Source organism: Streptomyces sp. NPDC058289 (assembly GCF_042880975.1).
Taxonomy (GTDB): domain Bacteria; phylum Actinomycetota; class Actinomycetes; order Streptomycetales; family Streptomycetaceae; genus Streptomyces; species Streptomyces stoeckheimensis.
Window position 1 is genome coordinate 1 of the sequence record NZ_JBHVYI010000056.1, and the last position, 56289, is coordinate 56289.

General features: G+C 71.6%; 52 protein-coding genes and 1 riboswitch. Of the genes, 18 read left to right on the top strand and 34 right to left on the bottom strand.

Annotated features, from left to right (window positions below; translation table 11 throughout):
• Positions 1-176: 176 nt before the first annotated feature.
• The 16 genes from ACFVX6_RS26135 to rsmH all read right to left on the bottom strand — a co-directional run bounded on the left by ACFVX6_RS26135 (position 177) and on the right by rsmH (position 18391).
• Positions 177-1418, bottom strand: coding sequence for a DivIVA domain-containing protein (locus ACFVX6_RS26135; RefSeq protein ID WP_389695357.1), 1242 nt, complete (start codon positions 1416-1418; stop codon positions 177-179).
• A gap of 82 nt (positions 1419-1500) precedes the next feature.
• Complete coding sequence (locus ACFVX6_RS26140) at positions 1501-1797, bottom strand: YggT family protein (RefSeq protein WP_030707331.1); 297 nt, start codon at positions 1795-1797, stop codon at positions 1501-1503.
• 60 nt (positions 1798-1857) lie between these two features.
• Positions 1858-2478, bottom strand: coding sequence for a cell division protein SepF (locus tag ACFVX6_RS26145; RefSeq protein WP_389695359.1), 621 nt, complete (start codon positions 2476-2478; stop codon positions 1858-1860).
• A gap of 151 nt (positions 2479-2629) precedes the next feature.
• Positions 2630-3349, bottom strand: a complete 720-nt coding sequence (locus tag ACFVX6_RS26150) for a YggS family pyridoxal phosphate-dependent enzyme (protein WP_389695361.1) — start codon at positions 3347-3349, stop codon at positions 2630-2632.
• A gap of 3 nt (positions 3350-3352) precedes the next feature.
• Complete coding sequence (gene pgeF, locus ACFVX6_RS26155) at positions 3353-4087, bottom strand: peptidoglycan editing factor PgeF (protein WP_389695362.1); 735 nt, start codon at positions 4085-4087, stop codon at positions 3353-3355.
• A complete protein-coding gene (gene ftsZ / locus ACFVX6_RS26160; RefSeq protein ID WP_243330151.1) occupies positions 4084-5283 on the bottom strand; it encodes a cell division protein FtsZ in 1200 nt (399 codons plus the stop codon). The genes pgeF and ftsZ overlap by 4 nt, the downstream gene beginning before the upstream one ends.
• A gap of 280 nt (positions 5284-5563) precedes the next feature.
• On the bottom strand, positions 5564-6439 hold the full coding sequence (locus ACFVX6_RS26165) for a cell division protein FtsQ/DivIB (protein ID WP_389695364.1): 876 nt from the start codon (positions 6437-6439) through the stop codon (positions 5564-5566).
• A gap of 31 nt (positions 6440-6470) precedes the next feature.
• Positions 6471-7565, bottom strand: a complete 1095-nt coding sequence (murG, locus tag ACFVX6_RS26170; protein ID WP_243330148.1) for an undecaprenyldiphospho-muramoylpentapeptide beta-N-acetylglucosaminyltransferase — start codon at positions 7563-7565, stop codon at positions 6471-6473.
• Positions 7566-7571: 6 nt separating this feature from the next.
• On the bottom strand, positions 7572-9005 hold the full coding sequence (gene ftsW / locus ACFVX6_RS26175; RefSeq protein WP_389695366.1) for a putative lipid II flippase FtsW: 1434 nt from the start codon (positions 9003-9005) through the stop codon (positions 7572-7574).
• Between the two features lie 77 nt (positions 9006-9082).
• Positions 9083-10510, bottom strand: a complete 1428-nt coding sequence (gene murD, locus ACFVX6_RS26180) for a UDP-N-acetylmuramoyl-L-alanine--D-glutamate ligase (RefSeq protein WP_389695368.1) — start codon at positions 10508-10510, stop codon at positions 9083-9085.
• Positions 10492-11562 carry a phospho-N-acetylmuramoyl-pentapeptide-transferase gene (gene mraY, locus ACFVX6_RS26185; RefSeq protein ID WP_250743750.1) on the bottom strand — a complete coding sequence of 357 codons (1071 nt, stop codon included), beginning with the start codon at positions 11560-11562 and terminating at the stop codon, positions 10492-10494. The genes murD and mraY overlap by 19 nt, the downstream gene beginning before the upstream one ends.
• A complete protein-coding gene (gene murF / locus ACFVX6_RS26190; RefSeq protein ID WP_389695371.1) occupies positions 11559-12977 on the bottom strand; it encodes a UDP-N-acetylmuramoyl-tripeptide--D-alanyl-D-alanine ligase in 1419 nt (472 codons plus the stop codon). The genes mraY and murF overlap by 4 nt, the downstream gene beginning before the upstream one ends.
• Positions 12974-14674 carry a UDP-N-acetylmuramoyl-L-alanyl-D-glutamate--2,6-diaminopimelate ligase gene (locus ACFVX6_RS26195; protein ID WP_389695373.1) on the bottom strand — a complete coding sequence of 567 codons (1701 nt, stop codon included), beginning with the start codon at positions 14672-14674 and terminating at the stop codon, positions 12974-12976. The genes murF and ACFVX6_RS26195 overlap by 4 nt, the downstream gene beginning before the upstream one ends.
• A 46-nt stretch (positions 14675-14720) precedes the next feature.
• On the bottom strand, positions 14721-16733 hold the full coding sequence (locus tag ACFVX6_RS26200) for a peptidoglycan D,D-transpeptidase FtsI family protein (RefSeq protein WP_389695375.1): 2013 nt from the start codon (positions 16731-16733) through the stop codon (positions 14721-14723).
• A 210-nt stretch (positions 16734-16943) separates the two neighbouring features.
• On the bottom strand, positions 16944-17465 hold the full coding sequence (locus tag ACFVX6_RS26205) for a hypothetical protein (RefSeq protein ID WP_389695377.1): 522 nt from the start codon (positions 17463-17465) through the stop codon (positions 16944-16946).
• On the bottom strand, positions 17462-18391 hold the full coding sequence (gene rsmH / locus ACFVX6_RS26210) for a 16S rRNA (cytosine(1402)-N(4))-methyltransferase RsmH (protein ID WP_389695444.1): 930 nt from the start codon (positions 18389-18391) through the stop codon (positions 17462-17464). The genes ACFVX6_RS26205 and rsmH overlap by 4 nt, the downstream gene beginning before the upstream one ends.
• A gap of 341 nt (positions 18392-18732) precedes the next feature.
• Between rsmH and ACFVX6_RS26215 the strand changes: the two genes are divergently transcribed.
• From ACFVX6_RS26215 to ACFVX6_RS26230, 4 genes are all read left to right on the top strand, one after another.
• Positions 18733-19284 carry a beta-class carbonic anhydrase gene (locus tag ACFVX6_RS26215; RefSeq protein WP_389695379.1) on the top strand — a complete coding sequence of 184 codons (552 nt, stop codon included), beginning with the start codon at positions 18733-18735 and terminating at the stop codon, positions 19282-19284.
• Positions 19285-19450: 166 nt separating this feature from the next.
• Positions 19451-20461 (top strand): AAA family ATPase, encoded by a 1011-nt coding sequence (locus tag ACFVX6_RS26220; RefSeq protein ID WP_389695381.1) that lies wholly within the window; start codon positions 19451-19453, stop codon positions 20459-20461.
• Complete coding sequence (locus ACFVX6_RS26225; RefSeq protein WP_389695383.1) at positions 20461-21870, top strand: DUF58 domain-containing protein; 1410 nt, start codon at positions 20461-20463, stop codon at positions 21868-21870. Before ACFVX6_RS26220 ends, ACFVX6_RS26225 begins: the two co-directional genes overlap by 1 nt.
• Positions 21867-24302 (top strand): transglutaminaseTgpA domain-containing protein, encoded by a 2436-nt coding sequence (locus ACFVX6_RS26230; RefSeq protein WP_389695385.1) that lies wholly within the window; start codon positions 21867-21869, stop codon positions 24300-24302. The genes ACFVX6_RS26225 and ACFVX6_RS26230 overlap by 4 nt, the downstream gene beginning before the upstream one ends.
• Positions 24303-24871: 569 nt before the next feature.
• Here ACFVX6_RS26230 and ACFVX6_RS26235 read toward each other — a convergent pair.
• The 3 genes from ACFVX6_RS26235 to ACFVX6_RS26245 are packed head-to-tail and all read right to left on the bottom strand — an operon-like array spanning position 24872 to position 28553.
• Positions 24872-25519: a TetR/AcrR family transcriptional regulator gene (locus tag ACFVX6_RS26235; RefSeq protein WP_323182688.1), complete on the bottom strand. Its 648-nt coding sequence runs from the start codon at positions 25517-25519 to the stop codon at positions 24872-24874.
• A 21-nt stretch (positions 25520-25540) separates the two neighbouring features.
• Complete coding sequence (locus tag ACFVX6_RS26240; RefSeq protein WP_389695387.1) at positions 25541-27625, bottom strand: YhgE/Pip family protein; 2085 nt, start codon at positions 27623-27625, stop codon at positions 25541-25543.
• Entirely contained in the window at positions 27597-28553 is a 957-nt protein-coding gene (locus ACFVX6_RS26245) for an ATP-binding cassette domain-containing protein (RefSeq protein WP_389695389.1), read from the bottom strand. Before ACFVX6_RS26245 ends, ACFVX6_RS26240 begins: the two co-directional genes overlap by 29 nt.
• 219 nt (positions 28554-28772) lie before the next feature.
• Here ACFVX6_RS26245 and ACFVX6_RS26250 point away from each other — a divergent pair, with 219 nt between their 5' ends.
• From ACFVX6_RS26250 to ACFVX6_RS26270, 5 genes are all read left to right on the top strand, one after another.
• Positions 28773-29270 (top strand): SAV_6107 family HEPN domain-containing protein, encoded by a 498-nt coding sequence (locus ACFVX6_RS26250; protein ID WP_389695391.1) that lies wholly within the window; start codon positions 28773-28775, stop codon positions 29268-29270.
• Positions 29271-29340: 70 nt separating this feature from the next.
• Positions 29341-30099 (top strand): methyltransferase, encoded by a 759-nt coding sequence (locus ACFVX6_RS26255; protein WP_250743735.1) that lies wholly within the window; start codon positions 29341-29343, stop codon positions 30097-30099.
• 285 nt (positions 30100-30384) lie between these two features.
• Positions 30385-30786, top strand: coding sequence for a DUF3040 domain-containing protein (locus ACFVX6_RS26260; protein ID WP_266909422.1), 402 nt, complete (start codon positions 30385-30387; stop codon positions 30784-30786).
• 98 nt (positions 30787-30884) lie between these two features.
• Positions 30885-31499, top strand: coding sequence for a DUF4126 domain-containing protein (locus tag ACFVX6_RS26265; RefSeq protein WP_389695394.1), 615 nt, complete (start codon positions 30885-30887; stop codon positions 31497-31499).
• 10 nt (positions 31500-31509) lie between these two features.
• Positions 31510-32910 carry a phytoene desaturase family protein gene (locus tag ACFVX6_RS26270; RefSeq protein WP_389695396.1) on the top strand — a complete coding sequence of 467 codons (1401 nt, stop codon included), beginning with the start codon at positions 31510-31512 and terminating at the stop codon, positions 32908-32910.
• A gap of 29 nt (positions 32911-32939) precedes the next feature.
• Here ACFVX6_RS26270 and ACFVX6_RS26275 read toward each other — a convergent pair whose 3' ends face one another.
• From ACFVX6_RS26275 to ACFVX6_RS26295, 5 genes are all read right to left on the bottom strand, one after another.
• Entirely contained in the window at positions 32940-33839 is a 900-nt protein-coding gene (locus tag ACFVX6_RS26275; protein WP_389695401.1) for a hypothetical protein, read from the bottom strand.
• A 52-nt stretch (positions 33840-33891) separates the two neighbouring features.
• Positions 33892-34806, bottom strand: a complete 915-nt coding sequence (gene metF / locus ACFVX6_RS26280) for a methylenetetrahydrofolate reductase [NAD(P)H] (protein ID WP_327252326.1) — start codon at positions 34804-34806, stop codon at positions 33892-33894.
• A gap of 112 nt (positions 34807-34918) precedes the next feature.
• Entirely contained in the window at positions 34919-35569 is a 651-nt protein-coding gene (thiE, locus tag ACFVX6_RS26285; protein ID WP_389695403.1) for a thiamine phosphate synthase, read from the bottom strand.
• Positions 35570-35657: 88 nt separating this feature from the next.
• Positions 35658-36023 carry an Rv2175c family DNA-binding protein gene (locus ACFVX6_RS26290; RefSeq protein WP_327252328.1) on the bottom strand — a complete coding sequence of 122 codons (366 nt, stop codon included), beginning with the start codon at positions 36021-36023 and terminating at the stop codon, positions 35658-35660.
• Positions 36024-36348: 325 nt separating this feature from the next.
• Positions 36349-37518, bottom strand: coding sequence for an NAD(P)/FAD-dependent oxidoreductase (locus ACFVX6_RS26295; RefSeq protein WP_389695446.1), 1170 nt, complete (start codon positions 37516-37518; stop codon positions 36349-36351).
• Positions 37519-37718: 200 nt separating this feature from the next.
• A riboswitch (TPP riboswitch) is annotated at positions 37719-37831 on the top strand.
• Between ACFVX6_RS26295 and thiO the strand changes: the two genes are divergently transcribed.
• The 3 genes from thiO (at position 37829) to ACFVX6_RS26310 (ending at position 40037) form a co-directional block, all read left to right on the top strand.
• Positions 37829-39040, top strand: a complete 1212-nt coding sequence (thiO, locus tag ACFVX6_RS26300) for a glycine oxidase ThiO (RefSeq protein WP_389695405.1) — start codon at positions 37829-37831, stop codon at positions 39038-39040. Its footprint overlaps the riboswitch before it by 3 nt.
• Positions 39037-39237 (top strand): sulfur carrier protein ThiS, encoded by a 201-nt coding sequence (thiS, locus tag ACFVX6_RS26305; protein ID WP_243330100.1) that lies wholly within the window; start codon positions 39037-39039, stop codon positions 39235-39237. Before thiO ends, thiS begins: the two co-directional genes overlap by 4 nt.
• Before the next feature lie 5 nt (positions 39238-39242).
• A complete protein-coding gene (locus ACFVX6_RS26310) occupies positions 39243-40037 on the top strand; it encodes a thiazole synthase (protein ID WP_389695407.1) in 795 nt (264 codons plus the stop codon).
• Between the two features lie 323 nt (positions 40038-40360).
• Here ACFVX6_RS26310 and ACFVX6_RS26315 read toward each other — a convergent pair whose 3' ends face one another.
• Both ACFVX6_RS26315 and ACFVX6_RS26320 read right to left on the bottom strand, forming a co-directional pair.
• A complete protein-coding gene (locus ACFVX6_RS26315) occupies positions 40361-40582 on the bottom strand; it encodes a hypothetical protein (protein ID WP_389695409.1) in 222 nt (73 codons plus the stop codon).
• Positions 40575-40733 (bottom strand): hypothetical protein, encoded by a 159-nt coding sequence (locus tag ACFVX6_RS26320; RefSeq protein ID WP_389695411.1) that lies wholly within the window; start codon positions 40731-40733, stop codon positions 40575-40577. Before ACFVX6_RS26320 ends, ACFVX6_RS26315 begins: the two co-directional genes overlap by 8 nt.
• Before the next feature lie 164 nt (positions 40734-40897).
• Between ACFVX6_RS26320 and ACFVX6_RS26325 the strand changes: the two genes are divergently transcribed.
• The 4 genes from ACFVX6_RS26325 (at position 40898) to ACFVX6_RS26340 (ending at position 45729) form a co-directional block, all read left to right on the top strand.
• The gene (locus ACFVX6_RS26325) at positions 40898-41656 is read left to right on the top strand and encodes a GntR family transcriptional regulator (protein ID WP_389695413.1); all 759 of its coding nucleotides are present in this window, start codon (positions 40898-40900) and stop codon (positions 41654-41656) included.
• A gap of 574 nt (positions 41657-42230) precedes the next feature.
• Positions 42231-44201: a Stk1 family PASTA domain-containing Ser/Thr kinase gene (gene pknB / locus ACFVX6_RS26330; RefSeq protein ID WP_389695415.1), complete on the top strand. Its 1971-nt coding sequence runs from the start codon at positions 42231-42233 to the stop codon at positions 44199-44201.
• A 9-nt stretch (positions 44202-44210) separates the two neighbouring features.
• Positions 44211-45086: a deoxyribonuclease IV gene (locus ACFVX6_RS26335; RefSeq protein WP_389695417.1), complete on the top strand. Its 876-nt coding sequence runs from the start codon at positions 44211-44213 to the stop codon at positions 45084-45086.
• An 88-nt stretch (positions 45087-45174) separates the two neighbouring features.
• A complete protein-coding gene (locus tag ACFVX6_RS26340) occupies positions 45175-45729 on the top strand; it encodes a DUF4396 domain-containing protein (RefSeq protein WP_389695419.1) in 555 nt (184 codons plus the stop codon).
• 17 nt (positions 45730-45746) lie between these two features.
• Here the strand turns inward: ACFVX6_RS26340 and ACFVX6_RS26345 are convergent, their stop codons facing one another.
• Positions 45747-46379 (bottom strand): sulfite oxidase-like oxidoreductase, encoded by a 633-nt coding sequence (locus ACFVX6_RS26345; protein ID WP_327252338.1) that lies wholly within the window; start codon positions 46377-46379, stop codon positions 45747-45749.
• 173 nt (positions 46380-46552) lie between these two features.
• Here ACFVX6_RS26345 and bfr point away from each other — a divergent pair, with 173 nt between their 5' ends.
• Complete coding sequence (bfr, locus tag ACFVX6_RS26350) at positions 46553-47029, top strand: bacterioferritin (protein ID WP_112446344.1); 477 nt, start codon at positions 46553-46555, stop codon at positions 47027-47029.
• Positions 47030-47065: 36 nt separating this feature from the next.
• On the opposite strand, the gene ACFVX6_RS26355 is transcribed toward bfr, so the two are convergent.
• Positions 47066-47344, bottom strand: coding sequence for a bacterioferritin-associated ferredoxin (locus tag ACFVX6_RS26355; protein ID WP_274552306.1), 279 nt, complete (start codon positions 47342-47344; stop codon positions 47066-47068).
• A 162-nt stretch (positions 47345-47506) separates the two neighbouring features.
• Entirely contained in the window at positions 47507-48871 is a 1365-nt protein-coding gene (locus tag ACFVX6_RS26360) for a class II 3-deoxy-7-phosphoheptulonate synthase (RefSeq protein ID WP_389695422.1), read from the bottom strand.
• A 302-nt stretch (positions 48872-49173) separates the two neighbouring features.
• On the opposite strand from ACFVX6_RS26360, the gene ACFVX6_RS26365 reads away from it, so the two are divergent.
• On the top strand, positions 49174-51093 hold the full coding sequence (locus tag ACFVX6_RS26365; protein WP_389695424.1) for an anthranilate synthase family protein: 1920 nt from the start codon (positions 49174-49176) through the stop codon (positions 51091-51093).
• An 83-nt stretch (positions 51094-51176) separates the two neighbouring features.
• On the opposite strand, the gene ACFVX6_RS26370 is transcribed toward ACFVX6_RS26365, so the two are convergent.
• The 5 genes from ACFVX6_RS26370 to ACFVX6_RS26390 all read right to left on the bottom strand — a co-directional run bounded on the left by ACFVX6_RS26370 (position 51177) and on the right by ACFVX6_RS26390 (position 56236).
• The gene (locus tag ACFVX6_RS26370) at positions 51177-52178 is read right to left on the bottom strand and encodes a 2-hydroxyacid dehydrogenase (RefSeq protein WP_389695426.1); all 1002 of its coding nucleotides are present in this window, start codon (positions 52176-52178) and stop codon (positions 51177-51179) included.
• Positions 52179-52283: 105 nt separating this feature from the next.
• On the bottom strand, positions 52284-53312 hold the full coding sequence (locus ACFVX6_RS26375) for a 6-phosphofructokinase (protein ID WP_389695428.1): 1029 nt from the start codon (positions 53310-53312) through the stop codon (positions 52284-52286).
• A gap of 172 nt (positions 53313-53484) precedes the next feature.
• On the bottom strand, positions 53485-54129 hold the full coding sequence (locus tag ACFVX6_RS26380) for a response regulator transcription factor (protein WP_250743819.1): 645 nt from the start codon (positions 54127-54129) through the stop codon (positions 53485-53487).
• Positions 54130-54215: 86 nt separating this feature from the next.
• Positions 54216-55424: a MacS family sensor histidine kinase gene (macS, locus tag ACFVX6_RS26385; RefSeq protein WP_389695430.1), complete on the bottom strand. Its 1209-nt coding sequence runs from the start codon at positions 55422-55424 to the stop codon at positions 54216-54218.
• Positions 55425-55462: 38 nt separating this feature from the next.
• Positions 55463-56236 (bottom strand): lysophospholipid acyltransferase family protein, encoded by a 774-nt coding sequence (locus ACFVX6_RS26390; protein ID WP_389695448.1) that lies wholly within the window; start codon positions 56234-56236, stop codon positions 55463-55465.
• Positions 56237-56289: the final 53 nt, after the last annotated feature.

Here is a 56289-nt window from a genome sequence, read left to right on the forward strand (position 1 = left end):
GGGGTCTGGGGCGGAGCCCCAGGGAACGGTGGAAGGGCGGGTAGGGGACGGCCCCCGCAGGGCCCGACCGCCCGGCCCGCGGGGGCCTCGTACCGCCCGGGTACGGAAACGGGCCGGGCCCGGTGCCCCCGAAGGGGAACCGGGCCCGGCCCGAACCGTCTGCCGACGGCTACCGCTTAGTTGTCGTCCTCGTCGATCAGGAAGCCCCGCATGGGAGACGGCGCCTGCTGCATCGGCTGCGGACCAGCCGGCCGCACCGGAGCCATCGGCTGCGTCATCGCCGGGGACATCTGCTGCTGGCCACCACCGTAGGAGGGGGACATCGGCGACGGACCGCCCATCGGCGACGGGCCACCCATCGACGGACCGCCCATGGAGTGCATCGCACCGGCCGGAGCCATCGACGGGGTCGGCGACGGCGGCAGCGCGGGACCGGCGGGGTTCCGCGGCGGAGCCAGCGAGTCGTCGGCCTGCGTCTCCAGCTGACGCAGCTGCGATTCCAGGTAGGACTTCAGACGGGTGCGGTACTCACGCTCGAAGCCCCGCAGGTCCTCGACCTTGCGCTCCAGCGTGGCGCGGGCGGACTCCAGGGAGCCCATCGCGACGCGGTGCTTCTCCTGCGCGTCCCGCTCCAGCGCGTCGGCCTTGGCGCGGGCGTCCCGCTCCAGGCCCTCGGCGCGCGACCGGGCCTCGCCGACGATCTTGTTGGCCTCGGAGCGGGCCTCCGCGATCGCCTGGTCGGCGGTCTGCTGCGCGAGCGACAGGACGCGGGCGGCGCTGTCGCCACCGGGACCCTGCTGCGGAAGCTGCTGCGGCTGCTGCTGGTGCATCTGCTGACCCATGGGCTGCATCTGCTGGCCCATCGGCTGCATCTGCTGACCCATCGGCTGGCCCATCTGCTGGCCGAGCGGGTTCTGGCCACCCATGGACTGCTGCTGCATGGGGTTGCCCATCGGGCCGGGACCCTGCTGGCCCATGCCCTGCTGCATTCCCTGCTGACCCATCTGCTGCTGCCCACCCATGGTGTGCTGCTGCATGGGGTTGCCCATCGGGCCGGGACCCTGCGGACCGTGCCCACCGGGGCCGGCCGGAAGCTGGGGCGGGCCACCCTGGAGCTGCGGCTGACCCATCGGGGGCTGCTGCTGCGGGGGGCCGGATATGGCCGCGGGCACGGGGGCGCCGGGGCCACGCTGGTCCTGGGGCTCGGGCTTGCGCATGCCCTGCTGCTGCTGGTTCTGCGCAGCGGCACGCGTGGCGGCCGCCAGCTTGGCGCGCAGGTCCTCGTTCTCGCGCAGCAGGCGCGTCAGTTCGGACTCGACCTCGTCGAGGAAGGCGTCGACCTCGTCCTCGTCATAGCCTTCTCGCAGGCGGACGGTCGTGAACTGCTTGTTCCGCACGTCCTCGGGAGTCAGCGGCATGTCTTCTTCACCTCTACGTAGTCGTCGGCAGTCGGCAGGACCGTATCGGGACTGTCCCCGCGCCTGCGGGGAAGCTCATCGTTCACACGCTTCTCGCAGCGGTGCTCACGAAACTGATGAGGATGTAAACGATGATCATCAGAACGAAGAAGGACAGGTCGAGTGCCACGCCCCCGAGACGCAACGGCGGGATGAGCCGCCGAAGGAGCTTGAGCGGTGGATCGGTGACAGTGTAGGTGGCCTCCAGAACGACCACCATCGCCTTGCCGGGCGCCCATGAACGTGCGAACTGGAACACGTAGTCCATGACCAGTCGGAAGATCAGCACGATGAGGAAGCACATCAGCGCGATGTAAACCACTTGCAGTGCTACGCCCATCCCGCGCTTCCCTCTCCCCTGCTTCCGCCCTGTACCCGGTCCCGTATCTGACGGATCGGTCTAGCTTTGGTTGAAGAACCCGCCCTCCGCGATGCGGGCCTTGTCCTCCGCCGTGACATCGACGTTAGCAGGAGACAGCAGGAACACCTTCTGTGTCACGCGTTCAATGCTGCCGTGCAGACCGAAGACGAGACCGGCGGCGAAGTCGACCAGACGCTTCGCGTCCGTGTCGTCCATCTCCGTGAGATTCATGATCACCGGAGTGCCCTCACGGAAGTGTTCCCCGATGGTACGGGCCTCGTTGTAGGTCCGGGGGTGCAGCGTCGTGATGCGGTACGGCTCCCGCTCGGAGACGACCTTGGGCATGATCACGGGGGCGTTCTTCTCCAGATTCGAGCGTTCGGGTGTGATGGACGCCACGGGGGCGATTCGCGCGGGACGTCCGTTTTCAACCGGCATTGGGAGGGGTTCTCTTGGCGCCGGGGGCTGGGCAATTCGTACCGGTTCGTCCGATACGGGCGATTGGTGCGAAACGGGTTGCTGTCGACGGTCCCGCTCGCGCGACCGCTCCGGCTCCGGCTCGGGTTCGAACTCGTCGTCGGGGTCGTACCCCGGGTTGTCGTACCGGTCGTCCTCCACGAGGCCGAGGTAGACCGCCATCTTGCGCATCGCGCCGGCCATTCTCTGAGTCCTCCGCTCTGTGGTGGATCGCCCTGTCGCAGGTGTCTCGCCGTGTCACGAATGTCACCAACTGCCCGCGATCCACGTGGCCTGTCCGCTCATCAGCGGAAATGACCATATTTTCTGCTGTGGTCCGACTTTCTTCGCGACGTTACCCGAGCCGGGGTCTCGCGCCGAGTACCGCAGTGCCGACGCGTACATGTGTCGCACCGGCCGCAACGGCCTGTTCCAGGTCTGCGCTCATCCCGGCCGACACCATCGTGGCAGCCGGATGGTCCGCGCGCAGGCGGGATGACAATTCCACCAGCCGGTCGAAGGCGGCTTGTTCGCGTCCCGCGTAGCGCCCGGCCAGCGGAGCGACCGTCATGAGTCCGTCGATGCGCAGTCCGGGAGCCGCGGCCACGAGGTCCGCCAACTCGGCGAGCTGTTCGGGCGCCGCTCCGCCGCGGGCCCCTCGTTCGCCCGACTCGGCGTCGAGGGCGATCTGCACCAGGCAGCCCAGTTCCCGTCCGGCGCCTTCCGCGGCCGCCGAGAGGGCCGTGACGAGCTTGGGGCGGTCGACGGACTGCACGAGGTGCGCGTATCCCGCCACCGAACGGACTTTGTTCGTCTGCAACTGGCCGACGAAGTGCCAGGTGAGGGGCAGATCCGCACAGGCCTCGGCCTTGGGGGCCGCATCCTGGTCCCGGTTTTCCGCCACGTGACGGACACCCAGGTCCGCCAGCAGTCGTACGTCGCTCGCCGGGTAGGTCTTGGTGACCACGATGAGGGTCACCTCTTCCCGCTTGCGCCCGGCGGCCGCGCAGGCGACCCCGATCCGCTCCTCCACCTGCGCGAGGTTCGAGGCGAGCTCGGACTTACGATCCGTCATTCTTCAGTCCAACCAGACATATCCGGCAAGCCGCCCGGTCATCCGGTCGCGGCGGTACGAGAAGTGGTCCCGCGACTCCAGTGTGCAGAACGGGGACCGCTCGATGTCGGCCACCCCCGCCTCCGCGAGCTGGGCGTGCACTCCCGCCACCACGTCGACGGCCGGTGTCCCCCAGCTCGTCTCGGCGTACGCGGCCGGCACCACCTCGGCGACCGCCGCCCGCATCTCGGCGGGAACCTCGTAACACCGTCCGCACACCGCCGGTCCGGTACGGGCCACCATGCGTGCGGGGTCCGCTCCGAGCGAGACCATCGCCTCGACGGCGGCGCCCACGACTCCGGCGACCAGCCCGGGCCGCCCGGCGTGGGCGGCTCCCGCGATGCCGGCGACCGGGTCGGCCAGCAGGACGGGCGTGCAGTCGGCGGTGAGGACCGCGAGGGCGAGACCCCGACGGGCGGTCACCACCGCGTCCACCGCCGGGATCTCCTCCCGGTCCGGGCCCCACGGGCCGTCGACCACCGCCACGTCCCGGCCGTGCACCTGGTTCATCCAGACCACCCGGTCCGGCGCGATGCCCAGCGCCTTCGCCGCGGCGGCCCGGTTCGCACGAACGGCGGCCGGGTCGTCTCCGACCGCGCCGCCGAGATTGAGCTCCTCGTACGGAACGGCGCTCACCCCGCCCCACCGGTCGGTGAAGGCGAAGTGGGCGCCGCTCTCGCTGTACTGCTCCAGGGTCACTTCAAGAAGTCCGGAACGTCCAGTTCCTCGGCCGGGCTGTCCTGGTACGGCCGGGCCGTCGGGACCTGCGGGGCCGGAGCCTCGGCGACCGGGACCGGCTCGCTGCGGACCGGCTCCTCGCGCGGGGTGACCGAGCCGAGTCCGCCGAAGGCCGGACGGGCCGGCTCGGCGGCACGGACCGGAGCCGGGGCCGGCTCCTCGCGCTTGGTGGAGGCCGCGCCGATGACGTTGTCGCGGCGGGCCGGGGGCTGTCCGCCGTCGAACCCGGCCGCGATGACGGTGACCCGCACCTCGTCGCCGAGCGCGTCGTCGATGACGGCTCCGAAGATGATGTTCGCCTCGGGGTGCGCGGCCTCGCTCACCAGCTGCGCGGCCTCGTTGATCTCGAAGAGACCGAGGTCCGAGCCACCGGAGATGGAGAGCAGCACGCCGCGGGCACCGTCGATGGACGCTTCCAGCAGCGGCGAGGAGATCGCCATCTCGGCTGCGGCCACCGCGCGGTCGTCGCCGCGGGCCGAGCCGATGCCCATCAGGGCCGAGCCCGCCTCGGACATCACGGACTTGACGTCCGCGAAGTCGAGGTTGATCAGACCCGGGGTCGTGATGAGATCGGTGATGCCCTGGACGCCGGACAGCAGGACCTGGTCCGCCGACTTGAAGGCATCGAGGACGCTGACCTGGCGGTCCGAGATGGACAGCAGGCGGTCGTTGGGGATGACGATGAGGGTGTCGACCTGCTCGCGGAGCTGGGCGATGCCGTCCTCGGCCTGGTTCGCGCGGCGCCGGCCCTCGAAGGTGAACGGTCGGGTGACCACACCGATCGTCAGGGCGCCCAGCGAACGCGCGATGTTGGCGACGACGGGTGCGCCGCCCGTTCCGGTGCCGCCGCCTTCGCCGGCGGTGACGAAGACCATGTCGGCCCCCTTGAGGACCTCCTCGATCTCCTCGCGGTGGTCCTCTGCCGCCTTGCGGCCGACATCGGGGTTGGCGCCGGCGCCGAGACCCCGGGTGAGTTCCCGGCCGACGTCGAGCTTGACGTCGGCGTCGCTCATCAACAGCGCCTGGGCGTCTGTGTTGATGGCGATGAACTCGACGCCCTTGAGACCGACCTCGATCATTCGGTTGATGGCATTGACACCACCGCCGCCGACACCGATGACCTTGATGACTGCGAGGTAGTTCTGCGGTGCTGCCACGTCGAAGGCCTCTCGCCTCGAGTTACGTGTCGTTCGCCTCGCGGGCCTGCGGTGCGACGACTGATGCCGAAATTGGGACGGTTCGTACACGCCGACCCGAACCCTAACCCTGAAGTTTAGGGTTATGAGTGTGTCTGTTCCTTGGACTCTTCCGAACAGGACACTAAGTCGACAAGTAGCGCGTGTTCAACGAACACGCCGAACCTCCCGTTTTTCTTTTCACCCTATGTGATCACCCGTATCGGTGGCCAACCAGGGTGCGACGCTGTTCGACCAGACGTCAACTACCGGACACCGCCGGGGCGGTGGGGACGCTCACGTCGAATCGGTCAGCCTTGGGCGAGGCCTTCAGGAGCGCCGTCAGCGCACGCCCCTTCGCCTCGCCCTGTTCGCCGCTCCCCCAGACCACCGACCGGCCGCCGGTCAACTCCAGTACCACCGAGTCGTAGGACCGGACCTTGACCTGCACGGTCTCCTTGCGGACGGATTCCGGGAGGACGCCGGCGATGTGGACGGCCTCGCGCAGCAGCCGTTCCTCGTCGAAACGGCGGCCGCTCGGAGACTGCTGGGAGCTCAGTTCGAGGAGCGGAACGCCCGCCGGTGCTTGTCCGACCGTGTCGAATCGCACACCGGAATCGTCCACTTCCACGAACTGCGCGTCCTTCTTGATGAGCAGAACGGGCTTGCGTTCCGTCACCTTCAACCCGATTCCGTGCGGCCAGGCCCGCACCACATCGACCGAATCGATACGGGGCAGGCGACCGCGGAGCCGGGCTTCGATCTCGTCGGTGTCCACGGACACCAGAGGTGCCCCGACGGGAACGCCCGCCGCCGCCAGCACCTGGTCCCGGGTCAGGACCTCGGTACCGGTGGCGGTGACCTTCTCGACCCGGAGCCAGGAGGACCCGTAGAGCACCCAGGTGCAGCCGGCGGCCAGGAGCAGCGCGAGGACCACGCCGGCGACCACGAGGGGCCCCCGGCGCAGCCCGCCCGGGAGCCGCCCGCCGGGGCGCGGCCCGCCGGGTCCCCCGGGGCCGGGCCCCTTGGGCGGCTTCGGCGACTTGGGGGCCTTCGGGCTCCCCAGCCGCTTGAGGGGGCCGGAGCCCTTCCCGGCGGCTCCCGGACCGCCACGCTGCGCGGTGCTCGCTCCGGCCACTCCTGTGCCTCCTGCGTCGGTGCTTCCCGCCTCAGCGGGCTCTGTTGGCTGCGATCGCCTCGTACACCATGCCGACGAGCAGCTCGTCCGCGTCCCGGCGGCCGAACTCGGCGGCGGCGCGGGACATCTCGTACAGCCGGTGCGGGTCGGCGAGCACCGGGAGGACCTGGCTGAGCACCCACTGGGGCGTCAGTTCCGCGTCGTCCACGAGCAGGCCGCCGCCGGCCTTGACCACCGGCTGGGCGTTGAGCCGCTGTTCGCCGTTGCCGATCGGCAGCGGGACGTAGGCGGCGGGCAGCCCGACGGCGGACAGTTCGGCGACGGTCATCGCGCCCGCGCGGCAGAGCATCATGTCGGCGGCGGCGTACGCGAGATCCATCCGGTCCACGTACGGTACCGGCACATACGGCGGCATCCCGGGCATGTTGTCGACACGCGGCAGTTCGTTCTTCGGACCGACCGCGTGCAGGATCTGGACGCCGGAGCGCTGAAGGGTCGGCGCGACCTGCTCGATCACCTCGTTGAGGCGGCGAGCGCCCTGCGAGCCGCCGGAGACCAGCAGCGTGGGCAGGTTGGGGTCCAGGCCGAAGGCGGCGCGCGCCTCCGGGCGGACCAGTGCCCGGTCGAGGGTGGAGATGGAGCGGCGCAGCGGGATGCCCACGTAGCGGGCGCCGCGCAGCTTGCTGTCGGGGGTGGAGACCGCGACGGCGAACGCGTACCGGGATCCGATCTTGTTGGCCAGTCCGGGCCGGGCATTGGCCTCGTGGACGATGATCGGCACCCCGAGGCGCTTGGCCGCGAGGTAGCCGGGCAGGGCCACGTAGCCGCCGAATCCGACGACGCAGTCGGCCTTGGTGCGCAGGAGGATCTCCTCCGCGGCCTTGATGGTGCCGCGCAGCCGTCCTGGGACGGTGATCAGCTCGGGCGTGGGCCTACGGGGCAACGGGACGGCCGGGATCAGTCCCAGCTCGTAGCCGCGCTCGGGCACCAGGCGGGTTTCGAGTCCGCGTTCGGTGCCGAGGGCGGTGATGCCCACGGAAGGGTCCTGCCTGCGCAGGGCGTCCGCGAGGGCCAGCGCCGGCTCGATGTGGCCGGCGGTCCCCCCACCGGCGAGTACGACATGCACCGAAATTCACCGCTCTCCGGACGGACGCTTCTTGACGCGCCGTCTCATCGACTTCCATCTCTGCCCGGTCCGCGGCCGGCCGTTCTTGGGCCTCCGCATCGCGAGCGCCGCCCGTGCCGCCGGCTCCTCCCGCGCGAAGGCGATGAGAAGTCCGACCGCGAACATGGTCGGCAGCAGGGCCGACCCGCCGTAGGAGAACAGCGGGAGCGGGACCCCGGCGATCGGCAGCAGACCGAGCACCGCACCGATGTTGATCACGGCTTGCGCCGTGATCCAGGTGGTCACGCCTCCCGCGGCAAACCGTACGAAGGGGTCCTCCGTGCGTCCGGCCACGCGGATACCCGCATAGCCTAGGGCCGCGAACAGGGCGAGCACCGACAGCGTCCCCGCCAGCCCCAGTTCCTCACCGGTGATGGCGAAGATGAAGTCGGTGTGGGCCTCTGGCAGTTGCCCCCATTTTTCCACACTGGCACCCAGTCCGGAACCGAACCATCCGCCCGATGCGAGGGCGTAGATTCCGTGGACGGCCTGCCAGCACAGGCCGTTTTCGGGCAGCTCGGTCACTCCGATGCACTGGAGCCGGTCCATGCGGTGCGGGCTGGTCTTGATGAGCAGGGCGACGAGCACGCCCACGAAGGCCAGGACCGCCGCGAACATCCGCGTCGGGGCTCCGGCCAGCCACAACAGGCCGAACAGGATGGCTCCGAGGATCATCGCGGTGCCCATGTCCCCGCCCAGCATGATGAGCCCGAGCAGCAGGAAGGTGACCGGGACCAGCGGCACCAGCAGGTGTTTCCACTGGCTCAGCAGGTCCCTGTCGCCCTTGCGCGCCAGCAGGTCGGCTCCCCAGAGGATGAGGGCCAGTTTGCCGAACTCACTGGGCTGGAGCATGAACGGACCACCAAGGGAGATCCAATTCTGGTTGCCGTTGATCGACACCCCTATCCCGGGCACCTGGACCAGGACCATCAGGAAGAGCGTGCCGGTGAGCACCGGATAGGACAGTGCCCGGTGGAGTTTGACGGGCATCCGGGAGGCGATCAGCAGCAGTCCGGTGCCGATCGCGGCCGCCAGGAACTGCTTCTTGAAGAAGTACGCGTCGCCCAGGCCGAGCTGGAGCGCCTTGATCATGGAGGCCGAGTAGACCATCACCAGGCCGAGCACGGTGATGAGCAGCGAGCTGCCGAAGATCAGGTAATACGCCGTGAGGGGCCGGTCCCAGGCCCGGCGCAGCTGCCGTTGCGTGCGCCGCAGCCGGGTCAGCGGGCCGCCCCCGGCGGGCCGCCCGGGACGCGCCGCGGGGCGTCCGCGGCCCAGCACTCCCCTACCGGCTCTGGGCGCGCCGGGTTTGGCGCCCTTGCCCTCTTTGGCGGTCTGGGCAGCCCTGGCGGTCTTGTCGGCGGACGGCCGCCGCCCCGGCAGCACTTGCTTGGCCGGCATCTGTGATCTTCCCCTCCAACTCGTACGAGGCGAGCAGCCGGTCGGCCGGAGGGAACCTGCCCTGGATCGAGCCGGACCTAGGCCTGCTCGGCGGCCAGTTCGCGCACCGCGTCGGCGAACGCGTCCCCACGCTTGCTGTAGTTCGCGAACATGTCCATCGAGGCACAGGCAGGTGCCAGCAGAACCGTGTCGCCGGGCTCCGCCAGCCGGGCCGCTTCCCGGACCGCCGCGAGCATCGCCCCAGTGTCGGTCCGTGCGAGGTCCACGACCGGGACCTCCGGGGCGTGTCGCGCCAGTGCCTCGGCGATCAGGACCCGGTCGGCGCCCATCAGCACGACGCCCCGCAGCCGCTTCGCGGCCTTCTGTACGAGCTCGTCGAAGGTCGCGCCCTTGGCGAGGCCGCCGGCGATCCAGACCACCGGCTCGAAGGCCGCCAGGGAGGCTTCCGCGGCGTGGGTGTTGGTGGCCTTGGAGTCGTCGACGTACGTGACCCCGCCCACCTCGTCCACGTGGCTGACCCGGTGGGCGTCCGGGCGGAAGTCGCGCAGTCCGTCGCGGACGGCGCGCGGCTCCACGCCGAAGGCGCGGGCCAGGGCTGCGGCGGCGAGGGCGTTGGCGATGTTGTGCGGGGCCGGCGGGTTGACGTCCGCGACCTCGGCGAGTTCCTGGGCGTTCTTCTGCCGGTTCTCCACGAAGGCCCGGTCGACGAGGATGCCGTCGACGACGCCGAACATGGAGGGGCCGGGGGCGCCGAGGGTGAAGCCGATGGCCCGGCAGCCCTCTTCCACGTCCGCCTCGACGACCAGGTCCTCGGTGGCCTTGTCCGCAGCGTTGTAGACGCAGGCCACCGTGTTGCCCTCGTAGATCCGGCCCTTGTCGGCGGCGTACGCCTCCATCGAGCCGTGCCAGTCGAGGTGGTCCGGGGCCAGGTTCAGGACGGCCGCCGAGTGGGGGCGCACCGAGGGCGCCCAATGCAGCTGGTAACTGGAGAGCTCGACGGCGAGTACGTCGTACCGCTCCTCACCGAGGACCACGTCGATGATCGGGGTGCCGATGTTGCCGACGGCCGCCGTCCGGAGGCCGGCGGCCTTCAGGATCGACGCGAGCATCTGGGTGGTGGTGGTCTTGCCGTTGGTGCCGGTGATCGCCAGCCAGGGGGCGGCGTCCGGACCGCGCAGCAGCCAGGCGATCTCCACGTCGCCCACGACGTCCACACCGGCCTCGGCGGCCGCCGCGAACAGCGGGCTGTCGGGCTTCCAGCCGGGCGAGGTGACGACCAGTTCGGCGCCCTCGGGCAGGGTCTGCGCGTCGCCCAGGCGTACGGAGATGCCCGCCGCCTCCAGCTCCGCGGCCCGTGCCCGGTGGCCCTCGCTGTCGCCGCCGTCCACGACGGTGACGACCGCGCCGAGGCCGGCCAGGGCGCGTGCGGCGCTGATGCCGCTCACGCCGAGGCCGGCGACGGTGATGTTCTTGCCGTGCCAGGCGGTCACTTGTCGGCTGCCCATCCCGCGTAGAAGACTCCGAGGCCCACGATCACGCACATGCCCTGGATGATCCAGAACCGGACGACGACCAGGACTTCCGACCACCCCTTGAGTTCGAAGTGGTGCTGCAGCGGTGCCATCCGGAAGACGCGCTTGCCGGTCAGCTTGAAGGAGCCGACCTGGATGACGACCGACATGGTGATCAGGACGAAGAGGCCGCCGAGGAGCGCCATCAGGAACTCCGTGCGGGAGCAGATCGCCAGGCCGGCGAGCGCGCCGCCGAGGGCCAGCGATCCGGTGTCGCCCATGAAGATCTTGGCGGGCGAGGTGTTCCACCACAGGAAGCCGAAGCAGGCACCCATCAGGGCGGCGGCGACGACCGCGAGGTCCAGTGGGTCGCGCACCTCGAAACAGGCGGCCGGGTTGGTCAGGGTCTGCGCGTTGGCGCAGGACTCCTGGTACTGCCAGACGCCGATGAAGGTGTAGGCACCGAAGACCATCACGGCGGCGCCGGTGGCCAGGCCGTCGAGACCGTCGGTGAGGTTCACGCCGTTGGACATCGCCAGGATCATGAACAGCGCCCAGACCACGAACAGCACCGGGCCGATCGACCAGCCGAAGTCCGTGACGAACGACAGCTTGGTGGAGGCGGGGGCGAGTCCGCGCGCGTCCTTGAACTGCAGCGCGAGCACCGCGAAGGCGATGCCGACGATCAGCTGGCCGGCCATCTTGGCCTTGGCCCGCAGACCGAGCGAACGCTGCTTGACGATCTTGATGTAGTCGTCGAGGAAGCCCACCACGCCCATGCCCGCCATCAGCAGGAGGACGAGGAGGCCCGAGAAGGTCGGCTGGCTTCCGGTGATCACCTTGGTGAGGGCGTACGCGATCAGCGTGGCCAGGATGAAGGAGATGCCGCCCATGGTGGGCGTGCCCTTCTTCCCGGCGTGACCGCGCGGCCCGTCGTCCCGGATGAACTGGCCGTAGCCCTTGCGGGCCAGACCCTTGATCAGCAGCGGGGTGCCGATGAGCGTGAGGAAGAGTCCGATGACTCCGGAGAACAGGATCTGCCTCATCGGCCGGCGACCTCGCCGTCGAGCAGGGCCTGGGCCACCCGCTCCAGGCCGGCTGACCTGGAAGCCTTCACCAGCACGACGTCTCCCGGGCGCAGTTCACTGCGCAACAGGTCGACCGCCGCCTGCGCGTCGGACACGAGCACCGACTCCTCACCCCACGAACCCTCGTTATATGCGCCCAGTTGCAGCCAGGAGGCTTCCCTGCCCCCGACCGCGACCAGCTTGCTCACGTTGAGCCGGACGACAAGTCGTCCGACCGCGTCGTGCTCGGCGAGCGCGTCGTCTCCGAGCTCGGCCATCGGGCCGAGCACCGCCCACGTGCGGCCCCCGTTCGCCTTGCCGGCACCGCCCATCGCGGCGAGTGCGCGCAGTGCGGCCCGCATGGACTCGGGGTTTGCGTTGTAGGCGTCGTTGACGATCGTCACGCCGTCCGCCCGCTCGGTGACCTCCATCCGCCACCGGGACAGGCTGCCCGCCCCGGAGAGCGCGGTGGCGATCTCCTCGACGGACATGCCCAGTACGTGGGCGACGGCGGCCGCGGCGAGCGCGTTCGACACGTGGTGCTCACCGTACAGCCGCAAGGTCACGTCGCTGCACCCGGTCGGTGTTCGCAATGTGAAGGAAGGCTGTCCCCTGTCCGTCATCCGGACTTCGGTGGCCCTGATGTCGGCGTCCTCGGCCTCGCCGAAGAGCACCGTACGGGCCTTCGTGCGCCCGGCCATGGCACGTACCAGCAGGTCATCGGCGTTGAGGACGGCGATGCCGCCCTCCGCCTCGGACGGCAGGGCCTCGACGAGCTCGCCCTTGGCCTGCGCGATCTGCTCCCGGCCGCCGAACTCCCCGATGTGCGCAGTGCCGACGTTGAGGACCAGGCCGATGCGCGGGGGCGTCAGTCCGGTGAGGTAGGCGATGTGGCCGATGCCGCGGGCGCCCATCTCCAGGACCAGGTGCTGCGTGTCCTCGGTGACCCGCAGCGTCGTGATCGGCAGGCCGATCTCGTTGTTGAGGTTTCCGGGGGTCCACACGGTCGGCGCGTGGTGCTGCAGGACCTGGGCGATCAGGTCCTTGGTGGAGGTCTTGCCGGCGGAGCCGGTGAGGGCCACGACGTCGGTGCCCAGCCGTTCGACGACGGCTCGGGCGAGCGCGCCGAGGGCGGCCACCACGTCGGGGACGACGATGGCCGGGACGCCGACGGGCCGGGTCGCGAGGACAGCCACCGCTCCGGCGGCCAGGGCGCGTTCGGCGTAGTCGTGGCCGTCCACCCGCTCCCCGACGAAGGCGGCGAACAGGCTGCCTGCCTGGACCTCGCGGGAGTCGTAGACCACGGGACCGGTGACCATGACGGACGGATCCGGTATGTCGTGGGGCTGCCCGCCGATGATGTCGGCGATCTCGGCGAGGGAAAGGGCGATCACTGGTTCACCTCGGCCTGTCGGGGACGCTGGCCTGCTTGGGTCTCGATGGCCGCGCGCAGGACCGCGCGGTCGTCGAAGGGGCGTACGACGCCCGCCGTGTCCTGGCCCTGCTCGTGGCCCTTGCCGGCCACCAGGACGGTGTCGCCCGGCTCGGCGCGCGCGACGGCGGCGGCGATGGCCGCCGCGCGGTCGGCGTCGACGAGGACGGCGCCCCGCTCGGCGGTGGGGACGGACACGGCGCCGCGGAACATGGCGGCGAGGATCACGAGGGGGTCCTCGGAGCGCGGGTTGTCGGAGGTCAGTACGGCGGTGTCGGCGAACCGGGCGGCCGCGGCGCCCATCGGGGCCCGCTTGGTGGTGTCGCGGTCGCCGCCGCAGCCGATGACCACGTGCAGCTTGCCGGTGGTGACCTCGCGCAGGGCCCGCAGGACCGATTCGACGGCGTCCGTCTTGTGCGCGTAGTCCACGACGGCCAGGTACGGCTGTCCCGCGTCGACCCGCTCCAGCCGGCCGGGCACCCCCGGGACCGCGGCGACGCCGTCGGCGGCGGTCTGCGGGTCGAGGCCGGCGGCGGCGAGCGTGACGATGGCGGCGACGGTGTTGGCCACGTTGAACGGGCCGGGGAGCGGGGCGGTGGCCGTGACCCGCTCGCCCGCGGGACCCACCAGGGTCAGGGTCGAGTCCATGTGGCGCGAGACCACGTCCTCGGCGCGCCAGTCGGCCGCCGGGTCGCCCGCGGCGGAGAAGGTCACGACCGGGATCGGCGACTCCTTGGCCAGGCGGCGGCCGTACTCGTCGTCGATGTTGACCACGCCGAGGCGGGCGCGGCGCTCGGTGAAGAGCTGCGCCTTGGCCTGGAAGTAGTCCTCCATGTCGGTGTGGAACTCCATGTGCTCCGGGCTCAGGTTGTTGAAGACGGCCACGTCGAAGACGCAGCCGTCGACCCGGCCGAGCACCAGGGCGTGGCTGGAGACCTCCATGGCGACGGCCTCGACGCCGCGTTCGCGCATGACCGCGAACAGCGCCTGCAGGTCGGTGGCCTCGGGGGTGGTGCGCTCGGACTTGATGCGCTCGTCGCCGACGCGCATCTCGACGGTGCCGATGAGCCCCGTCTTGCGTCCGCCGCCGCGCAGTCCGCCCTCGACGAGGTACGCCGTGGTGGTCTTGCCGGAGGTGCCGGTGATGCCGATCTGGAGCAGGGCCTCGCCCGGCCGTCCGTAGACCGCGGCGGCCAGTTCTCCCATCCGGCCGCGCGGGTCGGCGACGGCGAGGACCGGGAGGCCGGTGGCCGCGGCGCGCTCCGCGCCGGCCGGGTCGGTCAGCACGGCGGCGGCGCCGAGGGCGGCCGCCTGCGCGGCGAAGTCCGCGCCGTGCAGCTTGGCGCCCGGCAGGGCCGCGTACAGGTCTCCGGGGCGCACGGCACGCGAATCGTGCGTGATGCCGGTGATCCGCGTCTGCGCGCCGGGGGTTTCCACTCCCAGCAGCTCCGCCAGCTCGCCGAGGGGAGTCGGGCGGACGGACAGGGGGCGTGGCGCTCCCGGCGGCGCTGCCGGTGCGTCATTCTGGGTGGTTCTGGGCTGATCAGCGTGGGGCACGGCGGTGAGCGTACCGGGCCCGGCGGGCCGCTCGCGAAGCGAGGGCCCGACCTCGGGGGCGCCGGACGCGTGGTTCCCGGATTCGGGGGTGATCGTTGTCACTGATGGTGCCTCACGCTTTTCTGGGGCGGGCCGGCCGGGGCGGCGGTCACTGGCCCGGCTGCGGGCTCGGCCGGGGGCCGGGCTGCGCGCCGGGTTCGTAGGTGACCGGGAGACCGGCGGGAGCGGTTCCGGTGGGAGCGATCTGGAGGGTTTTGAGGGCGAACTCCATGACCTTCTTGTAAATGGGCCCGCAGATCTGGCCACCGAAGTAACTGCCCTTGGTGGGGTTCTGGATGGCGCAGTAGACGGTGATGCGGGGGTTGTCCGCGGGTGCGAAGCCCGCGAAGGAAGCGGTGTAGCCCTTGTAGCGGCCGGTGGCCGGATCCACCCGGTTGGATGTGCCCGTCTTGCCGCCGACCCGGTAGCCGGGGATCCGGGCCTTGGTGCCGGTGCCCTCCTGGTCGTCGACCACCGACTCCAGCATGGCCGCGAGGGTTTTGGCGGTCTCCTTGCTGACCACCTGGTTCTTCGCGGGCGCCGGGGCCGGGGTGAAGCGGCCGTCGGGGCCCTTGGTGCCGCGGACCAGGGTCGGGGCGATGCGGACCCCGCCGTTGGCGATGGTCGAGTACACGGAGGCCGCCTGCATGGCGTTGAGGGACAGGCCCTGGCCGAAGGGGATCGTGTACTGCTGTGAAGTGGACCAGTCCTCGGGCTTGGCGAGGATGCCCCGGGACTCGCCGGGGTAGTTGAGTCCGGTGGGCCGGCCGATGCCGAACTTGTCCAGGTACGAGTACAGGACCTTGTTGGACTCGGGCTGCGTCGGGCCGAGCTGGCCGGTGGCCAGGATGGTGCCGATGTTGGAGGACTTGGCCAGGACCCCGTTGAGGGTCAGGTACCAGGTCGGGTGGTCGATGTCGTCCTTGAAGAGCCGGTCGCCGCGGTGCAGCCGGTTGGGGACCTCGACGTGGGTGTCGGGGCCGGCCTTCTTCTCCTCCAGGACGGCCGCCATCGACATCACCTTGGCGGTGGAGCCGGGCTCGTACACGTCCTGCAGTGCGGCGTTGCCCATGGCGGCGGAGCTGGCCTTGGAGAGGTCGTTGGGGTCGAAGCCCGGGGCGTTGGCCATGGCGAGGACCTCGCCGGTGGTCGTGTCCTGGACGATGACGTACCCGCGGTCGGCCTCCGACTTGGCGACCTGCTCGGTGATGGCGCTCTGCGCGGCCCACTGGATGTCGCGGTCGATGGTCAGCTCGATGTCCTCGCCGGGCACGGCGGGCTTCTCGCTGGACCCTGCGGTCGGCACGCGGCGGCCGCCCGACTGGGCGTACGTGAGCTCGCCGTCCTTGCCGGACAGCTTCTTGTCGAGGGAGGACTCCAGGCCGCCGCCGCCCTTGCCCTCGGCGTTGACGTAACCCAGTATCCCGGCGGCGAGGTCGCCGTTCGGGTACACGCGCTTGCTGCTGTTCTCGTTGAACACGCCGGCCAGGACGTTGGCGCCGGGGCCGTTGTTCTTCTTGTCGGCGGACGCCTTCTCGGCGAAGACCTTCTTGAGGTCCTTGATCTGGTTCCAGACCTGGGGGGTCTGGCGGCGGGCGAGGACGACGTAGCGGGTGTTCTTCGTCTTCAGGCGCGCGGTGAGCTCCTTGACGTCCTTGCCGAGGATCGGCGCGAGGAGCGCGGCCGCCTGCTCGGGGGCGTCGGGGGCCTTGCTCTCCTGCACGGTGAACATGTGCGGGTCCGCGGTGATGTCGTACGCGTCCACGCTGGTGGCGAGCGCCACGCCCTTGCGGTCGGTGATCTCTCCGCGCTCGGCGGCCAGGGTGTAGCTGGCGAAGCGGTTCTCGGAGGCCTTGGCGGAGTACGCGGACGCGTCGACGGCCTGCACCTGGAGCAGCCGTACGACGAACACCAGCATCACCATCGTCAGCCCGACGCTGACCAGCCGCAGCCGGGGCTTGGGGGCGCCGAGCCGGATCGTGTGCGGTTTCCTCGCGGGGGCGGGGCGGCGGGTGGCGGGCCTGGACCCGCCCGGCCGGGCGGTGGCCCGAGCCCGGTCGCCGGCCGGCCGGGGCCGCCCGGGGCCGGGCACCCGCCGGCGCGGCGGCTCCTGCGGGCTCATGCGGCGACCCCCTGGGCCTGTGCGGAACCCGGCTGCGCCTGGACCCCTGGGGCTCCGCCCCGGACCCCGCTCCTCAAACGCCGGAGGGGCTGGATCTGGCCGGCGTCAGCCTGGACGTGCACGTCGCACGCGGCAGGGGTCCGGGCGGAGCCCGGCGAACGGGGGAAGGGCGGGTAGGGGACCGGCCCCGCAGGGGTACGCGTCACGACGTCACCGTCCAGGAGTCTGGGAGGGCTGGGGGGCGCCGCCCGACGGCGCGGAGGAGGGGGCCGGAGCGGCGGCGCCCGAGGGGGCCGGGTCCGGGGAGCCGGCCGGGCTGGGGACGGCCCCGCTCGGGGAGGGCGGGACCGCCGCGGCGGACGCCGGAGGCGCCGGAGGTGACGGGGGCGGCGGCTCGGCGGCCGGCGAAGCGGTCCCGGCGACCTTGCCGTCGGGCCCGATGAACACCGGGCTGCCACCCGGCACGAGGCCGAGCTCGTGCGCCCGCCGCTGCAACGCGTCGGGCGCCGAGTAGCCGTCCACGTCCCGCTGGAGCGCCTGCTCCTCGTCCGTGAGCGTGGTGGTCTCCCGCTTCAGCTTGCTCAGCTGGAAGGAGCCCTGGTTCAGCGCCGAGTTCAGGAGCAGCAGGCTGATCAGCCCGCCGCCGAGCAGCGCCACGACCAGCAGGACGAACGGGGTCCGCGCCGCCTGTCCGGCGACCGGTCCCCCCAGCACCCGCCCCAGGCGTTTCACAGCCGCGCCTCCCGGATGCGTTCCACCCCGCGGCAGCGGGCCGGCGCCGCACGCCGGTTCTGCGCGATCTCCTCCTCGGTCGGCAGCTCCGCACCGCGCGTCAGCAGCTTCAGCTTCGGCTGGTACTTCTCCGGTACGACCGGCAGCCCGGGCGGAGCCGTCGAGGTCGCGCCGGCCGCGAAGACCTGCTTGACGAGGCGGTCCTCCAGCGACTGGTACGAGAGCACCACGATCCGGCCGCCGACCGCGATCCGGTCCACGGCCGCGGGGATCGCCTGCTCCAGTCCGGACAGCTCGCCGTTGACCTCGATGCGCAGGGCCTGGAAGGTGCGCTTGGCCGGGTTGCCGCCGGTCCGCTTGGCCGCCTGCGGCAGCGAGTCGCGGATCAGTTCGACGAGGCGCGCGCTGTTGGTGAAGGGGTCCTTGTCCCGCTCGCGCACCACCGCGGACACGATCCGCTTGGCCTGCTTCTCCTCGCCGTACTGGCGCAGGATGCGGACCAGCTCGCCGGGCGCGTAGGTGTTGAGGACCTCGGCTGCGCTGATGCCCGTCGTCTGGTCCATCCGCATGTCGAGCGGGGCGTCCTGCGCGTAGGCGAAGCCGCGGTCGGCCTCGTCCAGCTGCATGGAGGAGACGCCGAGGTCGAAGAGGATGCCCTGGACGGTGGGGATGCGCAGGCCGTCCAGTACGTCGGCCAGGTCGGCGTAGATGGCGTGGACGAGGGTGACCCGGTCCCCGAAGGGCGCAAGGCGCTCTCCCGAGAGGCGCAGGGCTTCCTTGTCGCGGTCCAGGCCGATCAGGTGGGCCTCGGGGAACCGGGTGAGCAGGGCCTCGCTGTGCCCGCCGAGCCCGAGGGTGCAGTCGACGACGACGGCCCCGGGCCTCTCCAGTGCCGGGGCCAACAGGTCCAGGCACCGCTGGAGCATCACCGGGACGTGTCGGGACTCGCTAGTCAAAGCGCCCTCTCAGATAACGGCGCGGCAGGCATACGCCGCGCCGCGCACGCGGAGTCTTACCAAAGGGCCGGGCGGCCGGTCAGGGCCGGGCTCCGGCCGGTTCGCGTCACTTTAGTGCAACGGTCGCCGCGGTCAACGAACCGCCCCGCGCGCCGTGCGCCCCGCTGTGACCGAAGCGGCAAAAGCCGTGAATCACCCGGACGGCCCCGTGCGCCTCACTCCTGTGGGTTAGCTCACAACAGGATCAGGTGACCTTCTTTGTCCACCCTCACTCAATGCTCATACGCCCTGTGACCACTAACGTCGTAACCATGACGACTTCCGTACCCCTGCCTGCCGCCTCCGCGTCCAAGGCCGCCGAGGAGCTCTCCGTCACCGACCGCCTCGTCGACTCGAACCGCGCCTACGCCGCGAAGTTCGCCGACCCCGGCATGGACGCCCGCCCGGTCCTCCAGGTGGCCGTCGTGGCCTGTATGGACGCCCGCCTCGACCTGCACGCCGCCCTCGGCCTGGAGCTGGGCGACTGTCACACGATCCGCAACGCCGGCGGGGTGGTCACCGACGACACCATCCGCTCCCTCACCATCAGCCAGCGGGCGCTCGGCACCCGCACGGTGATACTCATCCACCACACCGGCTGTGGTCTCGAAAGCCTGACCGAGGACTTCCGGCACGAGCTGGAGGACGAGGTCGGCCAGCGCCCCGCCTGGGCCGTGGAGGCCTTCCGCGACGTGGACCAGGACGTCCGCCAGTCGATGCAGCGGGTCCGCACGAACCCCTTCCTGCCCCACAAGGACGATGTGCGAGGCTTCGTCTTCGACGTGCACACCGGGCTCCTGCGGGAGATCGATCCCACCTCTTGAGTGACACCAGGGCCAAGCGCCGTCAAGAATGCGGGGAGACGTCACCCGGAAGGACTTCCGGGCCGGTGTTCGCGTTCTTGATTGCTCGCGATTTCTGAGGTGTTTCGGGGTGGGCCGGTCATGCGCCATGGGGCGCCGGCCCTGGGAAAGGGTCGAGGAGAACCAGGTGACCACGTATGACGACCGAGCGAGCCTCGCGGATCTGACCAGCACGGCGCAGCAGGTGCGGGAATCGATCGAAAGCGTGATCGAGGGCAAGCCGGAAGTGGTCCGCCTCGCGCTGACCGTCCTGCTCGCCGAGGGTCACCTGCTGATCGAGGACGTTCCCGGCGTCGGCAAGACGATGCTGGCCAAGGCCCTCGCCAAGTCCATCGACTGTTCGGTGCAGCGCATCCAGTTCACCCCGGACCTGCTGCCCTCGGACATCACCGGCGTGAGCATCTACGACCAGCAGCGCCGGGAGTTCGAGTTCAAGCCCGGCGCGATCTTCGCGCAGATCGTCATCGGCGACGAGATCAACCGCGCCTCCCCCAAGACCCAGTCCGCGCTGCTGGAGTCGATGGAGGAGCGCCAGGTCACCATCGACGGCACCACCTACACGCTGCCGAGCCCCTTCATGGTGGTCGCCACCCAGAACCCGGTGGAGATGGAGGGCACCTATCCCCTCCCCGAGGCCCAGCGCGACCGCTTCATGGCCCGGGTCTCGGTGGGCTACCCCAGCCCCGAGGCCGAGCTCCGGATGCTCGACGTGCACGGCGGGCTCTCCCCGCTCGACGACCTGACGGCCGTCGCGCACGCCCACGACATCGGCAAGCTCATCGAAGCGGTCCGCGAGGTGTACGTGGCCGCGCCCGTGCGGCGCTACGTCGTCGACCTGGTGTCCGCCACCCGCAGCCACCCGGACCTGCGCCTGGGCGCCTCGCCCCGCGCCACCCTGCACCTGCTGCGGGCCGTGAAGGCCTCCGCCGCACTGGCCGGCCGGGACTACGTACTGCCGGACGACGTACAGGCCCTGGCCGGACCGGTGCTCGCGCACCGGCTGCTGCCCACCGCGCAGGCCCAGCTGAGCCGGCGCACCGCCGAGCAGGTCGTCGCCGACATCCTCCAGCGCACCCCCGTACCGGCCGCGCACTCGCGCGGCGAGATCCCGCCCGGCGCGGGCATCCGGGGCTTCTGATGAGCGCCGGCGCCCCGCACGGCGCGGGCGGCCGGGGCCCGGAGGATGGTGGCGGGCTGCGCGCGTCGCTGTCCGGGCTGACCACGCGCGGCCGGTCCTTCCTGGCCGCCGGGATCGCCGCCGGGCTGTGCGCGTACGTCCTCGGCCAATCCGAGCTGCTCCGGGTCGGACTGCTGCTCGCGGTACTGCCTCTGCTCTGCGTCCTGGCCCTGCACCGCACCCGCCACCGGGTCTCCGGCACCCGCCGGCTGACCCCGATGCGGGTGCCCGCCGGATCCGAGGCCCGGGTACAGCTGCGGCTCGACAACACCTCCCGGATGCCGACCGGGCTGCTGATGCTCCAGGACCGGGTGCCGTACGTCCTGGGGCCCCGGCCCCGCTTCGTCCTGGACCGGGTGGAGCCGGGCGGCCGCCGCGAGGTGTCCTACCGGGTCCGCTCCGATCTGCGCGGCCGCTACCCGCTGGGCCCGCTCCAGCTGCGGCTCACCGACCCCTTCGGGCTGGTCGAGCTGACCCGCTCCTTCTCCGCCTACGACACCCTCACCGTCATCCCGCGCACCGAGGCGCTGCCCCTGGTGCGCTTCACCGGCGAGTCCTCGGGCTACGGCGACGGCAGCCGACGCTCGCTGGCCCTGGCGGGCGAGGACGACGTGATCCCGCGCGGCTACCGGCGCGGCGACGACCTGCGCCGCGTGCACTGGCGCTCCACCGCCCGCTACGGCGAGCTGATGGTGCGCCGCGAGGAGCAGCCGCAGCGCAGCCGGGCCACCGTGCTGCTGGACACCCGGCGCCTCGCCTACGAGGGCGCCGGCCCCGACTCGGCCTTCGAGTGGGCCGTCTCCGCCGCCGCATCGGCCCTGGTGCACCTGCTGGAGCAGGGCTTCTCGGTGCGGCTGCTGACCGACACCGGGGACTGCGTGCCCCGCGAGGGCGGCGGCTTCACCTCCGGCGGGCAGGAGTCCGCGGAGGCGGCGGGGCTGATGATGGACACCCTCGCGGTGGTCGGCCACTCCGACGGGGCGGGCCTCTCGCGGGCCTGCGACGCGGTGCGCAGCAACGGCGCCGGCAGCGGCTTCGGCGGAGCGGGCGGGGACGGGCTCCTCATCGCCTTCTTCGGAGACCTGGACGACGTACAGACGGGACTGGCGGCCAAGATGTGCCGGCGCGGCGGCGGCGCCGTGGCGTTCGTACTGGACTCCGCGGACTGGTCCGGGCGGCCGCCGGGGCTGGCTTCGGTCATGGCGCAGGGGCTGCCTCTGCTGGAGGAGCGCCTGGCAGGGCTGCGCGATGCGGGCTGGACGGCGCTGGCCGCCCCGCCCGGCGTGCCCTTCGGGGAGCTGTGGCGCCAGGCGGGCAACGCGCCGATCGGCGCGGCAGGCGGTTCGGGTTCGGCGGGGGGCTGGGGATGAGCGGGCGGGCGAGACTGACGGTCTTCGCGGCTCTGGCGACGCTGTTCACCGCCTGGTCGCTGAACCCGCTGGTGGAATCGGGCGGCTGGATGCCGCAGGCGGTGCTGCTGCTGGCGCTGCAGAGCGCGGTGGGCGCGGGGGCGCGGCGGGTGCCGCTGGCCCGGACGCTGACCGTGGCGGCGCAGGTCCTCGTATCGCTGCTGGCGCTGATGCTGCTGTTCGGCGGGAAGATGCAGTCCGTCGAAAGCGACGGGCTGCTGGACTATCTCGTGACGGACTTCGGCGCGCTGTTCCGGCAGGGCGTGCAGGACGTGAACGAGTTCTCGATGCCGGCCCCGCTGACGGACGGGATCCGGCTGCTGCTGGTGTCCGGGGTGCTGCTGATCGGGCTGCTGGTGGACCTGCTGGCGGTGACCGTACGGACGGCCGCCGCGGCCGGGCTCCCGCTGCTCGCGCTGTACTCGGTGGCGGCGGGCCTGTCGGGCGCCGCGGTCGGCTCCGGCGGCGCCTCCTGGGTCTCCTTCCTCCTGGCCGGCTGCGGCTACCTCCTCCTCCTGCTGGCCGAGGGCCGCGACCGGCTCGCACAGTGGGGCCGGGTCTTCGGCGCGGCGGCGCCGTCTTCACGCAGCAAGGTGGCGGCCGGATACTCCAGCGGCGGCCAGGCGCTCGCCCCGGTGCGCACCGGGCGGCGGATCGGCGCGGTCGCGCTGGGTCTGGCCCTGGCGGTGCCGGCGGTACTGCCCTCGCTGGGCAGCGGAGTGCTGGGCACGGGCGGCGGCGCTGGCGAGGGCGAGGGCAACGGCCTCGGCCCGTCGATCCAGGCGGTCAACCCGCTGGTCTCCCTGCAGAGCAGTCTGAACACCCAGGACAACCGGGTGGTGCTGCGCTACCGCACGGACAGCCCGCAGCTCAGCGAGCAGTACCTGCGGATCCTGGCGCTGGACGAGTTCAACGGCGTCAAGTGGGAGGCGTCGGGGCGCGCCCTGACGGACGTCCCGAAGCGGATGCCGAACCCGCCCGGGGTGAGCGACGGCGTGCTGAACGGCGCGACCGAGGTGCAGACCTTCATCTCCTCGGCGCAGACGTACGCGCAGCGCTACCTGCCGATGCCGTATCCGGCGACGGGGGTGGACATCACCGGGAAGTGGCGGTTCGAGCCGGCCGGGCGGACGCTCGTCGGGGACCAGCTGGGCAAGGACAAGTTCCAGAACGCCCAGGGCGTGCAGTACACGGTGCGGAGCCTGCTGCTGAACCCGACGGCGGAGCAGCTGCGCAGCGCACCGGCGGCGAATCCGGAGATCGCGACCGAGTACACGAAGGTCCCGGACAACCTGCCGGCGGTCGTCGTCCAGACGGCCCGCGAGGTGACGCGCGGCACGAAGGACGACTACTCGGCGGCGGTCAAGCTCCAGGAGTACTTCGCGGTGAGCGGCGGGTTCCGCTACGACACGAAGGTCTCCTCGGGTACGGGCTCGCAGGCCATCGCCAAGTTCCTCGCCGACAAGGAGGGATTCTGCGTCCACTTCGCCTTCTCGATGGCGTCGATGGCGCGCACGCTCGGGATCCCGGCGCGGGTCGCGGTCGGGTTCACGCCCGGGGTGAAGCAGTCCGACGGCGTCGTCAACGTCTCGATGAGGGACGCGCACGCCTGGCCCGAGCTGTACTTCGAGGGTGTGGGCTGGACCCGCTTCGAGCCGACGCCCCGGTCGGGCATCGCGGTGCCGGACTACAGCCGGCCCGCCACCCCGCAGACGCAGCCGAGCGCGCCGACGTCGGCCCCGTCCGCGAGCGCGGCGCAGCCTTCGGCCGGGCCCTCGACGGCTGACGACTGCCCCGCGGACCAGAAGAAGCTGGGCGAGTGCGGTCCGGCCGCGGCGCAGCGGAACACCGGCGCGGGCGGCGGCGGCACCTCGGCGGCCGCGGTCCTGGCCTGGACGGCCGCGGGCATCCTGCTGCTGGCCCTGCCGCTCCTCCCGTTCCTGTGGCGCGGGCGACTGCGGGCGCGGCGGCTCGGATCGGGGCAGGTCCTGGCCGCCTGGCGGGAGCTGGGCGACGCGGCGTGGGACGTCGGGATCGTCCCGGACGAGGCGCTGTCCCCGCGGGGGGCCGCCGACCGGGTGGTGTCCCTGGGGCGGCTGGATCCGGCGGCGGCCGATGCCGTACGGCGGATCTCGGGCGCGGTGGAGCGGGAGCTGTATGCCCCGCCGGGGTCGGAGCCCCCTTACGGGGAGCTGGCGCAGGACGTCCTGCTGGCCCGCGCCGGGTTCCTCGCCGGCGTGTCCCGCCGGGCGCGGCTGCGCGCGCTGCTCTTCCCCCGCTCGGCGGCGCGGGTCGGCTGGGCGGCCTCGGCCCGGTGGTCGGCGCTGACGGGCCGCGCGGCCTCGGCCACGGCCCGCCTCCGCACCCGGCTGCCCCTGCGCGGCCGCGGCTGACGGCAAGCCGGGGCGGGGCCCTGCGGGGCTGTCCCCTACCCGCCCGTCCACCGTTCCCCGGGCGCTGCCCGGACCCGCGCCTCGAACGCCGAGCGAAATCCAGCCTCACCGGCGTTTGAGGCGCGGGGTCTGGGGCGGAGCCCCAGGGCCTCGGGCGCAGCCCGGGACCGGCGGGTCAGGGCGCAGCCCTGGGAACGGTGGAAGGGTGGGTAGGGGAACTTCGCACCGCGCAGCGGCACACCCGCAGGCGGGGCCGGGGCCGGGGCCGGGCTTCGTGTCCGGAACGGGAAAGGGCCGAGGCCGGGGCTCGATCCCCCCGAGCCCCGGCCTCCGCCGTGTTCCCACCCCGTCGGCCAGAGAGACCCGATCCGCACCTGCCGCCCCGTGTCGGCGGTGCGAGCCGGGTCCCTGTCCGTTGCCCCCAGTCTGGCGTGCCGACAAGCCGCACCCCATCCGCGCAGGTACTCATTTCCGCGTCTAGGTACGGATACTCACCCGCCCCACCAGTTCTACGCGGCCCCGCCGCCCCCGCGGCACCGCCGATCGGGGGTCACCGGTCACGGGAACCGTCAGCGGTTCCCGCTCACCCGGCCCCGCAGGAGCAGCGACAGCGCCGAGTGCACGTCGTCCAGCGACCGCTCGCTCTGGAAGGACTGCCAGTCGAGCGCCGCCACCAGCACCATCCCCACCAGCGCCGCTGCCGTCAGGGGCACGTCGATCTCCGCGCTGAGCTCACCCCGTTCCACGCCTTCGCGGAGCACCGTCTCCACGACGGCGACGGCCTCCCGCCGGACGACCATCAGGGTGGACTGCCAGGTCCGGTTGGTGCGCCACAGCTCGGCGACGTAGAGCTGGGTGAAGGCGGGGTACCGGTCGATGAAGACCAGTCCGGCCCGGATCATCTCGTCGAGCGCCTCGACCCGGGTCCCGCCCCTGGCCTCGGTCGATTCCGCCGCCGTCCGCAGGGACTCGGTCAGGAGTCCGACCCCGTGCCGCAGCAGCTCCTCGAAGAGGTCGTTCTTGCTGGCGAAGTTGTAGTAGACGGTGCCCTTCGCCACGCCCGCCCGCTCGGCGATCTCCTCGACCGTGGTCGCGGAGAAGCCCTGCTCCGCTATGAGGGTGACGGCTGCTTCGTAGAGCTTCTGCCGTGTGGCCTGGCGGCGGCCGCCGCCCGCGACCGTACCGGTGCTGCTGCTTTCCATGGCGCTGATTCTCACAGGTCGACCTGTCCCTTCGGGCTACAGGCTCAGTTCCGGGCGCAGCCGGTCCATCGTCCACACCTGCTTGCCGCGGGCGGCGAGGGCGGTCAGGGCGAGGGCGCCCACCGTGAAGGCGGTGAGGACCGCGCAGCCCTGCCAGACCGGGGCGAGGTCGCCGCCGGTGATGAGCCGGCGCAGGCTCTCGACCACGTACGACATCGGCAGGTAGGGGTGGATGGCGTTGAAGAAGCCGGGGCTGGTCTGGACGGGGTAGGTACCGCCCGCCGAGGTGAGCTGGAGCATCAGGACGGCCAGGACCAGGATCCGCCCGGCGGCGCCGAACTTGGCGTTGAGCCACTGGACGATCGCGGCGAAGCAGCCGGTGACCAGCATCAGGAAGCCGACGGTGAGCGCCGGCCGGGCCATCTGCAGGCCGAGTCCCCAGTGCAGTACGGACATCAGTGCGCCCACCTGCGCGGCGCCGATCCCGGCCACGGGCAGCCAGCCCGCGAGGGCGATCCGCCAGGGCGAGGCTCCGGTGGCGAGCGCGCGCCGGTTCAGCGGTGCGATCAGCATGTAGGCGACCATCGCGCCCACCCAGAGGGAGAGCGGGATGAAGTACGGGGCGAAGCCGGTGCCGTAGTTGGGCGCCTTGTGCAGCGACTGGTTGGCGAGCCTGACCGGGTCGGCCATGACCTCGGTGCGGGCGTCGCGCTGCTGCTGGTCGTAGGCCGGGATCTTGGCCGCTCCGTCGTGCAGGCCGCCGGCGAGTTCGCCGTTGCCGTCGACGAGCTTGACGAGGCCGCCGTCGAGGTCGTGCGCGCCGACGCCGAGCTTGCCGACGCCCACGCCGAGTTCGCCGGAGCCCTCGGTGGCGGAGCCGATGCCGGTGTGCAGCCGGGCCATGCCGTCGGAAACCTTGTGGGCTCCGTCGTTGAGGGCGTTCACCTGGGTGACCGCCGCTTCGAGGTCCGCGGAGAGGCCGGGGGCCTTCGTGACGAGGAGGCGGGCTTCGCGCTCCAGGTCGCCGAGCTGCTTGTGGAGGGTGGCGAGGTCGCCGCCCGCGTCCTTGAGGAGGGTGTCCACGTCACCGGCGAGTTCGGCGGCTTCGGCGGCGTCGTCCTTGAGCCGCTTCAGCTGCGGGCAGGTGTCCGGGAGCGGCTTGGCGCCGGTGGTGCAGGTCTTCGCGTAGACCTCGGCGGCGCCGGTGGAGACGCGCTGGGTGACGGTGGCGGCGGCCGGGGCCGCCTTGGCGAAGGCTTCGAGGTGATTGTCGACGACCTTTGCGGTGTCGGCGACGAGTTCGGCGCTGTCCGCGAGGCTCTTGGGGTCCTTGAGGAAGGGGCGCGCCTTGTCGGCGACGCCGCCGACCTTGTCGGCGAGCTTCTGGGTGCCGGCCGCGATGTCCTTCGTGCCCGTTTCCAGCTGTCCGGCGGCCCCGTTCAGCTTCTTCAGCCCTCCGGTGAGCTCGCCGTTCTTCTCCTTCGCCGTGTCCAGGCCGTCGGCGAGGTCCTTGGCGCCCTTCTGGGCCTTGCCCGCCCCGTCCGTGAGCTTGTCGGCTCCGTCGGCGGCCTCGGCGGTCTTGCCGTGGAGGTCGGAGAAGTTGACGAAGATCTTGTCGAGGAAGCCGCGGGAGGCGTTGGTCGACGCCGCCGAGCGGACCTCGGAGAAGACGGTGCGCGAGATCGAGCCGACGATGTAGTTGTTCGCGTCGTTGGTGCGGACCTGGAGGGCCCCGGTGGCGGGGTCCTCGCCGGAGCTGGAGGCGATCTTCGAGCTGAAGTCGGCGGGCATGGTGAGGGAGAGGTAGTAGGTGCCGTTCTCCAGCCCCTTGGCCGCCTCTTCGGCGCTCACCTCGCGCCAGTCGAAGGTCTTGCTGTCGTGCAGCTTGCGGGTGATCTCACCGCCGGCGTCGATCTGCTTCCCGTCGACGGTGGCGCCCCGGTCGGAGTTGACCAGGGCGACCGGCACCTTGTCGAGGCGGCTGTAGGGGTCCCAGAAGGACCACAGGTACAGGGCTCCGTAGAGCAGCGGCAGCAGGAGCAGCGCGACGAGGGCGGCCCGGGGCAGCTTCCCCCGCCCGAACCGCTTCAGCTCAAGCGCGGCGAGTTTCGGCGAGCGCATCGTCGTCCCCCTTCGTGTCGTGCGAGTCGTGGGCGGCGGCCGTGGTGTCGGCGTCATCGTCGGCGTCGGCGTCGGCGTCGATGTCGATGTCGATGTCGGTGTCGGCGTCCGCGGTGCCGTCGGAGTCGTGCGGGGCGGCGGCCTGGTCGCCCCAGGTGATCTTGGAGTCCATGGGCCGGGGCACCGCGGCGGATCCCTCGGCCGGGTCCGCGGTGGCGGCCGCCCGGCCCGTGCGCAGGACCGTCGCGTCGGACGGGGCCTCGCTGCACACCGCGAGGACGGTGGTCCCGCGGGCGGCGAGGGAGCGCAACAGGTCCCAGGCTTCGGCGCGCTCGGCGTCCGAGAGCTTGAGGTCCAGGTCGTCCAGGGCCAGCAGGCGCGGTGCGCCGAGCAGCGCGATGGCCACCGACAGTCGTACGGATTCCAGCCGTTCCAGGTCCCGCACGGAGGTGCGCGGTCCCTTCGGCAAGGTCCCGGCGTCCAGTCCGGCGGCGTCCAGCGCTGCGTCGATCCGGGCCGCGGTGGAGGCGCGCCGCTCGCCGCGCGGGCGGAGCAGGGCGCGCACGGGGCCGTCGTAGCGGCGCTGGAGCAGGGCGCCCTCGCGCAGTTGCTCGGCGACGGTGAGGGCCTGGTCGAGGTCGTTGACGCCGGGTACGGGGCCGAGGGCGGCGATGCGACGGACCGCGGCCATCTTCTTCGGCAGCCGGTGGCGGCCGATCTCGGCGTGACCCTCGGTGGGCTTCATCCGGCCGGTGAGGGCGAGGAGCAGGCAGGTCCGCCCGCTGCCGGAGGGGCCTTCGACCGCGATGAGCGAGCCGGGCGCCGCGTCGATCCCGATCCCCCGGAACACCCAGCCGCGCGGGCCCTTGACTCCGAAGTCCTCGGCTTTGACGGCCGCGCCGTGCGGGCTGTCCACGTCCTCCCCCATCTTTTGAACTGACCGGTCAGTTCAAAAACTAGCATCCTCGGCGGCATCCGGTGCGCACCGGGCGGCAGTTGCCCGGACGCGACCCCGAACTTCGGGACGAAACTGCAGGTCAGCGCGATTGTCAGTGGGGGCCGTCACGATGGGGACACGCAAGAACAGCTCGACCCGTAGGAGCTACACCAGGCAGCGCCATGCGCACGCAACGACAGGAGGTTCGTCATGGCCACACCGTCCCCGTCCCCTGTCCACCCCGTCCCCCGGAAGTCGTCGGCACCGCCCGCCGCCCTCGATCTGCTCGCCAAGGCCCACCAGGGCCTGGCCGAAGCCGCCCGGCTGACCCGGCCCAACGAGCGGTACGCCACCGCCCATCTCGCCGCGCTGCGCGCCGCCGCGGCCGTGCTCGCCGCGCGCGGGCGGCCCGAACCGGTGCACCCCCGGCGCAGGCCGCGGATCCGCAGCGCGTGGGAGGTGCTCCCGGAGATAGCGCCCGAACTGACCGAGTGGAGCGCGCTCTTCGCCTCCGGCGCGGCCCGCCGGGCACGGGCGGAGGCCGGCATAGCGGGAGCGGCCACCGGCCGGGACGCGGACGATCTGGTGCGTGCCGTCGCGATGTTCCTGCGCCTGGTGGAGCGGATGCTCTCGCTCCGACCGCCGGCGCCGGCGGGCCCGGCGCAAGGCCTGCCGCTGCCGCGGACGGAGCGTCCGGACGTGGGATGACCTGCCCGGCAGCCAGAGGCCATAGGGTGGGCAGCGACCGCTCACCCAACGTGCCGAGGAGCCATCAGCCGTGTCGGACACTTCCCGCCCCCGCGCCTCCCTCCGCACCGCCGTGGTGTGGGAGGTCCTCAAGGAGGCGCTCGACCGCCGGGTGAAGGCGACCGGGCGGGACGTGCTGGACGTGCTCGACACGGGCGGCGGTACCGGCAAGTTCGCCGTGCCGGTGGCCCACCTCGGCCACCGGGTCACCGTGGTCGACCCGAGCCCCAACGCACTGTTCGGGCTGGAGCGCCGGGTCGCCGAAGCCGGTGTGGCCGATCTGGTCCGCGGGGTGCAGGGCGACGCCCAGGGTCTGCTCGAGGTCGTCGAGCGCGATTCCTACGACGTGGTGATCTGCCACGGCGTGCTGGAGTACGTGGACGACCCGGCCGAGGGCGTGGCCAACGCGGTGGCCGCCCTGCGCCCCGGCGGCATCCTCAGCCTGCTCGGCGCCGGACTCGGCGGGGCCGTCCTGGCCCGCGCCCTGGCCGGGCACTTCACGGAGGCCCGTACGGCGCTGACCGACCCGGCCGGGCGCTGGGGCGCGGGCGACCCCGTACCGCGCCGCTTCACCGCCGAGCAGCTCTCCGCGCTGGTCTCCGAGGCGGGTCTGGCCGTGGGCGCGGTGCACGGGGTCCGGATCTTCGCCGACCTCGTCCCGGGCGTCCTGGTCGACACCGAGCCGGGCGCCGTCGAGGCCCTGATGCGCCTGGAAGAAGCCGCCGCCGAGCTGCCGGCGTTCCACGCGGTCGCCACGCAGCTGCACGTCCTCGGCGAGAAGCCCGCCTGATCTGCGGAGCTTCCGGGAACGCGGTGCGCCACTCACCCTCCGAACCGGGGTCGTGACCCGTATGATCGGGGTCAGCGCCCGGCATGCCGAGCGGACCTCTGGGGAATAACGCCTTCAGTGGGCCGTTCAAGACGGCGCTGAGCATTCCCCAAGCGGTACTTTTTGCGGGCAGTGTTTTTTTAGAACGTGGCGTAGAGGGCGGGTATCACGGGGGCGATTCCCCGCCTATCCTGAAGGGGACCCCTGGTCGCTACCCCCCGCGACCGACGGATGAGGAGGACTCCCGTGCCGCTCTCGGAGCACGAGCAGCGAATGCTCGAGCAGATGGAGCGAGCGCTGTACGCCGAAGATCCCAAATTCGCTACAGCGCTTGAGGGAAGCGGACTGCGCACGTACACCCGGCGACGGGTCTACCAGGCAGTCGCAGGCATTGTGGTGGGTATCGCGCTCCTCATGACCGGTGTGATCGTGCCGAACGTACTGTGGATCAGCGTGGTGGGATTCCTCGTCATGCTGGGCTGTACGGTGCTCGTGGTCACCGGTTGGCGCAAGGCACCCAAGCCTGGTGAGCAGCCCGCCTCCGGTAGTGCAGGCGGTTCGCCCCAAGGGCAGAACCGGCAGCGTCGGTCGATGATGACCCGTATCGAGGAACGGTGGCAGCGCCGCCGTGACGAACAGGGGCAGTAGGCCCCACGACAGACTCGGGTGAGGGGACGGCCGCCGGAAGGCGGCCGTCCCCTCACTGTTTTCGCGCCGGATCACGTCTTCTGGGACATGATGATCAGATGAGTGTGCTCCCCCTGGTCTTCACCAGCGGCTGGGCCAGTGGGATCAACGCATACGCCGTGGTCCTCCTGCTCGGCATCTTCGGCAGGACCGGCATGACCGACGAGGTCCCCGCCTCCCTGCAACGCACCGACGTGCTGATCGTGGCCGCCACCCTCTTCCTGTGCGAGGCGGTCGCCGACAAGATTCCGTACGTGGACTCCCTCTGGGACACCGTCCACACCGTGATCCGCCCGGTGTCCGGAGCGGTGGTCGGCGCACTGCTGGCCGGACAGAGCGGCTCGCTCTCCGACATCACCGCCGGCGCGGTCGGCGGCACCACCGCCCTGGCCAGCCATTTCGTCAAAGCCGGCACGCGCATGGCGATCAACACCTCGCCCGAGCCGTTCAGCAACGTCGTCATGAGCACCGCCGAGGACCTCGGCGTGGGCGGGATCGTCACCTTCGCGATGTTCAATCCCGAGGCCGCCGCGATCATCTGCGCCGTCCTGCTGATCATCGGGCTCGCCCTGCTGATCTACCTCTGGGCCAAGATCCGCCGCTTCCTGCGCCGCCGCGCCCAGCGCCGCGAGGAGAAGAGACTCGCCGCAGAGGTCGCCCGCGTCGCTCGATAGGCTCAGCGGCATGGCACGAATTGCGGTGATCGGCGCCGGGATGGGCGCGATGGCGACGGCGGCACGGCTGGCCGTCGCAGGGCATCAGGTGACGGTGTACGAGCGCGGGGCGACCTACGGCGGAGCCGTCGGCCGGTACGCCCGCGACGGCTTCGTCTTCGACACCGGCCCCGGCCTGGTGCACCTGCCCGCCGTCTACCGCGATCTGTTCGTCAAGACCGGCAAGCGCCCCCTGGAGGAATGCGCGGAGCTGGTCCAGATCGACCCCGCCGTCCGCTACGTCCTCCCGGACGGCCGCACGCTCACCTTCCCGGGCGGCTCGCACGGCGGCGCGGCCGCCGCCGTCGACGCGGCCTTCGGACCCGGCTCCGGGGACCGCTGGAGCGCGGTCCTGGGCCGTGCCCGGGACGCCTGGGACGCCACCCGCCGGCCGCTCCTGGAGGAGCCGCTGAAGCAGGACCGGTCGGCCCTGGGCCGCGATCCGTACCCCGCCCTGCGCGGGAGCGGGCTGCTGCGCCGCCGGCCGCCGACCCTGGCCGAGGTCGCCGCCCGCGAGCTCGGCGGCGACGGCTTCGACGAGCTGCTCACCGCGCGCGTCCGGGCGTACGGGGTCGATCCGGCGACCGCACCCGCCTCCGCGACGGTGCTGCCCTACATGGAGCAGACCTTCGGCAGCTGGTACGTGCGCGGCGGGGTCCGGGAGCTGGCCACCGCCGTGTACGAGCGGTGCCTGGAGCGCAAGGTCGCCTTCGAGTTCGGCGCGGCGGTACGGGAGGTGCTCGTACAGGGCGGCCGGGCTGCCGGGCTGCGCCTGGCCGACGGCACCGAGGTGACGGCCGACCACGTGGTCTGCGCGGCCGACCCCCGGCTCGTGAAGATGCCGGCCACCCCGGACGCCGCGCCGGTCGGCACGGAACCCGCCCGCTGGTACACCCTCTTCGCCGCCCTGCGCGGCGCCCGGGACGCCGACGCCGTGCACCGGACGCTGCTGGGGCCCGTCACGGTGCTGCGCCCCGACGACCCGGCCACCCGGCCGGACGCCGAGCACGAAGCGATCACCGTGCACGCCGTGGTGACCGACCCGGCGGCGCCCGCTCCGACCGCCGAGGACCTGCTCACGGCGGCCGTGCGGGCCGTCCCCGGGCTGCGGGAGCGGCTGCTGTGGCACGAGCTGCGCACCCCGGCCGAAGTCGGCGCGAACACGGGTTCGGTGGACGGCCGGGTGCCCGCGCCCTCGCTGGCCGGCGCCGGGGGAAGGCTGCTGCACCCGGCGAACACCACCGGCGTACCCGGGCTGTACCTGGCCGGCGGCTGGGCACACCCGGGCGGCGGGCTGGCGCACGCCGGGATGACGGGGGCCCTGGTGGCCGGGCTGATCGTGGAGGGCGCGGACTTCCGCGGCTCCCGCTGACCCGCCGGGGCGGCTGGGCGGCTGGGCGGCTAGTAGCGGTACTGCTCGTACTCACCCGTGCCCTGGTACGGATACGGGTACGGCTGCTGCTGCGGCTCCTCCGCCGGGTAGGGCTGGTTCACGTCGCGCTGCTGCGGGACCCAGACCCCGCCGGGCGGGGTGTCCATGGAGTACTGCTCCTGCTGCCCGGTCGCGTACGGGTCCGGGGCGTAGCCGCCGTACGGGGCCTCGTAACCGTACGGCTGCTGCGGGGCGACGGCTCCGCCGGTGCCGATGTACGGATCCGAGTAGGCGGCGTAGACCTGCTGCTCGCCGGGGACCGGATAGCCGGTGGTGTAGTCGTAGCCGCCCTGGGTCTGCGGGTCGTAGTACGCCGCGTACTGGTGGGCGTCCTGCTCGGCCGGAACGAACGGCGTGAACGGGGAGGCGAAGGCGCTGGTCTCGCCGGGGGCGCCGTACGAACCGGCGTCGGCGGGAGGCTGCGCGGGGTAGAACCCCTGGACCTGCTGGCGCACTGCCCCCGCGGTGAACGCACCGACTTCCTCGTCGGAGTCCTCGTCCTCGGCCGGGTCGGGCCCGTACTCCAGGGCCGTCACCTCCAGGGACGGCTCCGGACGCGCTCCGGCCCCGGCCCGGCGGCGCCGGCCCTGCGGGAGCTCGGGCTCGGGGGCCTTGCCCCGGCGCAGCGACCAGCCGGACACGAAGCCCTTGCGGAAGGAGAGGGTCACCAGCGTCTGGCCGATCGCGAACGCGACGGCGCCGGCCCCGATGACGAGCACCGACGGCAGCACGACACCGGCGACCACGCCGACGAAGCCGGCGAAGGCGAGCAGGCGCCAGCGCAACCGGGCCTTGTACTGCATCAGGACCTCGGCAAGCAGCCACAGCGCGACGAAACCGAACGCGATGTAGAGGACCGTCATTCCCATGCGGGGCCCTTCTCGGTACGGCCGCCCGTCCGTGGGGAACGGGGCCGGCCGATCAGGCCCGCTGGTGCAGGCCCAAGTTCTCGTAGATCTCGAGAGTCGCCGTGGAATTGTTCAGCGTGATGAAGTGCAGCCCCGGGACACCCTCGGACAGCAGCCGCGCGCAGAACTCCGTGGCGAACTCGATGCCAATGGAGCGTACAGCGGCTGCGTCGTCCTTGACCGCGAGCATGCGCTCTTTCACAGCCGCAGGGAAGATTGCGTTGCTGAGTTGCGGGAGCCGGTCGAGCTGCTTGATGTTCACAACAGGCATGACCTCGGGGATGATCGGGGTGTCGCAGCCCGCCTTCTCGACGCTGTCGCGCATCCGGAGGTAGTGCTCCGGATCGAAGAACATCTGTGTGATCGCATAGTCGGCGCCCGCGCGGCACTTGTCCACGAAGTGCCGGATGTCCGTGTCCCAGTCCGTGGAGCGCGGGTGCATCTCCGGGAAGGCCGCGACGCCGACGCAGAAGTCGCCGGACTCCTTGACCAGCCGGACCAGGTCGGCCGCGTAGTGCACGCCCTCGGGGTGCGGCACCCACTCGCCCATGGGATTGCCCGGCGGGTCTCCGCGCACGACGAGCATGTTGCGGATGCCGGCGTCGGCGAACTGCCCGATGACGTTGCGCAGCTCGGCGATCGAGTGGTCGACGGCGGTGAGGTGCGCGACCGGGGTCAGCGTGGTGTCCGCGGCGATCTGCTCGGTGGCCCGGACGGTACCGCCGCGGGTGGATCCGCCTGCCCCGTAGGTGACGGAGACGAAGCTCGGGGCCACGGCCTCGACCCGGCGGAGCGCGTTCCAGAGGTTGCGCTCGCCCTTCTCCGTCTTGGGGGCCCAGAACTCGAAGGAGTACGAGCGCCCGGACGCGATGAGGTCGCGGACCGTGTGTGCACGGTCCGACCAGGTGGAAGAGGTACCAAGGGCCATACGGGGAGGTTAGACGCGGTCCGGTGTCCATCGAAGCGTTGTCCACGGATTGGACGCAGAAATGAGACGCCGGGGTGGCGCGGCGCGGGCGGCCGGGGCCGCCCGGGGCCCGCTAGCCGAGCCGGGCGCGGACCCGCTTGGCGAGGTCAGCGGCGGCGGCGCCGGGGTCGGAGGCCTCGGTGAGGGCCCGTACGACCACGACGCGGGAGGCGCCGGCGTCCAGTACTTCGTCCAGGTTCCCCGCGTCGATCCCGCCGATGGCGAACCACGGCCGGTCCTGGGCGAGGGAGGCCGCGTGCCGGACGAGGCCGAGGCCGGGGGCGAACCGGCCGGGCTTGGTGGGGGTGGGCCAGCAGGGGCCGGTGCAGAAGTAGTCCACGCCGGTCTCGGCGACGGCCGCGTCGACCTCCGCCTCGGAGTGGCAGGAGCGGCCGATGAGGACCCCTTGGCCCAGGATGGTGCGGGCGGCGGGCACCGGGATGTCGCCCTGCCCGAGGTGCAGCACGTCCGAGCCGATGGCGTGCGCGACGTCGGCCCGGTCGTTGACGGCGAGCAGCTTGCCGTGGCGGCGGGCCGCTTCGGCGAAGACCTGGAGGTGCTCCAGCTCCTCGCCCGCCTCCATGCCCTTGTCGCGGAGCTGGACGATGTCCACCCCGCCGGCGAGGACGGCGTCCAGGAACTCGGGGAGGTCGCCCTGCCGCTTGCGGGCGTCCGTGCACAGGTAGAGCCGGGCATCGGACAGCTGGGCGGCGATGGCGGACATGGGTACCCCCGGGTGGTGTGTCGTACGTACGGACGCGGTGTGCGGGCCCCGGCCGGGGTCCGCACACCGCGCTCGAGGCGGAGTCAGGTCAGAGGGCGAGCGCCTGAGCGCGGCGCTTCACCTCCGTGCCGCGATTCTCGCTCAGCGCCTGCACGGGGGTGCCGGGCAGGGTCTCGTCGGCGGTGAAGAGCCACTCCAGGATCTCCGCGTCGGTGAAGCGGTCGTCGCGGAGCACGGTCAGCAGGCCGACCAGGCCCTTGACGATCTTGTCTCCGTCGATGAAGGCCGCGGGGACCTGGAGGGAGCGGTTCTCGCCGCGGCGCACCGCGAGCAGCTGACCCTCCTTGACCAGCTGGCGAACCTTGGTCACTTCGATGTCGAGCATCTCCGCGATGTCGGGGAGGTACAGCCAGGCGGGAACAAGGGCATCGATCTTTGCGTCAATCTCGGTCACGAGCACAAGCCTGCCATCTCGGACTGACTGCCGGTACCCGAGCGACCCCGTCCGGGGCGCGAACGCCTCCGGGAACGGGCCCGAACGGGGTCCGAACGAGGCCGCGACGGACCCGCGACGGGCCCTGAACCAAGCACCGAGCAGGCCCGATCCACGGCCGGGTCCGGGCAGAGCCCGGGGAACGGGGAACGGGGCGAAGCCCCGGGACGGGTCCGGGCGGAGCCCGGGGAACGGGCGAAGGGCGTGCAGGGGACTTCCACCCGCGGGGCCCGGTCCCGGCCGGACCGGGCCCGGCCGGACCGCTCCCGGCCCGCGCCCCGCCGGGTCAGACGACCGTCGACTTCAGCGCGATCGCCGGGTCCGCGACCTTCGCCGGGTCCACGGGCGTGCCCGACTCGATGAGGCGGCGGCCCTGGGCCAGGTCGCGCGGGCGGCCCACCGCGAGGACCGCAACGAGCCGCCCCTCCCGCAGCCAGCACACCGACCAGGTGTCGGCCGCCGGGTCGCCGCGCCACAGCAGTGCGTCCGCGTCGCCGTGGTGGCCCGCGTACTGCACGAAGCGGCCGAACTGCTCCGACCAGAAGTACGGGACCGGGTCGTAGACCTGCTCCCCGGAGCCCCCGGCCACGATGTCCGCCGCCACCACCCGCGGCCCCTGGAGCGCGTTGTCCCAGTGGTGCACCAGCAGCCGGGCCCGGTAGCGGCCCGACGGGAACGAGGCGCAGTCCCCCACCGCGTACACCCCGGGCACCGAGGTGCGCAGCCGCTCGTCGGCGGTGACCGCTCCGTCCGGGCCGAGCTCCACGCCGGACCCGGCCAGCCATCCGGTGGCCGGCCGGGCGCCGATGCCCACCACCACCGCCCCGGCCGGCAGCGCCCGCCCGTCGGCCAGCAGGACCCGGCCCGGCTCCACGGAAGCCACCCGCGCGCCGGTCAGCAGCTCGGCGCCCGCCTGGGCGTACCAGCGCCCCATCGACTCGGCCACCTCCGCGGGCAGCGCGCCCGCCAGCACCCGGTCGGCCGCCTCGACCACGGTCACCGCGCAGCCCGCCTCGCGGGCGGCCGTGGCGAATTCCGCGCCGATCCAGCCGGCCCCGACCACCACCACCGCCGAGCCGGCCGCCAGGACGGGCCGCAGCCGGGCCGCGTCGTCCAGGGTGCGCAGCAGGTGCACCCCGGGGACGCCCTCCGCGCCGGGCAGGGTCAGCGGGAGGGCGCCGGTCGCCAGCACGAGGACCTCGTACGGGACCGGGCCCGCCTCGGTGTCGACCTCTCGGTCGGCGGCCCGCAGTCCGGTGACCTCGACCCCCAGCCGGAGCTCGATGCCGAGCTCCTCGAAGTCGACGTCGAAGGCGGAGTCCTCCGCCTTGCCGAGGAGCACCGCCTTGGACAGCGGGGGCCGGTCGTAGGGCTGGTGGGGTTCGGCTCCCAGCAGGGTGACGGGGCCGGTCCAGCCCTGTTCCCGGAGGGCGACCGCGGTCTGGACCCCGGCCATCCCGGCGCCGACGATCACCACGCCGCGCCGAGTGTCTTCCGCCTGCTGCGTCTGCTGTTGCGTCTGCTCGCTCACGCGGCCCAGCCTAATCAACTGACGGTCCGTCAGGAATAGTGGATGGCCACCTGCCGGGATCCGGGCGGGCAGCGCCGCCGGGGAGGCAGCCTTACCGGCCGTCGGCCTCGGCGTTACTCTGGCACCGAACCTATCGCGGGAGTCCGGGCGCACCGGGCTGAGAGGGAGGCTGGCCGGCCTCCGACCGTACGAACCTGATCCGGGTCATGCCGGCGAAGGGAGGGGCTGGACGCCCATGCATTCATATCGGAACGGCCGGAGTCCCGGCCACGACGTCCTCGTCATCGGGGGCGGCATCATCGGCCTGGTCACCGCCTGGCGGGCGGCCCGGCGCGGGCTGCGCACCGCGCTGGCCGATCCGGCCCCCGGCGGCGGCGCCGCCCAGGTCGCGGCCGGCATGCTGGCCGCCGTCACCGAGCTGCACTACGGCGAGGAGACCCTGCTCGGACTCAACCTCGCCTCCGCCGCCCGCTACCCGGAGTTCGCCGCAGAGCTCGCCGAAGCCAGCGGCGGCATGGACATCGGCTACCGCGCCTGCGGCACCCTCGCCGTCGCCCTCGACGCCGACGACCGGCTGCACCTGCGCGAACTGCACGCCCTCCAGCGCCGCTGCGGCCTGGAGTCCGACTGGCTGACCGGCCGCGAGTGCCGCCGCCTGGAACCGATGCTGGCCCCGGGCGTACGCGGCGGCCTGCGCGTGGACGGCGACCACCAGGTCGATCCCCGCCGCCTCGCGGCCGCCCTGCTGGCCGCCTGCGAACGGGCCGGGGTCACCCTGCACCGCGCCGGGGCGGCACGACTGCTGACCGCCGCCGACCGGGCCTGCGGCGCGGTCCTCGACGACGCGGACGGTACGGAGCTGCGCGCCGACCAGGTGGTGCTGGCCGCGGGCTCGCTCAGCGGCCGGCTGGACGGCGTACCGCCCGAGGCCGTGGCGCCCGTACGGCCGGTTAAGGGTCAGGTACTGCGGCTCGCGGTGCCGTCGTCCTACGCCCCGTTCCTGTCGCGGACCGTACGGGCCGTGGTGCGCGGCAGCCACGTCTATCTCGTGCCCCGCGAGAACGGCGAACTCGTCATCGGCGCCACCAGCGAGGAACTCGGCTGGGACACCACCGTCACCGCGGGCGGGGTCTACGAACTCCTGCGCGACGCCCACGAGCTGGTGCCCGGGATCACCGAACTCCCCCTGGTGGAGACCCGGGCCGGGCTGCGCCCCGGGTCGCCGGACAACGCCCCCCTCCTCGGCCCGACCGAACTCCCCGGCCTGCACCTGGCCACCGGGCACTACCGCAACGGGGTCCTGCTGACGCCGCTGACCGGGGACGTGATGGCGGACCTGCTGACCACCGGCGAACTGCCGGAGATCGCCCGCCCCTTCACCCCACGCCGTTTCGCCCTCACGTCCACCCTCACGTCCACCCTCACGCGACAGGAGTCGTTCGCATGACCATTTCCGTCAACGGCGAACCGCGCGAGATCGCGGACGGGACCATGCTCGCCACGGTGGTCGCCACCCTGACCGAAGCCACCAAGGGGGTCGCGGCCGCCCTCAACGAGACCGTGGTGCCGCGCGGCCAGTGGCCCTACACCTCCGTGACCGACGGCGACCGCGTCGAGGTCCTCACCGCAGTGCAGGGAGGCTGAGGACCATGGCGGACGACCTCTTCACCCTGGGCGGCCGGACCTTCTCCTCGCGCCTGATCATGGGCACGGGCGGGGCTCCGAGCCTGGACATCCTGGAACGGGCGCTGGTCGCGTCCGGCACGGAACTCACCACGGTCGCGATGCGGCGCCTCGACCCGACGGTGCAGGGCTCGGTCCTGTCCGTCCTGAACCGCCTCGGCATCGCGGTGCTCCCCAACACCGCGGGCTGCTTCACGGCCGGCGAGGCCGTACTGACGGCCCGGCTGGCCCGGGAGGCCCTCGGCACGGACTGGATCAAACTGGAGGTCGTCGCGGACGAACGCACCCTCCTCCCGGACGGGGTCGAGCTGCTCGACGCCGCGGAGATCCTGGTCGACGAGGGCTTCACGGTCCTCCCGTACACGAACGACGACCCGGTCCTCGCCCGCAAACTGGAGGACGTGGGCTGCGCGGCGATCATGCCGCTCGGGTCCCCGATCGGCTCCGGCATGGGCATCCGCAACCCGCACAACTTCGAGCTGATCACCGAGCGGGCCGGGGTCCCGGTCATCCTCGACGCGGGCGCCGGAACCGCCTCGGACGTGGCCCTGGCCATGGAACTGGGCTGCGCGGCGGTCATGCTCGCCTCGGCGGTGACCCGGGCACAGCTCCCCGTCCTGATGGCCGCGGCCATGCGGAACGCGGTCTCGGCGGGCCGCCTGGCCCACCGCGCGGGCCGCATCCCCCAACGCCGCTTCGCAGAACCCTCCTCCCCGGTGGAGGGCCGAGCAACCCTGGACCCGGAACGCCCGGCGTTCTGAGGGGGCGGTACGGGGCCCTGCGCGTGCGGGGGGCCTGATGGGTAGGGGTTTACGGGATCCGGGCCGGCCGGAAGCGTCGAGAGGTTTGGGGTTTTCCGTCAGCCTCATCGTCCTTCCGTGGCGGCCGGAAAACCCCAAAAGAACGGCCGGGTCAGAGAGACATGGACGACCCGATCAGAGAAGCGCAACCAAACTCCACAAGGCCCACCCCGACCTCGGGCACCCACAAGCCGCCCAGCCCGACAACGGGCGCATCAGATCGCTACACACACCCCACGACTCAGCGACTGACCGCCGCCCGAAACCAACACCCCTGTGGAGGGTCACGCCTGTCGGCTGACCGGATCGATGTTGTGGATCGCGGTGGTGAACTCGCGGCCGGACGCGTCACGGATGTAGGCCAGCTCCATCCAGCGCTCGCAAGCGATCGAGTCCGAGACGTTCTCGTGGATCACGGCCATCAACTCTCCTTCAACGCCGGATGCGATGTCGCGGACGCGGTGACGCAGAAGCCGATGAGGGACGTACTCGTAGCGCTCATTCACCCGCCCCTCCCTCGAAGGTGCTGAGGAAGTGCTCCCAGCCGACCAGCGCACGGTCGAGTAGATCCGCACTGGGCCCGGCCACCACCAGGACCCTTGTGGAGCCGCCGTCTTCCGTGTCGGAGCCGGCCATGTCGGTGGGAATCTGGCGCATTCAGATCACTCCTCAGTCCCACCGCAACCGATGCCGGGTCGATTGCCAAAGCATCTCTAGAGATCTCAATCGATCGTGGGCGGGTGCGGATCCCCACGCCGGTTCGTGGCAGTGGCCTACATCTGGTCCTAGGGTGTCTAGAGAGGAGAAGGAGTGATCGTTCAATGACCAGCCAAGGCGGATCTCGCCAGTCGAAGTACCAGCGGATCGCGGATGCGCTGAGGGCGGCTATCCAGTCGGGTGAGTACGGCCCGGGCGACCGCCTGCCTGGTGAGAACGACCTCATGGCCACCTACGACGTCGCACGAATGACCGCACGTCAGGCCCTCGGTGTGCTCCAGAACGAAGGGCTCGCGGAGGCGCGAAAGGGCGCCGGCGTATTCGTGCGGACGTTCAAGCCCCTGCGACGGCGCGGCATCCAGCGCCTGGCGCAGGAGCAGTGGGGCTCAGGCCGTTCCATCTGGTCCGCAGATACCGAAGACCGCGAGCTTGTCGTCGATCAGATCGAGGTCCGCGAGGAAGGGGCGGACAGCCGCATCGCCGACGCCCTCGACATTCCCGAAGGGTCCCGGGTCTGGGCGCGCAGCCGCCGCTTCGTGCTCGATGCAAAGCCGGTGCTGTTCGCGACATCGCACCTTCCGTCGGACGTCGTCGCAGACTCTGCCATCACCCAAGTCGATACCGGCCCCGGTGGGACGTACGCGAGGCTCGCCGAGCTGGGGCACAAGCCCGTCCACTTCCGCGAGGAAATTCGCTCCCGGATGCCTTCGGCCGAAGAGGCCGAGCGACTTTCACTGTCGATGGGCACACCTGTCATCCAGATCGTCCGCACCGCGTTCACCGAGGGCCGGCGGGCCGTCGAGGTCAATGAGATGACCCTGGACTCCGCCTCCTACGTGCTGGAGTACGACTTCGACGCCTAATCAGTGGGGTTCCGGTTTCGGGCGGCGGTCAGTCGCTGAGTCGTGGGGTGTGTGTAGCGATCTGATGCGCCCGTCGTCGGGCTGGGCGGCTTGTGGGTGCCCGAGGTCGGGGTGGGCCTTGTGGAGTTTGGTTGCGCTTCTCTGATCGGGTCGTCCATGTCTCTCTGACCCGGCCGTTCTTTTGGGGTTTTCCGGCTGCCTTCGTTTTTCCGTGGCGGCCCGGCCTGTCAAGGGCGGCCGAAGGCCGTCGCGTAGCGACGCGAACGTAGTGAGCGCCCTTGACAGGCCGGGCCGCCACGGAAGGACGATGAGGCTGACGGAAAACCCCAAACCTCTCGACGCTTCCGGCCGGCCCAGGTCCCGCTTCCTTTCCCCCGGTCCCGCCGCGCCGGGCGGATTGCATCCCGTCCGGTCCCGAAGGCGGCGGGTGGGCAGCCACCGGATCCGGGTGCGGGCGCGAGGGGGCGAGGGCCCCGCCCGCGCAGGACCCGGCACCCCAGACGCACGTCACAGCTCCGCTGCAACCCCCCAAGGCCCGGGACGGGGCCCCGCCCGGCCCTCGTAGAATCGCCGGGTGGACACGACCCTGGATGACCCCCTCGTCGGGCAGACGCTCGACGGCCGCTACCGCGTGGACGCCCGCATCGCGGCCGGCGGCATGGCCACGGTCTACCGGGCCGTCGACACCCGGCTGGACCGGGTCCTCGCCCTGAAGGTGATGCACCCGGCGCTCGCCGCCGACCCCGGCTTCGTCGACCGGTTCATCCGTGAGGCGAAGTCCGTGGCCCGCCTGGCGCACCCCAACGTGGTGGCCGTCTTCGACCAGGGCACGCACGGCCCGTACACGTACCTCGCCATGGAGTACGTGTCCGGCTGCACCCTGCGCGACGTGCTCCGCGAGCGCGGCGCGCTCCAGCCCCGCGCGGCCCTCGACATCCTCGAACCGGTGCTCGCCGCCCTCGGCGCCGCGCACCGTGCCGGGTTCGTGCACCGGGACATGAAGCCCGAGAACGTGCTGATCGGCGACGACGGCCGGGTCAAGGTGGCCGACTTCGGGCTGGTCCGGTCCGTGGACTCCGTCACGAACACCACCGGGTCGGTCCTCGGCACCGTCTCCTACCTCGCCCCCGAGCAGATCGAGAACGGCGTCACCGACACCCGCGTCGACGTCTACGCCTGCGGCGTCGTGTTCTACGAGATGCTCACCGGCTCCAAGCCGCACACCGGCGTCAACCCGGCCCAGGTGCTCTACCAGCACCTCAACGAGGACGTCCCGCCCCCGTCGGCCGCCGTCCCCGGGCTGCCCGCCGCGCTCGACGAGCTCGTCGCCCAGGCCACCGCGCGCCACCCCGATCTGCGTCCCTACGACGCGGCCGCCCTCCTCGGGCTGGCCATAGAGGCCCGTGCCCAGCTCTCTGCCTCCGAGCTGGACGCCGTACCGCCGCAGGCCCGGGCGGCCGAGCGGACCGCCGCCGAGGACCGCACCAGCGTGATCCCCCGCCCGGTGACCACACACGCCTCGCATGCCGCGCACGCCTCGCACGCCTCGCATGCCGCACACACCACGCACGCCTCGCACGCCGAGCCGGTGTCCCACACCTCGCGGCTCGCGGCTCCGCCCCTGCCCCCGACGCCTGCGCCGGCCGCCTCCCGGATCCGCCGCCCCGGCGTGCTGCTCGTCGTACTCGGCGTCCTGCTCTTCCTCGGTCTCGGTACGGGGGTCTGGTACATCAGCTCCGGCCAGTTCACGAAGGTCCCGAACCTGCTCGGCAAGACCGAGGCGGAGGCCAAGTCCCAGCTGTCGGCGGCCGGGCTCGGGGTGAAGCGGGTCGACCGGAAGTTCAGCGCGGCCTTCGACAAGGGGACCGTGATGAACACCGACCCCGCCGGCGGCAAGCGCATCCGCGGCAACGGCGCCGTGACGCTCACCATCTCGCGCGGACCCGAGGTCGTCGTGGTGCCCGACCTCAAGGGCAAGCCCCTGGAGGCCGCGAAGGCCGAGCTGACCTCGGTCGGCCTGACGCCGGGGGCCGTCACGCAGGCCTTCAGCCAGGACGTCGCGCAGGGCTCGGTGATCAGCACGGACCCGACCGGCGGCCAGAAGCGGTCCCTCGACACCCTGGTCGCGATGGTGGTCAGCAAGGGGCGCCCGGTGCCGGTCCCGCGCGTCACGGGAACCTCCCTCGACCAGGCCCGTTCCACCCTGGAGGGCCTCGGCCTGAAGGTGGAGACGGCCCCCGAGCAGGTCAATTCCCCCTCCCCCGCCGGTACGGTCGCCAACCAGTCGATCGGCGCCGGCAGCCAGGCCGCCGCGGGTGACACCGTCACCCTCACCGTGTCCAAGGGCCCCCGCCAGATCCCGGTCCCGGACGTCACCGGCCAGGAGGCCGACGCGGCGCGGGCGACCCTGGAGGGACTGGGCTTCAAGGTCAAGGTCGACAAGCCCTTCCTCTCCTTCAGCAACACCGTCGACTCCCAGTCGGTCCCCGCGGGCCAGAACGCCGCCGAGGGCAGCACCATCACCATCAGGACCAAGGGGCTGTAACAGCACGCCATGAACAACAATTCAACGGGCCGCAATCCAGTCGGCGGGCACGTGCCCGTCGCGGGCGGGCTGGCCTCGGTCGGGCTGACGTACGCCCGCGAGATGGGTGCCGAGGCCGTCCAGGTCTTCGTCGCCAATCCGCGGGGCTGGGCCACCCCGGTCGGCAATCCCGCCCAGGACGAGCTGTTCCGCGAGGCCTGCGCGACGGAGGGGATCCCGGCGTACGTCCACGCGCCGTACCTGATCAACTTCGGCTCGCACACCGAGGCCACCGTCGAGAAGTCCGTGGAATCGCTGCGGCACTCGCTGCGCCGGGCCCGGGCGATCGGCGCGCTCGGGGTGGTCGTGCACACCGGCTCGGCGACCGGGGGGCGGCCGCGCGAGGCGGCGTACGCGCAGGTCAGGGAGCACATGCTGCCGCTGCTGGACGAGCTGACGCATGACGACGACCCCTTCCTGCTGCTGGAGTCCACGGCCGGGCAGGGTTCCTCGCTGTGCTCGACCGCCGAGGAGTTCGGCCCCTACTTCGACGCCCTCGACCGGCATCCGATGCTCGGGATCTGCCTCGACACCTGCCACATCTTCGCGGCCGGGCACGATCTGGCGGAGCCGGGCGGGACGAAGCAGACGCTGGACCTGCTGGTGGACACGGTGGGCGAGGGCCGGCTGAAGCTGGTGCACGCCAACGACTCCAAGGAGGGCGTGGGCGCCCACAAGGACCGGCACGCGAACATCGGGCAGGGCCACATCGGCCGGGACGCCTTCGCCGAACTGTTCACGCATCCGGCGATGGAGGGCGTCCCCCTGATCACCGAAACGCCGGGCGGCAAGGAAGGGCACGCGGCGGACGTGGCGCTGCTGAAGGAGCTGCGCGAGCTCGGCTGACCCGTTGAGGAATACCCCTGGGGGGTATACGGTTCTGTCATATCGACCGACAGAGCCGCTATCCGGCGTTCCTCGCCAGGGGGTTGTCATGGGAAACGCGCACGAGCAGCAGCACGAGCAGCACCAGGGACAGCACCAGCACCAAGGTCACGAGCACCACGAACACGACCAAGGCCACGCCCACCACCACACCACCGCCGGCGGAAAGGTCACCTGGGCCGTCGCCGCGCAGGCCACGCTCCACTGCCTCACCGGGTGCGCCATCGGCGAGGTGCTCGGCATGGTCATCGGCACGGCGCTCGGCTGGGGGAACGCCCCGACGATGGTCCTCGCGATCGCCCTCGCGTTCTTCTTCGGCTACGCGCTCACCCTGCGCGGGGTCCGCGCCGCCGGCCTGGACTTCCGTACGGCCATCCGGGTGGCGTTGGCGGCGGACACCCTCTCGATCGCCGTCATGGAAGTGATCGACAACGGGGTGATCCTGCTCTGGCCCGGAGCCATGGACGCGATGCTGTCGGACGCGCTGTTCTGGACGGCGCTCGCCATCGCCTTCGCGATCGCCTTCGTCGTCACGACGCCGGTCAACAAGTGGATGATCGGCCGCGGCAAGGGTCACGCGGTGGTCCACCAGTTCCACCACTGAGCCCTCGAACCGATGAGCTACAGCTCGGGGCCGTCCCCCGGCTCCTCCTGGTACGAGTAGCGCTGCTCTCGCCAGGGGTCGCCGATGTTGTGGTAGCCGCGCTCCTCCCAGAAGCCGCGGCGGTCGGCGGTCATGTACTCGATGCCGCGGACCCACTTGGGGCCCTTCCACGCATAGAGGTGGGGCACGACCAGCCGGAGCGGGAAACCGTGCTCGGCGGTGAGGAGTTCACCGCCCTGATGGGTGGCGAAGACGGTCCGCTCGGAGGCGAAGTCCGCGAGGCGCAGGTTGGAGCTGAAGCCGTACTCGGCCCACACCATCACGTGCGTGACCTGCGGGGACGGCGGAGCGAGGGCGAGGACCGTGCGGGCGAGCACGCCGCCCCATTCGGCACCGGTCATGCTGAACTTCGTCACGCAGTGCAGGTCCGCCTCGACGGAGTCGAACGGCAGGGCCGCGAACTCCTCGTGGTTCCAGCAGTGCTTCTCACCGTCGGCCGTCGCGCCGAAGACGCGGAACTCCCAGCGCTCGGGCTTGAACTTGGGTACCGGTCCGTAGTGGGTGACCGGCCAGCCTCGCTGCAACCGCTGCCCCGGGGGAAGCTCCAGTTGCTCTGATCCCGGAGATTCCCGGCTTTCCGGCTGACCCATGTCTCCATGGTGACAGACTTGGCGGGGTGGTCATGACCAGCTTCGCCCGGATTCGGGCAAGTCACGGCAACTCCCACTAAGGAGGCACTTACTGGACGGCCTCCTGCGGCGGTGCAAGGATGCGCGCACCTGCCCCGTCACATTGCTGACATTGCTTGGAAGGAGCCTCTGCGATGCAGGGCGACCCCGAGGTCCTCGAGTTTCTCAACGAGCAGCTGACCGGCGAACTTACGGCCATCAACCAGTACTGGCTCCACTACCGGATCCAGGACAACAAGGGTTGGACGAAGCTCGCCAAGTACACGCGCGAAGAGTCCATCGATGAGATGAAGCACGCGGACAAGATCACCGAGCGCATCCTGATGCTCGACGGTCTGCCGAACTACCAGCGCCTCTTCCACGTCCGCGTGGGCCAGACGCTGACGGAGATGTTCCAGGCCGACCGACAGGTCGAGGTCGAGGCGATCGACCGCCTCAAGCGCGGTATCGAGGTCATGCGCGGCAAGGGTGACGTCACCTCGGCACGGCTCTTCGAGGAGATCCTGGAGGACGAGGAGCACCACATCGACTACCTCGACACCCAGCTGGAGCTCATCGAGTCCATCGGCGAGGCGCTCTACATCGCGCAGCTCATCGAGCAGCCGAGCTAGTCCCTACCCGGTACCCCATACGCCCTACGGGTCGCCCTACGCGGCTTCGGCGAGCTCCGTACCGGCTGACACCAGTGCCGGTACCAGCGGATCGGCCGCGAGCACGGCGGCGGCGTCGCCCTTCTCCAGCAGTTCACGTCGCGGGCAGGCCCCGCGGCCGAGGAGACCCTGGATGGTCCGCACGCAGGAACCGCAGTCGGTGCCGGCCTTCGTGGCCGAGGCGATCTGGCGGGGCGTGCAGGCTCCGGCCTCCGCGTGGTCCTTGACCTGCTTGTCGGTGATCCCGAAACAAGAGCAGACGTACACGCGGTTCACCTCCCTGGAAGGAATGGTTCGGCCAGCCATCCCCTATTCGGTGAGGCTTACCTAACCATACCCAAACTTAGGGTTCCCTAAAAGAGCCGGGAACGACGATGGGGCGCGGATCACATTCGATCCGCGCCCCATCGTCATGCGGTGCTCACACTGCGCTGGTGCCTACTGGTCGCGGTACATCTCGGCGACGAGGAAGGCCAGGTCCAGGGACTGGCTGCGGTTGAGGCGCGGGTCGCAGGCCGTCTCGTAGCGCTGGTGCAGGTCGTCGACGAAGATCTCGTCGCCGCCGCCCACGCACTCGGTGACATCGTCACCGGTGAGCTCGACGTGGATGCCGCCCGGGTGGGTGCCGAGGCCCTTGTGGACCTCGAAGAAGCCCTTGACCTCGTCGAGCACGTCGTCGAAACGGCGCGTCTTGTGGCCGGAGGCCGCCTCGAAGGTGTTGCCGTGCATCGGGTCGGTGACCCAGGCGACGGTCGCGCCGGAGGCGGTGACCTTCTCCACGAGCTCGGGGAGCTTGTCGCGGACCTTGTCGGCGCCCATGCGGACGACGAAGGTCAGCCGGCCCGGCTCGCGCTCGGGGTCGAGGCGGTCGATGTAGGTGAGCGCCTCGTCCACCGTGGTGGTGGGGCCGAGCTTGATGCCGATCGGGTTGGCGATCTGCGAGCAGAACTCGATGTGCGCGTGGTCGAGCTGGCGGGTGCGCTCACCGATCCAGACCATGTGGCCCGAGGTGTCGTACAGCCGGCCGGTGCGGGAGTCCGTACGGGTGAGGGCACCCTCGTAGTCGAGGAGCAGCGCCTCGTGGGAGGCGTAGAACTCGACGGCCTTGAACTCCGCCGGGTCCGTGCCACAGGCCTTCATGAAGTTCAGCGCGTTGTCGATCTCCCGCGCGAGCTGCTCGTAGCGCTGCCCGGACGGGGAGTTCTTGACGAAGTCCTGGTTCCAGGCGTGCACCTGGCGCAGGTCGGCGTAGCCGCCGGTGGTGAAGGCGCGCACCAGGTTCAGCGTGGAGGCCGACGCGTGGTACATGCGCTTGAGGCGCTCGGGGTCCGGGACCCGGGACTCCTCCGTGAAGGCGAAGCCGTTCACGGAGTCGCCGCGGTAGGTCGGCAGGGTGATGCCGTCGCGGCTCTCGGTGTCCTTGGAGCGCGGCTTGGAGTACTGGCCGGCGATGCGGCCGACCTTGACGACGGGCACGGAGGCCGCGTACGTCAGGACGGCGCTCATCTGGAGCAGCGTCTTCAGCTTGGCGCGGATGTGGTCGGCGGAGACGGCATCGAAGGCCTCGGCGCAGTCGCCACCCTGCAGCAGGAACGCCTCGCCCTTGGCGACGGCTCCCAGACGGGCGCGCAGCTGGTCGCATTCGCCCGCGAAAACGAGGGGGGGATACGACTCGAGGTCCGCGACGACAGCGCGCAGGGCCTCGGCATCGGGGTACGAAGGCTGCTGCGCCGCGGGAAGGTCTCGCCAGGTCGCCTTGGAGGCGGGGGCTTGGGTTTCAGCGTTCACGGTCACCCCACACACATTACGGCGTCACACCGCACGTCCCGGTCGACGACCACTACGTGAGACGGATGTCTCTCGCTGTGTTACTCACCCGTTTACCTGCCCTCGCCGGACGGTTGGGCTAGGGTCGCAGCATGTACGCGCACTCGAACCAGAACTGGTGGTGGCCCGCTCCCGGCGGCCCACTTCTCGCGCGTACCTGAAGACACGAGCGAAACGAAGGCCGCCCCAAGGGGCGGCCTTCCGCATTCTGTGAGTCAACACAGTCGCTGGAACACCGGGCCGTCCCACCCTCCGAAACCGGATAGGACGCCCACTCCATGCACCCGCACGCGAATCCGCACCCGCACCCGCTCCTGAGCCGCCTGCTCGACGACTCCTGCCCGCCCTTCGCGCTGCTGCGCCGCCGCACGCCCGGCCGCGACCACGACACCGTCGAGGTGCTGATCGGCCCGGTCCACGAGGCCGAGCACCTGGCCGACCTGCCCGTCGGCGAGCGGCCCGCCCTGGCACTCGTCCCGTTCCGCCAGATCCGGGAGCGTGGCTTCGACGTGCGCGACGACGGCACGCCGCTGAGCGTGCTGGTCGCCGAGGAGGCCTACGAGCTCCCGCTCGCCGAGGCGCTGGCCGCGCTGCCGGCCCACGAGGTACGCGTCGACGACGGCGGCTTCGACGTCCCCGACGAGGAGTACGCGGATACCGTCCGGCGGGTCATCGAGGACGAGATCGGCCGCGGCGAGGGCGCGAACTTCGTCATCCGGCGCACCTACGGGGGCCGGATCGAGGGCTTCGGCCGCGCGGACGCCCTCGCACTGTTCCGGCGGCTGCTGGAGGGCGAGCGGGGCGCGTACTGGACGTACGTGGTCCACACCGGGGAGCGCACCCTCGTCGGGGCCAGCCCCGAGGTCCACGTGCGGATGACCGGGGGCACCGTCGTGATGAACCCGATCAGCGGTACGTACCGCTATCCGGCCGGGGGGCCGACGGCCGACTCCCTCCTCACCTTCCTCGGGGACCGCAAGGAGACCGAGGAGCTGTCCATGGTGGTGGACGAGGAGCTCAAGATGATGTGCACGGTCGGGGACATGGGCGGGGTGGTCGTCGGCCCCCGCCTCAAGGAGATGGCGCACCTCGCGCACACCGAGTACGAGCTGCGCGGCCGGTCCTCGCTGGACGTGCGCGAGGTGCTGAAGGAGACGATGTTCGCGGCGACGGTGACCGGATCGCCGGTGCAGAACGCCTGCCGGGTCATCGAGCGGTACGAGACGGGCGGCCGCGGCTACTACGCGGGCGCGCTGGCCCTGCTGGGCGTGGACGCCTCGGGCGCGCAGACCCTCGACTCCCCCATCCTGATCCGGACGGCGGACATCGCGCCGGACGGCGCGCTGCGGGTGCCCGTCGGGGCCACCCTCGTACGGCACTCCGACCCGGCGGGCGAGGTCGCGGAGACGCACGCGAAGGCGGCCGGGGTACTGGCTGCGCTGGGCGTCCGCCCGGCGGCCGTGCGGCCCTCCGCCGACGGCGGAGCCGGGCCGCGGCTGGCCGACGACCCCCGGGTGCAGGCGGCCCTGGCGGCTCGCCGCGAGGACCTGGCGCCGTTCTGGCTGCGGATGCAGGAGCGGCCGTCGCAGGTGACGGGCCACGCGCTGGTGGTGGACGGGGAGGACACCTTCACCTCGATGCTGCGGCACGTGCTGCGGGTGGCCGGGCTGGAGGTGACCGTACGCCGCTACGACGACCCGGGGCTGCGGGCGGCCGCCCTGACCTGGGACGGGCCGATCGTGCTCGGCCCCGGCCCGGGCGACCCGGCGGACTTCGGCGACCCGAAGATCCGCACGATGCGCGAGCTGACGGCGGAGCTCCTGACCTCGCACCGGGGCGGCCTGCTCGGGGTCTGCCTCAGCCACCAGCTGCTCGCCGCCGAGCTGGGGCTCCCGCTGGTCCGCAAGGCGGAGCCGGCGCAGGGGGCGCAGACGCGGATCCCGCTGTTCGGGGCGGAGGAGGTCGTCGGCTTCTACAACACGTACGCGGCGCACTGCTCCGCGGAGCGGGAGCGGTCCCTGGCCCTGCGGGGCGTCGAGGTCTCCCGCGACCCCGCCACGGGTGAGGTCCACGCACTGCGGTCCCTCACGGGCGGCTTCGCGGGCGTCCAGTTCCACCCGGAGTCGGTGCTGACCCTGCGCGGCGCGGAGCTGGTCCTCGACCTGATCGCCGGAGTCCGGACGGCCGCCCGGGCCTAGCGCCTGTCGTCAAACTCCCGTCTGCCTCGGGCGACGACCGGAGTTTGACGACAGGCCCTAGCCGCTTCCCCGCCCCGCCGACGTCAGGAAGGGTCGGCGGGGCTCAGGGTGTTCTCCGAGCGGCGGCCCGCCAGGTAGTCCGCGACGTTGGCGACCGTGGTGTCGATGATCTGGCCCACCGCGTCGTGCGTGTAGTAGGCCTGGTGCGAGGTGACGACCACGTTCGGGAAGGTGATCAGCCGCGCCAGGGTGTCGTCCTCGACGACCACCAGGGACTTGTCCAGGAAGAAGAGGCCGGCCTCCGCCTCGTACACGTCCAGGCCCACCCCCGCGAAGCGGCCCGACCGCAGCTCCGTGACCAGCGCGTCCGTGTCGATCAGGCCTCCGCGGCTGGAGTTCACCAGGAGGGCGTCGTCCTTCATCAGCTTGAGCGCCTCGGCGCCGATGATGTGGTGCGTGGACTCCAGCAGCGGAACGTGCAGGCTGATCAGGTCCGAGGACGCGAACAGCTCCTCCTTGTCCACGTACTTCATGCCCAGCTCCACGCACGCCGGGTTCTGCGCCACGTCCCAGCCCAGCAGGTTCATGCCGAAGCCGTGGGCGATCCGGGTGAACGCCTCCCCGATCTTGCCGGTGCCGAGCACCCCCACCGTGCGACCGCGCATGTCGCGGCCCATCAGGCCGTTGAGCCGGAAGTCGAAGTCCCGCGTGCGGTTCGAGGCCCGGACGATCCGCCGGTTCACCGCCATGGCCAGGGTCCACGCGAACTCGGCCACCGAGTACGGGGAGTAGTACGAGACCCGGCTGACCGTCAGGCCGAGCTGACGCGCGACGTCCAGGTCGATGTTGTTGAAGCCGGTGGAGCGCTGGGCGATCATCTTCGTCCCGCCCGCCGCCAGGGTGCGCAGCACCCGGCCGTTCAGGTCCGCGTTGACGCTCGACGAGACGATCTCGTAGCCGGCCGCGATGGGGGCGGTGTCCTCGCTGAGGAAGACGTCCAGGCAGCGCACCTCGTGCAGGCCGGCGAAAGCCTTCTCGATGAGCGGCTTCTCGTCCCCCTGAACCCCGAATGCCAGGATTTCCACGTTCGCTCCCGTACTGCGCAAAGAATCGGACCATGGGTCGTTTGTCACCTTACGACCCACGGTCCCGACCCGCCCTGCGGCCCAGCCGAGAACTCGGCGGCGAACTCAGCCGAAGAACACTCCGGCCTCCTTGTACAGCGCCGGGTCCACCGTCTTCAGCTTCGCCGTCGCCTCGGAGATCGGCACCCGCACGATGTCCGTCCCCTTCAGCGCGACCATCTTCCCGAAGTCCCCGTCGCGCACCGCGTCGATCGCGTGCAGCCCGAAGCGGGTGGCCAGCCACCGGTCGAACGCGCTCGGGGTGCCGCCCCGCTGGACGTGTCCGAGTACGGTCGTACGGGCCTCCTTGCCGGTCCGCGCCTCGATCTCCTTGGCCAGCCACTCGCCCACACCGGACAGCCGGACGTGCCCGAAGGAGTCCTTCGTCGCGTCCTTCAGCACCATGTCGCCGTCCTTGGGCATCGCCCCCTCGGCGACGCACACGATCGGCGCGTAGCTCGCCTTGAACCGCGAGTTCACCCAGGCGCAGACCTGGTCCACGTCGAAGCGCTGCTCCGGGATGAGGATGACGTTGGCGCCGCCCGCGAGCCCCGAGTGCAGGGCGATCCAGCCGGCGTGCCGGCCCATCACCTCGACGACCAGCACCCGCATGTGCGATTCGGCGGTGGTGTGCAGCCGGTCGATGGCCTCGGTGGCGATGCCGACGGCGGTGTCGAAGCCGAAGGTGTAGTCGGTGGCCGACAGGTCGTTGTCGATGGTCTTCGGGACCCCGACGCAGGGGATGCCGTACTCCTCGTAGAGCTTCGCGGCCACGCCCAAGGTGTCCTCGCCGCCGATCGCGACGAGGGCGTCGACCTCGTACTTGGCGAGGTTCTCCTTGATCTGGCGGACGCCGTCGTCCAGCTTGAACGGGTTGGTGCGCGAGGAGCCGAGGATGGTTCCGCCGCGCGGCAGGATCCCGCGGACGGCGGGGATGTCGAGCGGGACGGTGCGGCCTTCGACCGCACCGCGCCAGCCGTCCTTGAACCCGATGAACTCGTACGCGTACTCCTGGACGCCCTTGCGCACGACGCTGCGGATCACCGCGTTGAGCCCGGGGCAGTCGCCGCCGCCCGTCAGCACTCCGACCTTCATGGAATTTCCCTTCGCCACAGGGCCCGCTGAGGCCGCGGGGCCCGCATGACGGTCACGCTAGTGGTGACTCAGGTCACAGCAAGGCCTGAGGAAGGGTCAATTCCGGGGGAATTGCGGGGCGTTGCATACGCCCGTTCACTCGTACGAGGGGCGGCCCCGGCCCGTGCGCGCCTCACGCGTCGTCGAGGCCCCGCTCTATCGCGTACCGGACGAGCTCCACCCGGTTGTGCAACTGGAGCTTGCCCAGGGTGTTCTGCACGTGGTTCTGCACGGTGCGGTGGGAGATGACCAGCCGTTCCGCGATCTGCTTGTACGAGAGCCCCTTGGCCACCAGCCGCAGCACCTCGGTCTCCCGGTCGGTGAGCTGCGGGGCCTTCGGCTCGTCGGAAGCGGCCGGCGCCGGGTCGGTGGCGAGGCGCCGGTACTCGCCGAGGACCAGGCCGGCCAGGCCCGGGGTGAAGACGGGGTCGCCTGCCGCCGTGCGGCGCACGGCGTCGATGAGCTCCTGGGCGCCCGCGGACTTCAGCAGGTAGCCGGTCGCGCCGGACTTCACCGCTTCCAGGACGTCGGCGTGCTCGCCGCTCGCGGAGAGCACGAGGACCCGCAGCGCCGGGTTGGCGCCGACCAGCTCCTTGCAGACCTGCACCCCGGGCATGCCGGGCAGGTTGAGGTCGAGGACCAGGACGTGCGGGGCCGCCGCGCGGGCCCGGCGGACGGCCTCGGGTCCGTCGCCCGCGGTGGCCACCAGGTCGAAGCCGGCGGCTGCCAGGTCGCGGGCGACCGCGTCCCGCCACATCGGATGGTCGTCCACGACCATGACCTTGATGCCGCCCAGGCCGTTCTGCCCGCCCTGCTCGCCATGCCCGCTCGGCCCGCTCTGCCCGCTCTGCCCGCTCGACTCGTTCACTGGGTGCTCCCCCTCGGTACTTTCAGTTCCACTTCGGTGCCCTGCCCCGGGACGGACACCAGCTCGGCGCTGCCGCCGAGGTCGCGGAGCCGGCCCCGGATGGACAGGGCCACTCCCATCCGGCCCTCGCCCTCGGCCTGGTCGAGCCGGCCGGCCGGGATGCCCGGACCGTCGTCCCGGACGGTCACGATCACCTCGTCGCCCCAGTCCTCGACCAGGATCCAGGCGCTGGCCCTCTCGCCCGCGTGCTTGCGCACGTTGTCGAGGGCGGCACCGACGGCCGCGGCCAGCTCCCTCGCGGCGGGCACCGGCAACGGCACCGGGGTGCCCGGTTCCGCGAAGCTCACCCGCGAGCCCGCGTGCGGGGCGAGCAGGGCCCGTAGATCGAGCTCGCCCTCCTCCTCGCCGGGTTCCTCCACCTCGAAGGCGGCCACGATCGCGCCGTGCGCCTCGTCGCGGGAGATCCGCGAGGGGCGCGCCAGTCCGCTGGAGACCAGGGTGCGCAGCGCGACCTCCTGCTCCCCCGCCATCCGGCCCAGCTCGGCGGCCTCCCCGCCCAGTTCGGTGCCGCGCCGCTGGACCATGGCGAGGACCTGGAGGACCCCGTCGTGGATGTCGCGGGCGAGGCGTTCGCGCTCCCGAGTGGCGGCCTCGATCTCCAGGGCGCGGGCGAGGGTGGCCTCACTGGCCCGGGCCACCTCGACGACGTAGCCGATGGCGATGGAGGCCACCCACACCAGGAGCACGTTGTGCAGGGTGTCCCGGGTGGGCTCGCCGCGCTGCACGAGGTTCGCGGCGGCGACGAAGCTGGAGGCGAAACAGGCCCAGCGCCAGCCGCCCTTGATGGCGAAGGCGAGGACGGAGCCCGCGGTCCATATGGAGGGGAGGGTGGGGCCGCCGTCCACGATCCGCGCCTGGGTGTCCGCGAGCGGGGTGAGCAGGATCCCGACGCAGGCGACGGTGAGGTCGGCGCCGAGGAACCGCTTGGTGCAGCTGGCGGCGTTGGCCACCTTGGGGAGCGTGACCAGGGTCCAGCCCGCCAGGCAGGCGAGGTAGGAGGCCGCGATCCAGGGGCGGTCGAACTGCTTGTAGGCGGAGGCGAACAGCAGGGCCGCGTAGACCATGGTGAGCAGCCGGTAGGCCGTCAGGGCACGCCACAGCGGCTGCTCGACCGACATGCGTACGACGCGCTCGCGCTTCGCCATCTCCCCCACCCCGTACGGGCGGTCCCGCCCGTGTGCTGCTACTTGTCGGTGTCCGCGGCGGCCGGTTCGGCCTTCTCGGCGCTCCCGGCCTTCTCGGTGCTTTCTGCCTTCTCGGCCTTCTCGCTCCTGGCGGCGGCCTTCTCCGCATCGGCGATCTGCCGCTTGGCGGCCGTCGCGTAGATGTCGACGTACTCCTGGCCGGAGAGCTTCATGATCTCGTACATGACCTCGTCGGTCACCGAGCGGAGGATGAAGCGGTCCCCGTCCATGCCGTGGTAGCGGCTGAAGTCCAGCGGCTTGCCGATCCGGATGCCCGGGCGCATCAGCTTGGGCACCACCTTGCCGGGCGGCTGGATCTTCTCCGTGTCGATCATCGCGACGGGGATCACGGGCGCGCCGGTGGCCAGCGCCACCCGGGCCAGACCGCCGGGCTTTCCGCGGTACAGGCGGCCGTCGGGTGAACGCGTCCCCTCGGGGTAAATACCGAACAGCTCTCCGCGCTCGATGACGTCGATGCCGCTCTTGATGGCGGCCTCGCCGGCCCCACGCGCACCCGAACGGTCCACCGGGAGCTGGCCGACGCCCTTGAAGAAGGCGGCCGTCAGCTTGCCCTTGACGCCCGGGGAGGTGAAGTACTCCGCCTTCGCGATGAAGGTCACCTTCCGGTCCAGCACGGCCGGGAGGAAGAAGGAGTCGGAGAAGGACAGGTGGTTGCTCGCGAGGATCGCCGGCCCCTCTGCGGGAATGTTCTCGAGGCCCTCCACCCACGGCCTGAAGGCGAGCTTCAGGGAACCGCCGATCGAGAACTTCATTGCGCCGTAGATCAACTCGAAAGCCTTCCTGTGTCTGTCGAACAGACCATATC

Bases quoted from the DNA above. Each gene is read 5' to 3' on its own strand.
- ACFVX6_RS26135 (WP_389695357.1), bottom strand. From the start codon at position 1,418: ATGCCGCTGACTCCCGAGGACGTGCGGAACAAGCAGTTCACGACCGTC.
- ACFVX6_RS26140 (WP_030707331.1), bottom strand. From the start codon at position 1,797: ATGGGCGTAGCACTGCAAGTGGTTTACATCGCGCTGATGTGCTTCCTC.
- ACFVX6_RS26145 (WP_389695359.1), bottom strand. From the start codon at position 2,478: ATGGCCGGCGCGATGCGCAAGATGGCGGTCTACCTCGGCCTCGTGGAG.
- ACFVX6_RS26150 (WP_389695361.1), bottom strand. From the start codon at position 3,349: ATGACGGATCGTAAGTCCGAGCTCGCCTCGAACCTCGCGCAGGTGGAG.
- ftsW (WP_389695366.1), bottom strand. From the start codon at position 9,005: ATGCCGGCCAAGCAAGTGCTGCCGGGGCGGCGGCCGTCCGCCGACAAG.
- murD (WP_389695368.1), bottom strand. From the start codon at position 10,510: ATGGGCAGCCGACAAGTGACCGCCTGGCACGGCAAGAACATCACCGTC.
- mraY (WP_250743750.1), bottom strand. From the start codon at position 11,562: ATGAGGCAGATCCTGTTCTCCGGAGTCATCGGACTCTTCCTCACGCTC.
- ACFVX6_RS26200 (WP_389695375.1), bottom strand. From the start codon at position 16,733: ATGAGCCCGCAGGAGCCGCCGCGCCGGCGGGTGCCCGGCCCCGGGCGG.
- rsmH (WP_389695444.1), bottom strand. From the start codon at position 18,391: ATGCTCCAGCGGTGCCTGGACCTGTTGGCCCCGGCACTGGAGAGGCCC.
- ACFVX6_RS26215 (WP_389695379.1), top strand. From the start codon at position 18,733: ATGACGACTTCCGTACCCCTGCCTGCCGCCTCCGCGTCCAAGGCCGCC.
- ACFVX6_RS26225 (WP_389695383.1), top strand. From the start codon at position 20,461: ATGAGCGCCGGCGCCCCGCACGGCGCGGGCGGCCGGGGCCCGGAGGAT.
- ACFVX6_RS26230 (WP_389695385.1), top strand. From the start codon at position 21,867: ATGAGCGGGCGGGCGAGACTGACGGTCTTCGCGGCTCTGGCGACGCTG.
- ACFVX6_RS26240 (WP_389695387.1), bottom strand. From the start codon at position 27,625: ATGCGCTCGCCGAAACTCGCCGCGCTTGAGCTGAAGCGGTTCGGGCGG.
- ACFVX6_RS26245 (WP_389695389.1), bottom strand. From the start codon at position 28,553: ATGGGGGAGGACGTGGACAGCCCGCACGGCGCGGCCGTCAAAGCCGAG.
- ACFVX6_RS26250 (WP_389695391.1), top strand. From the start codon at position 28,773: ATGGCCACACCGTCCCCGTCCCCTGTCCACCCCGTCCCCCGGAAGTCG.
- ACFVX6_RS26265 (WP_389695394.1), top strand. From the start codon at position 30,885: ATGAGTGTGCTCCCCCTGGTCTTCACCAGCGGCTGGGCCAGTGGGATC.
- ACFVX6_RS26270 (WP_389695396.1), top strand. From the start codon at position 31,510: ATGGCACGAATTGCGGTGATCGGCGCCGGGATGGGCGCGATGGCGACG.
- ACFVX6_RS26275 (WP_389695401.1), bottom strand. From the start codon at position 33,839: ATGGGAATGACGGTCCTCTACATCGCGTTCGGTTTCGTCGCGCTGTGG.
- metF (WP_327252326.1), bottom strand. From the start codon at position 34,806: ATGGCCCTTGGTACCTCTTCCACCTGGTCGGACCGTGCACACACGGTC.
- thiE (WP_389695403.1), bottom strand. From the start codon at position 35,569: ATGTCCGCCATCGCCGCCCAGCTGTCCGATGCCCGGCTCTACCTGTGC.
- ACFVX6_RS26295 (WP_389695446.1), bottom strand. From the start codon at position 37,518: ATGGCCGGGGTCCAGACCGCGGTCGCCCTCCGGGAACAGGGCTGGACC.
- thiO (WP_389695405.1), top strand. From the start codon at position 37,829: ATGCATTCATATCGGAACGGCCGGAGTCCCGGCCACGACGTCCTCGTC.
- thiS (WP_243330100.1), top strand. From the start codon at position 39,037: ATGACCATTTCCGTCAACGGCGAACCGCGCGAGATCGCGGACGGGACC.
- ACFVX6_RS26310 (WP_389695407.1), top strand. From the start codon at position 39,243: ATGGCGGACGACCTCTTCACCCTGGGCGGCCGGACCTTCTCCTCGCGC.
- ACFVX6_RS26320 (WP_389695411.1), bottom strand. From the start codon at position 40,733: ATGCGCCAGATTCCCACCGACATGGCCGGCTCCGACACGGAAGACGGC.
- ACFVX6_RS26325 (WP_389695413.1), top strand. From the start codon at position 40,898: ATGACCAGCCAAGGCGGATCTCGCCAGTCGAAGTACCAGCGGATCGCG.
- ACFVX6_RS26335 (WP_389695417.1), top strand. From the start codon at position 44,211: ATGAACAACAATTCAACGGGCCGCAATCCAGTCGGCGGGCACGTGCCC.
- ACFVX6_RS26340 (WP_389695419.1), top strand. From the start codon at position 45,175: ATGGGAAACGCGCACGAGCAGCAGCACGAGCAGCACCAGGGACAGCAC.
- ACFVX6_RS26345 (WP_327252338.1), bottom strand. From the start codon at position 46,379: ATGGGTCAGCCGGAAAGCCGGGAATCTCCGGGATCAGAGCAACTGGAG.
- bfr (WP_112446344.1), top strand. From the start codon at position 46,553: ATGCAGGGCGACCCCGAGGTCCTCGAGTTTCTCAACGAGCAGCTGACC.
- ACFVX6_RS26365 (WP_389695424.1), top strand. From the start codon at position 49,174: ATGCACCCGCACGCGAATCCGCACCCGCACCCGCTCCTGAGCCGCCTG.
- ACFVX6_RS26375 (WP_389695428.1), bottom strand. From the start codon at position 53,312: ATGAAGGTCGGAGTGCTGACGGGCGGCGGCGACTGCCCCGGGCTCAAC.
- ACFVX6_RS26380 (WP_250743819.1), bottom strand. From the start codon at position 54,129: ATGGTCGTGGACGACCATCCGATGTGGCGGGACGCGGTCGCCCGCGAC.
- macS (WP_389695430.1), bottom strand. From the start codon at position 55,424: ATGGCGAAGCGCGAGCGCGTCGTACGCATGTCGGTCGAGCAGCCGCTG.
- ACFVX6_RS26390 (WP_389695448.1), bottom strand. From the start codon at position 56,236: ATGAAGTTCTCGATCGGCGGTTCCCTGAAGCTCGCCTTCAGGCCGTGG.